48 protein-coding genes (1 of these 48 running past the window's edge) are annotated in these 57,437 nt (G+C 67.3%); 20 read left to right on the plus strand and 28 right to left on the minus strand.

Going from position 1 to position 57,437, the window contains the following annotated elements; all coding sequences use genetic code 11:
• Positions 1 to 322 precede the first annotated feature (322 nt).
• From gyrB to rpsT, 6 genes are all read right to left on the minus strand, one after another.
• Entirely contained in the window at positions 323 to 2,749 is a 2,427-nt protein-coding gene (gene gyrB / locus AC07NC_RS15630; protein ID WP_494570068.1) for a DNA topoisomerase (ATP-hydrolyzing) subunit B, read from the minus strand.
• A 144-nt stretch (positions 2,750 to 2,893) separates the two neighbouring features.
• On the minus strand, positions 2,894 to 4,027 hold the full coding sequence (gene recF, locus AC07NC_RS15635; RefSeq protein ID WP_494570069.1) for a DNA replication/repair protein RecF: 1,134 nt from the start codon (positions 4,025 to 4,027) through the stop codon (positions 2,894 to 2,896).
• A complete protein-coding gene (locus AC07NC_RS15640; RefSeq protein WP_494570070.1) occupies positions 4,024 to 4,449 on the minus strand; it encodes a hypothetical protein in 426 nt (141 codons plus the stop codon). Before AC07NC_RS15640 ends, recF begins: the two co-directional genes overlap by 4 nt.
• 30 nt (positions 4,450 to 4,479) lie before the next feature.
• Entirely contained in the window at positions 4,480 to 5,598 is a 1,119-nt protein-coding gene (dnaN, locus tag AC07NC_RS15645; RefSeq protein ID WP_154726893.1) for a DNA polymerase III subunit beta, read from the minus strand.
• 151 nt (positions 5,599 to 5,749) lie between these two features.
• The gene (gene dnaA, locus AC07NC_RS15650; protein ID WP_008258751.1) at positions 5,750 to 7,189 is read right to left on the minus strand and encodes a chromosomal replication initiator protein DnaA; all 1,440 of its coding nucleotides are present in this window, start codon (positions 7,187 to 7,189) and stop codon (positions 5,750 to 5,752) included.
• Between the two features lie 476 nt (positions 7,190 to 7,665).
• Positions 7,666 to 7,935: a 30S ribosomal protein S20 gene (rpsT, locus tag AC07NC_RS15655; protein WP_008262250.1), complete on the minus strand. Its 270-nt coding sequence runs from the start codon at positions 7,933 to 7,935 to the stop codon at positions 7,666 to 7,668.
• Positions 7,936 to 8,131: 196 nt separating this feature from the next.
• Here rpsT and AC07NC_RS15660 point away from each other — a divergent pair, with 196 nt between their 5' ends.
• Positions 8,132 to 10,648 (plus strand): ATP-binding protein, encoded by a 2,517-nt coding sequence (locus AC07NC_RS15660; RefSeq protein ID WP_494570071.1) that lies wholly within the window; start codon positions 8,132 to 8,134, stop codon positions 10,646 to 10,648.
• Between the two features lie 32 nt (positions 10,649 to 10,680).
• Here AC07NC_RS15660 and AC07NC_RS15665 read toward each other — a convergent pair whose 3' ends face one another.
• Positions 10,681 to 12,015 (minus strand): sigma-54-dependent transcriptional regulator, encoded by a 1,335-nt coding sequence (locus AC07NC_RS15665; RefSeq protein WP_494570072.1) that lies wholly within the window; start codon positions 12,013 to 12,015, stop codon positions 10,681 to 10,683.
• The gene (locus AC07NC_RS15670; RefSeq protein WP_494570073.1) at positions 12,015 to 13,856 is read right to left on the minus strand and encodes a sensor histidine kinase; all 1,842 of its coding nucleotides are present in this window, start codon (positions 13,854 to 13,856) and stop codon (positions 12,015 to 12,017) included. Before AC07NC_RS15670 ends, AC07NC_RS15665 begins: the two co-directional genes overlap by 1 nt.
• A 242-nt stretch (positions 13,857 to 14,098) precedes the next feature.
• On the opposite strand from AC07NC_RS15670, the gene AC07NC_RS15675 reads away from it, so the two are divergent.
• The 7 genes from AC07NC_RS15675 to AC07NC_RS15705 all read left to right on the plus strand — a co-directional run bounded on the left by AC07NC_RS15675 (position 14,099) and on the right by AC07NC_RS15705 (position 24,671).
• Positions 14,099 to 15,454, plus strand: coding sequence for a dicarboxylate/amino acid:cation symporter (locus AC07NC_RS15675; protein ID WP_494570074.1), 1,356 nt, complete (start codon positions 14,099 to 14,101; stop codon positions 15,452 to 15,454).
• A 135-nt stretch (positions 15,455 to 15,589) separates the two neighbouring features.
• Positions 15,590 to 16,990 (plus strand): OprO/OprP family phosphate-selective porin, encoded by a 1,401-nt coding sequence (locus tag AC07NC_RS15680; RefSeq protein WP_494570075.1) that lies wholly within the window; start codon positions 15,590 to 15,592, stop codon positions 16,988 to 16,990.
• A gap of 64 nt (positions 16,991 to 17,054) precedes the next feature.
• Positions 17,055 to 18,995 (plus strand): methyl-accepting chemotaxis protein, encoded by a 1,941-nt coding sequence (locus AC07NC_RS15685; RefSeq protein WP_494570076.1) that lies wholly within the window; start codon positions 17,055 to 17,057, stop codon positions 18,993 to 18,995.
• A gap of 239 nt (positions 18,996 to 19,234) precedes the next feature.
• The gene (locus tag AC07NC_RS15690; RefSeq protein ID WP_494570077.1) at positions 19,235 to 21,727 is read left to right on the plus strand and encodes a TonB-dependent receptor plug domain-containing protein; all 2,493 of its coding nucleotides are present in this window, start codon (positions 19,235 to 19,237) and stop codon (positions 21,725 to 21,727) included.
• Between the two features lie 279 nt (positions 21,728 to 22,006).
• A complete protein-coding gene (gpmA, locus tag AC07NC_RS15695; protein WP_008260311.1) occupies positions 22,007 to 22,720 on the plus strand; it encodes a 2,3-diphosphoglycerate-dependent phosphoglycerate mutase in 714 nt (237 codons plus the stop codon).
• Positions 22,717 to 23,346 carry a bifunctional diaminohydroxyphosphoribosylaminopyrimidine deaminase/5-amino-6-(5-phosphoribosylamino)uracil reductase RibD gene (locus AC07NC_RS15700; RefSeq protein ID WP_035307921.1) on the plus strand — a complete coding sequence of 210 codons (630 nt, stop codon included), beginning with the start codon at positions 22,717 to 22,719 and terminating at the stop codon, positions 23,344 to 23,346. The genes gpmA and AC07NC_RS15700 overlap by 4 nt, the downstream gene beginning before the upstream one ends.
• A 53-nt stretch (positions 23,347 to 23,399) precedes the next feature.
• Positions 23,400 to 24,671, plus strand: a complete 1,272-nt coding sequence (locus AC07NC_RS15705; RefSeq protein ID WP_492072719.1) for a pentapeptide repeat-containing protein — start codon at positions 23,400 to 23,402, stop codon at positions 24,669 to 24,671.
• 4 nt (positions 24,672 to 24,675) lie between these two features.
• Here the strand turns inward: AC07NC_RS15705 and metK are convergent, their stop codons facing one another.
• Positions 24,676 to 25,881 (minus strand): methionine adenosyltransferase, encoded by a 1,206-nt coding sequence (gene metK / locus AC07NC_RS15710; protein ID WP_494570078.1) that lies wholly within the window; start codon positions 25,879 to 25,881, stop codon positions 24,676 to 24,678.
• Positions 25,882 to 26,026: 145 nt separating this feature from the next.
• On the opposite strand from metK, the gene AC07NC_RS15715 reads away from it, so the two are divergent.
• From AC07NC_RS15715 to AC07NC_RS15730, 4 genes are read left to right on the plus strand one after another with little or no spacing between them, the layout of a single operon-like run.
• Positions 26,027 to 26,473 carry a helix-turn-helix domain-containing protein gene (locus tag AC07NC_RS15715; protein ID WP_292147236.1) on the plus strand — a complete coding sequence of 149 codons (447 nt, stop codon included), beginning with the start codon at positions 26,027 to 26,029 and terminating at the stop codon, positions 26,471 to 26,473.
• Between the two features lie 28 nt (positions 26,474 to 26,501).
• Positions 26,502 to 26,843, plus strand: a complete 342-nt coding sequence (locus AC07NC_RS15720) for a hypothetical protein (protein WP_494570079.1) — start codon at positions 26,502 to 26,504, stop codon at positions 26,841 to 26,843.
• Between the two features lie 14 nt (positions 26,844 to 26,857).
• Positions 26,858 to 27,307 carry a hypothetical protein gene (locus AC07NC_RS15725; protein ID WP_494570080.1) on the plus strand — a complete coding sequence of 150 codons (450 nt, stop codon included), beginning with the start codon at positions 26,858 to 26,860 and terminating at the stop codon, positions 27,305 to 27,307.
• A gap of 21 nt (positions 27,308 to 27,328) precedes the next feature.
• Positions 27,329 to 27,688 carry a hypothetical protein gene (locus AC07NC_RS15730; protein ID WP_372705332.1) on the plus strand — a complete coding sequence of 120 codons (360 nt, stop codon included), beginning with the start codon at positions 27,329 to 27,331 and terminating at the stop codon, positions 27,686 to 27,688.
• 4 nt (positions 27,689 to 27,692) lie between these two features.
• Here AC07NC_RS15730 and AC07NC_RS15735 read toward each other — a convergent pair whose 3' ends face one another.
• Positions 27,693 to 28,046, minus strand: a complete 354-nt coding sequence (locus AC07NC_RS15735; protein WP_008262454.1) for a helix-turn-helix domain-containing protein — start codon at positions 28,044 to 28,046, stop codon at positions 27,693 to 27,695.
• Between the two features lie 401 nt (positions 28,047 to 28,447).
• On the opposite strand from AC07NC_RS15735, the gene AC07NC_RS15740 reads away from it, so the two are divergent.
• On the plus strand, positions 28,448 to 29,974 hold the full coding sequence (locus tag AC07NC_RS15740) for a tyrosine-type recombinase/integrase (protein WP_494570081.1): 1,527 nt from the start codon (positions 28,448 to 28,450) through the stop codon (positions 29,972 to 29,974).
• A gap of 58 nt (positions 29,975 to 30,032) precedes the next feature.
• Here AC07NC_RS15740 and AC07NC_RS15745 read toward each other — a convergent pair whose 3' ends face one another.
• The 9 genes from AC07NC_RS15745 to AC07NC_RS15785 form a co-directional block, all read right to left on the minus strand.
• The gene (locus tag AC07NC_RS15745) at positions 30,033 to 31,247 is read right to left on the minus strand and encodes an MFS transporter (protein WP_494570082.1); all 1,215 of its coding nucleotides are present in this window, start codon (positions 31,245 to 31,247) and stop codon (positions 30,033 to 30,035) included.
• A 50-nt stretch (positions 31,248 to 31,297) separates the two neighbouring features.
• Complete coding sequence (locus AC07NC_RS15750; protein WP_494570083.1) at positions 31,298 to 31,924, minus strand: methyltransferase family protein; 627 nt, start codon at positions 31,922 to 31,924, stop codon at positions 31,298 to 31,300.
• A gap of 175 nt (positions 31,925 to 32,099) precedes the next feature.
• Positions 32,100 to 35,147 (minus strand): efflux RND transporter permease subunit, encoded by a 3,048-nt coding sequence (locus AC07NC_RS15755; protein ID WP_494570084.1) that lies wholly within the window; start codon positions 35,145 to 35,147, stop codon positions 32,100 to 32,102.
• The gene (locus tag AC07NC_RS15760; RefSeq protein WP_494570085.1) at positions 35,144 to 36,184 is read right to left on the minus strand and encodes an efflux RND transporter periplasmic adaptor subunit; all 1,041 of its coding nucleotides are present in this window, start codon (positions 36,182 to 36,184) and stop codon (positions 35,144 to 35,146) included. The genes AC07NC_RS15755 and AC07NC_RS15760 overlap by 4 nt, the downstream gene beginning before the upstream one ends.
• Positions 36,185 to 36,201: 17 nt before the next feature.
• Positions 36,202 to 37,560, minus strand: coding sequence for a TolC family protein (locus AC07NC_RS15765; protein ID WP_494570086.1), 1,359 nt, complete (start codon positions 37,558 to 37,560; stop codon positions 36,202 to 36,204).
• A 105-nt stretch (positions 37,561 to 37,665) separates the two neighbouring features.
• Positions 37,666 to 38,373 (minus strand): Vmc-like lipoprotein signal peptide domain-containing protein, encoded by a 708-nt coding sequence (locus AC07NC_RS15770; RefSeq protein ID WP_494570087.1) that lies wholly within the window; start codon positions 38,371 to 38,373, stop codon positions 37,666 to 37,668.
• A 172-nt stretch (positions 38,374 to 38,545) separates the two neighbouring features.
• A complete protein-coding gene (locus AC07NC_RS15775; protein WP_494570088.1) occupies positions 38,546 to 39,934 on the minus strand; it encodes a sensor histidine kinase in 1,389 nt (462 codons plus the stop codon).
• On the minus strand, positions 39,921 to 40,598 hold the full coding sequence (locus AC07NC_RS15780; RefSeq protein ID WP_298745472.1) for a winged helix-turn-helix domain-containing protein: 678 nt from the start codon (positions 40,596 to 40,598) through the stop codon (positions 39,921 to 39,923). Before AC07NC_RS15780 ends, AC07NC_RS15775 begins: the two co-directional genes overlap by 14 nt.
• A 63-nt stretch (positions 40,599 to 40,661) precedes the next feature.
• Entirely contained in the window at positions 40,662 to 41,021 is a 360-nt protein-coding gene (locus AC07NC_RS15785) for a PepSY domain-containing protein (protein ID WP_494570089.1), read from the minus strand.
• A gap of 170 nt (positions 41,022 to 41,191) precedes the next feature.
• On the opposite strand from AC07NC_RS15785, the gene AC07NC_RS15790 reads away from it, so the two are divergent.
• Positions 41,192 to 41,656 (plus strand): DUF1003 domain-containing protein, encoded by a 465-nt coding sequence (locus AC07NC_RS15790; RefSeq protein WP_494570090.1) that lies wholly within the window; start codon positions 41,192 to 41,194, stop codon positions 41,654 to 41,656.
• Here AC07NC_RS15790 and AC07NC_RS15795 read toward each other — a convergent pair.
• Complete coding sequence (locus AC07NC_RS15795) at positions 41,648 to 42,283, minus strand: cytochrome b/b6 domain-containing protein (RefSeq protein WP_494570091.1); 636 nt, start codon at positions 42,281 to 42,283, stop codon at positions 41,648 to 41,650. The genes AC07NC_RS15790 and AC07NC_RS15795 overlap by 9 nt on opposite strands.
• A gap of 141 nt (positions 42,284 to 42,424) precedes the next feature.
• On the opposite strand from AC07NC_RS15795, the gene AC07NC_RS15800 reads away from it, so the two are divergent.
• Positions 42,425 to 43,117: a VIT1/CCC1 transporter family protein gene (locus tag AC07NC_RS15800; protein ID WP_494570092.1), complete on the plus strand. Its 693-nt coding sequence runs from the start codon at positions 42,425 to 42,427 to the stop codon at positions 43,115 to 43,117.
• Positions 43,118 to 43,231: 114 nt separating this feature from the next.
• On the opposite strand, the gene AC07NC_RS15805 is transcribed toward AC07NC_RS15800, so the two are convergent.
• Complete coding sequence (locus tag AC07NC_RS15805; protein WP_494570093.1) at positions 43,232 to 43,471, minus strand: DUF1289 domain-containing protein; 240 nt, start codon at positions 43,469 to 43,471, stop codon at positions 43,232 to 43,234.
• Positions 43,472 to 43,641: 170 nt separating this feature from the next.
• Entirely contained in the window at positions 43,642 to 43,917 is a 276-nt protein-coding gene (locus AC07NC_RS15810; protein ID WP_494570094.1) for a metal/formaldehyde-sensitive transcriptional repressor, read from the minus strand.
• Positions 43,918 to 44,020: 103 nt separating this feature from the next.
• On the opposite strand from AC07NC_RS15810, the gene AC07NC_RS15815 reads away from it, so the two are divergent.
• Entirely contained in the window at positions 44,021 to 45,349 is a 1,329-nt protein-coding gene (locus AC07NC_RS15815) for an MFS transporter (RefSeq protein WP_494570095.1), read from the plus strand.
• A gap of 12 nt (positions 45,350 to 45,361) precedes the next feature.
• Here AC07NC_RS15815 and AC07NC_RS15820 read toward each other — a convergent pair whose 3' ends face one another.
• The 6 genes from AC07NC_RS15820 to AC07NC_RS15845 are packed head-to-tail and all read right to left on the minus strand — an operon-like array spanning position 45,362 to position 53,017.
• Complete coding sequence (locus AC07NC_RS15820; RefSeq protein ID WP_494570096.1) at positions 45,362 to 45,979, minus strand: transmembrane anchor protein; 618 nt, start codon at positions 45,977 to 45,979, stop codon at positions 45,362 to 45,364.
• Between the two features lie 13 nt (positions 45,980 to 45,992).
• Complete coding sequence (locus AC07NC_RS15825) at positions 45,993 to 46,724, minus strand: HupE/UreJ family protein (RefSeq protein ID WP_494570097.1); 732 nt, start codon at positions 46,722 to 46,724, stop codon at positions 45,993 to 45,995.
• A gap of 44 nt (positions 46,725 to 46,768) precedes the next feature.
• Complete coding sequence (locus AC07NC_RS15830) at positions 46,769 to 49,957, minus strand: efflux RND transporter permease subunit (protein ID WP_494570098.1); 3,189 nt, start codon at positions 49,955 to 49,957, stop codon at positions 46,769 to 46,771.
• A gap of 14 nt (positions 49,958 to 49,971) precedes the next feature.
• Entirely contained in the window at positions 49,972 to 51,228 is a 1,257-nt protein-coding gene (locus AC07NC_RS15835; RefSeq protein ID WP_494570099.1) for an efflux RND transporter periplasmic adaptor subunit, read from the minus strand.
• A complete protein-coding gene (locus AC07NC_RS15840; protein WP_494570100.1) occupies positions 51,225 to 52,538 on the minus strand; it encodes a TolC family protein in 1,314 nt (437 codons plus the stop codon). Before AC07NC_RS15840 ends, AC07NC_RS15835 begins: the two co-directional genes overlap by 4 nt.
• Before the next feature lie 50 nt (positions 52,539 to 52,588).
• The gene (locus tag AC07NC_RS15845; protein WP_494570101.1) at positions 52,589 to 53,017 is read right to left on the minus strand and encodes a hypothetical protein; all 429 of its coding nucleotides are present in this window, start codon (positions 53,015 to 53,017) and stop codon (positions 52,589 to 52,591) included.
• A 343-nt stretch (positions 53,018 to 53,360) separates the two neighbouring features.
• Between AC07NC_RS15845 and AC07NC_RS15850 the strand changes: the two genes are divergently transcribed.
• The 4 genes in view from AC07NC_RS15850 to AC07NC_RS15865 are tightly spaced (at most 54 nt apart) and all read left to right on the plus strand, a layout consistent with a single transcriptional unit that may run on beyond the window.
• On the plus strand, positions 53,361 to 53,795 hold the full coding sequence (locus AC07NC_RS15850; RefSeq protein ID WP_494570102.1) for a hypothetical protein: 435 nt from the start codon (positions 53,361 to 53,363) through the stop codon (positions 53,793 to 53,795).
• Between the two features lie 54 nt (positions 53,796 to 53,849).
• Positions 53,850 to 55,109 (plus strand): TolC family protein, encoded by a 1,260-nt coding sequence (locus tag AC07NC_RS15855; protein ID WP_494570103.1) that lies wholly within the window; start codon positions 53,850 to 53,852, stop codon positions 55,107 to 55,109.
• On the plus strand, positions 55,106 to 56,266 hold the full coding sequence (locus tag AC07NC_RS15860) for an efflux RND transporter periplasmic adaptor subunit (RefSeq protein WP_494570104.1): 1,161 nt from the start codon (positions 55,106 to 55,108) through the stop codon (positions 56,264 to 56,266). Before AC07NC_RS15855 ends, AC07NC_RS15860 begins: the two co-directional genes overlap by 4 nt.
• 3 nt (positions 56,267 to 56,269) lie before the next feature.
• Positions 56,270 to 57,437, plus strand: partial view of an efflux RND transporter permease subunit gene (locus tag AC07NC_RS15865; RefSeq protein WP_494570105.1) — the 5' end (the start) only. 2,078 nt of this gene lie beyond the right edge of the window; the window shows 1,168 of its 3,246 coding nt (coding positions 1-1,168); it begins with the start codon at positions 56,270 to 56,272; its stop codon lies beyond the right edge, outside the window.

Consider the following 57,437-nt stretch of genomic DNA (forward strand, 5'->3'; position numbering starts at 1 on the left):
ACACATGGCCGCTCCGACCAGGCTCAGCAGAACGTCAGATCAACCCTTGCCAACGGGGAGCCGTCCACACATGGCGCGATGTTGACTTAGCCAAGGCTCGAGAGAACTCGCGACACAGGAAGGCCAGCTCACGCTGGCCTTCGGTCACGCTTCGTGTCTGGGGTGGTCGAAGGTCACCGCTCCTCGCGCGCTTCAACGCATACGAGCCCGATCATCCGCGGGTGGGTGGCCCGCGGAAGATTCTCATTAATTATGACCCAGTTCTCATCTATTGTGGTCCGGGTCTCATCTGCAGTGACCCGGACCGCCGCCGCCGTCTTCCTTAGACGTCCACCGCCGCGTCCAGGGCGTTTTCCTGGATGAATTCGCGGCGGGGCTCGACCACGTCACCCATCAGTTTGGCGAACAGGTCGTTGGCGTCTTCCTCGTGCTCGACCGAGACCTGCAGCAGGGTGCGGGCGTTGGAGTCCAGCGTGGTCTCCCACAGCTGTTCCGGGTTCATTTCGCCCAGACCCTTGTAGCGCTGGATGGCCAGGCCCTTCTTGCCGGCGTCCAGCACCGCGTTCAGCAGGTCCAGCGGCCCGCGGATGGTGGTGGACTTTTCCTTGCGGCGATAGGTGGCCGGAGCGGAGAAGACGCCGTCGAAGGCGGCGGCGCGCTCGGCCAGACGACGCGCGTCCAGCGAACGCAGCAGGGTTTCTTCCAGCACGATGGTTTCCTGCACCGCGCGACGGGTGCGGGTGAAGACGACCGCGCCCTGTTCGCCCGGCGCGCCGGTCCAGTCGCCGTCGCCTTCTTCGGCATAGAGATTCAGACGCACGGCGGCCGCGGCTGAGGCCTGGGTCATGTCGGCGTTTTCGGCGAACAGGCCGGCCAGGGCCGCCTGTTCGATGGCGAAGGCGGGCGCGCGCTGGCTGAGGCGATCGACGCCGCCCTTGAAGGCCTTGGCCTCGCGCACCAGGGCCTGCAGGTCCAGACCCAGGCGACGCTCGCCGGTCGACAGGTCCAGCTCGGCCTCGGACGAGCCCTCCTCGATCAGATAGGCGTCCATCTCGGCCTGGTCTTTCAGGTAGCGAGACTGCTTGCCCTTGGAGACCTTATAGAGGGGCGGCTGGGCGATATAGACGTGGCCGCGCGTGATCAACTCGGACATCTGCCGATAGAAGAAGGTCAGCAGCAGGGTGCGGATGTGGGCGCCATCGACGTCGGCGTCCGCCATCAGGATGATCTTGTGATAGCGCAGCTTGTCGGCGTTGAAGTCGTCGCGGCCGATGCCGGTGCCGAGCGCCAGGATCAGGGTGCCGATCAGGTCCGACGACAGCATCCGGTCGAACCGCGCGCGTTCGACGTTCAGGATCTTGCCGCGCAGAGGCAGCACGGCCTGGTTCTCGCGGTTGCGCGCCTGTTTGGCCGAGCCGCCGGCGGAATCGCCCTCGACGATGAACAGTTCGGACTTGGCGGGATCGCGCTCCTGGCAGTCGGCCAGCTTGCCGGGCAGGCTGCTGATCTCCAGCGCCGACTTGCGGCGGGTCAGGTCGCGCGCCTTGCGGGCGGCTTCACGCGCGGACGCCGCCTCGATGATCTTGGCGACGACCTGTTTGGCCTCGACCGGGTGTTCCTCGAACCATTGGGCCAACCCCTCGGAGCACAGGGCCTCGACGGCCGGGCGCACTTCCGACGAGACCAGCTTGTCCTTGGTCTGGCTGCTGAACTTGGGATCCGGCACCTTGACCGACAGGACGCAGGTCAGGCCTTCGCGGGCGTCCTCGCCCGTGACGGAGACCTTCTCCTTCTTGCCGGCGCCCGAGCTCTCGATATAGCCGCCCATGACGCGCGTCAGGCTGGCGCGGAAGGCCGACAGGTGGGTGCCGCCATCCCGCTGGGGGATGTTGTTGGTGAAGCACAGCATGGTCTCGTGATAGGAGTCGTTCCACCACAGGGCGAGATCCAGCTCGATCCCTTCCTTCTTGCCGCGAATGACGATGACGTCCTTCAGGATCGGCGCCTTGGACTTGTCCAGGTGGCGCACGAAGGCCTCGACCCCGCCCTCGTAGTGCAGGATGGTTTCGGTCGGCTCGGCGCTGCGCTGGTCGGCCAGTTTGATGACCACGCCCGAGTTCAGGAAGGCCAGTTCCCGCAGCCGGTGTTCCAGCGTCTTCAGATCGAAGTCGATGTGGCTGAAGGTCGTGACCGACGGATAGAAGGTGACCTCGGTGCCGCTCAGCGGCTTGCCGGTGTCTTCGCGGATCGGGGCGTCGCCGGTGATCACCAGCGACTTGACCGTGTCGCCGCGCTCGAACCGCATCTGGTGCGCCTTGCCGTCGCGATAGATCTTCAGCTCCAGCCAGTCGGACAGGGCGTTGACCACCGACACGCCCACGCCGTGCAGGCCGCCCGAGACCTTGTAGGAGTTCTGGTCGAACTTACCGCCGGCGTGGAGCTGGGTCATGATGACCTCGGCCGCCGAGACGCCTTCGCCTTCGTGGATGCCGGTGGGAATGCCGCGGCCGTTGTCGGTCACGGTGACCGAGCCGTCGGCGTTCAGGATGACCTGAACCAGGTCGGCGTGGCCGGCCAGGGCCTCGTCGATGGCGTTGTCCACCACCTCATAGACCATGTGGTGCAGGCCGGAGCCGTCGTCCGTGTCGCCGATATACATGCCGGGACGTTTGCGCACCGCGTCCAGGCCTTTGAGAACCTTGATGGAATCGGCGCCGTATTCGGGCATTTCGGCAATCGGATCGGTCATGAAATCTGTAGCTCTGAAGTCCCGACCGGGACGGGGATTGAGCGCCGCGTCGGGCGCTCGAATCGACGACGGGATCGCACCGCATCGAAGCCCGCAACATATAGGAATTTCCGACGAAAAAGCGAGGAATTCCGTGCCGGAATCCTAGTCGCTCTCCAGCGCTCCGCCGGCGACGCGCACGAACTGCGCGCGGCCGTCCAGACCGGCGAACAGGCTGCGTTCGGTGCCGGTCATGAAGGCCTGGAGGTTCAGGGCGACGATCTCGTCGAACAGGGCGGCGCGACGGGCCTCGTCCAGGTGGGCGGGGGCCTCGTCCAGCAGCAGGACGGGGCGGGCGGCCCCGGCGGCGTCATGGTGCGCGAGGCGGCTGATCTGGGCCAGGATCAGGTTCAGGACCAGGGCCTTCTGCTCGCCGGACGAGCCCTCGGCGGCGGGGCGGTTCTTCTCGCGGTGCAGGGCGGTCAGGTCGGTGCGGTGCGGGCCGAACAGGGAGCGGCCGGCGGCGCCGTCGCGGGGGCGGGCGCGGGCCAGGCCGTCGCGGATCGTGGCGGCGATCTCGTCTTCTTCCGCCCCGGCCTCGGCCATCTGTTCGGCGGGACCGTCCAGACCCAGGTCGGCCTGGGGGAAGGGTCGGTCGCGGCGGGCGTCGATGGCGGCCTGGAGCGCGTGCAGGGCGGCGACGCGGGCCAGGGCCGCGCGGGCTCCGGCTTCGCCCAGCCGGGCCTCCAGGGCGTCCAGCCAGACGGGGTCGGCCTCGCGCCCGTCCTGTGCGTCGTTCAGCAGCCGCAAGCGTTCGCGCAGGGCTTTCTCATAGGCGGAGACGGCGGCGGCGTGGTCGGGATCGGCGGCGAACACCAGCCGGTCGAAGAATTTCAGCCGCTCGGCCCGGGCGTCGGAGAACAGTCGGTCCTGCTCGGGCGTGGCCCAGACGGGGCGCAGATAGTCCAGCAACCGGCCGGGCTGGGCCGTCTCGCCGTCGATACGGACGATGCGCCGCGCCGCGCCCGCCGTCTGGACCCCGGTGCCCAGCCGCGTCTCGTCGTCCAGTTCGACCATGACGGCCCAGGCGCGGCCCACCGCCTCGCCCGGCTCGCGCCGCCCCATCTCGGCGGCGGTCGCGCCCCGCAGCCCCTTGCCGGGGGTCAGCAGGCTGATCGCCTCCAGCAGATTGGTCTTGCCCGCCCCGTTCGGGCCGTGAAGCACCACCGGGCCGGAGGCGAGCTCCAGCCGTGCGCTCGCATAGGAGCGGAAGTCGGTGAGGGTGAGAGAGGTGATCAAGAGAGAACGGTGTCTTCGACCGATTTCTCGTCCTTTAGATAATTGAACATGCTTCTTGCGCGAATATGGACATACCCGCCGACGGCGATAAGCAAGAAGGAAGCCAAATTCTCAGTTGGCAAGCTCGCGGCACCCACATTTGGGGATTTAAATGTTTCAACTACTGGAAGCACAAAGCCTGCCGCAATCAATGCTAACGCAATCGAATTGAGTGTTGTGACCCAAAGCTTGATTTTTTCGTTAGCGATCTTGGCGTCATGTGAGGTAGTGGGGACGTATGATCGAATCTGATAGCCACAAGACTCGATCACCCACGCAAGTACGGTAGCCATTGTACCAAATACAATTCGCTCGACACCTAGGCGATCAAGGTGCGGCCTGAAAATAAGGATGAGTGCAAAAGCGACGGCGTAAATCGCCAATGCACTTCCGCCCATTCTCATCCTCATCCGTCACACCCGCAGCGGCATCAGCACATACTGCACGCCGGGATCGCCCGGATCGAGCACGAGCGTCGGCGAAGCCGGGTCGGCGAAGCGGAAGGCGGCGTTTTCGCCGGTGATCTGGCCGGCGACGTCTAGCAGGTAACGGGCGTTGAAGCCGATCTCGAACGGCTCGTCGGAATAGCCGATTTCGACCTCTTCCTCGGCCTGGCCGGCTTCCATGTTGCGGACGGTCAGCTTCACCCGGTCGTTGTCGAAGGCCAGTTTCACCGAACGGCTCTTCTCGGCCGAGATGGTGGCGACCCGGTCCACGGCCTTGGCGAACAGGGCGTTGTCGATATCGGCCTGTTTGTCATTGCCCTTGGGAATGACGCGCAGATAGTCGGGGAAGGCGCCGTCGATGACCTTGGACGTCAGGGACGCCTCACCCATCTGGAAGCGGATCTTCTGGGCCGAGACGGTGATCTCGACCGGGCCGGCGGCGTCGTCCAGCAGGCGGCGGACCTGATCCACCGTCTTGCGCGGCACGATGACGCCGGGGCCGCCGGCCGCGCCCTCGGGCGCCGGGGTCTCGGCCAGGGCCAGGCGGTGGCCGTCGGTGGCCACGGCGCGCAGCAGGGCGACGCCGGCCTCGGCCACCGTGTGCAGGTACAGGCCGTTCAGATAATAGCGGGTCTCTTCGGTCGAGACGGCGAACCGGGTCTTGTCGATCAGCCGCGCCAGGTCTTCCTTGGGCATGACATAGGAGGCGCCGGCGCTGTCGGTGGACATGATGGGGAAGTCGCCGGCCGGCAGGACCGGCAGGTTGAAGCGCGACCGGCCGGCCGAAACCACCAGCCGGGGATCGTCGCCCGAATAGAGCAGCGACACCTCGGCGCCTTCCGGCAGCTTGCGCACGATTTCGTACAGGGTGTGGGCGGGGGCGGTGATCTGGCCCTCGACGTTCACCGTCGCCTCGGCCTCGTCCACCATCTCCATGTCCAGATCGGTGGCCGCGAAGGCCAACCGGTCCCGGCCCGCGCTGAGCAGGACGTTGGACAGGATCGGGATGGTGTTTCGGCGTTCGACGACGCTCTGCACATGGCCCAGGGCCTTCAGGAGCGCGGATCGTTCGATGGTCAGTTGCATGTCGTCTCGCCCGGATGCGGCGACTCAGGCTGGAGCGCCGCGATAGAGGGCCTTGGACACTAGCGGATTGGGCGCAAGGAGCAAGGAAGGCGACGGAAGCCGTTCACAGATTTCTGTTTCTCCCGCCCCCTTCCTGGGGGAGGGAGATTGTTCAGCCGCGCAGCTTGCGGGTCAGGGCCTCGACGTCGCGGGCGATCTGGTCGTCCTGGGCCATCAGCTCCTCGATCTTGCGCACGCCGTGCAGGACGGTGGTGTGATCGCGTCCGCCGAAGCGACGGCCGATGTCGGGATAGGAGCGGGTCGTGTGCTGCTTGCACAGATACATGGCCATCTGGCGCGGGCGGGCCACCGAACGGGTGCGGCGCTCGCTCAGCAGGTCGGCCTGTTTCAGGTTGAAGTGGTCGGCCACCGTCTTCTGGATCTCGTCCACGGTGATGCGGCGCTCGGGGCCGCCGCGCAGGGCGGCGCCCAGCAGGATCGAGGCCTCGTCCACCGAGACGGTCGCCAGACGCGAACCGGCGGCGGCGGCCAGGGTGTTCACGGCGCCCTCAAGCTCGCGCATCGAGCCCGGCGTGCGATCCACCAGCTGGGCCAGCACCTCGGGCGCGGCCTCGCCCTGGACGACGCCCAGGGCCGACAGGGCCTTCAGACGGTTCTGGGCGACAGCGATCTTCAGTTCGCGGTCGCCCGCCTCGACCGGGCAGGTCAGGCCGGCGGCCAGGTGGCTGCGCAGGCGCGGCTCGACCTCGGTCAGGGCCATGGGCGCGCGGTCGGCCGAGAAGACGATCCGTTTGCCGTCCTCGATCAGGGCGGTCAGGGTCGAAAGCAGTTCTTCCTGGGTCGAGGTCTTGCCGCCGACGAACTGAACGTCGTCCAGCAGCAGCATGTCGGCCGAGCGCAGGCTCTCCTTGAAGGCGGCGGTCGAACGGTCCTGCATCGCCTTGACGAAGGTCGACAGGAAGCGTTCGGCGGTCAGATAGACCACCTTGGCCTCGGGTCGCAGACGCTGGGCCTCCCAGGCGATGGCGTTCAGCAGGTGGGTCTTGCCGTAGCCGTAGGGGCCGCAGAAGAAGACCGGGTTGAAATGGCCGTCGGCCCAGCTGGCCACCTGTTTGGCGATGGCCAGGGCGAAGGCGTTGCCCTGGCCCTCCACGAAGCTGTCGAAGGTCAGGCGGTCCTGAAGGCCGGCGGCGCGCACGGCGCGGGCGCCGTCGGCGATGGGGGGCACGGTCGGGCTGGCGAAGGCCGCCAGACGCGGGGTGGCGTCCAGGACATTGCCCGCGATCACGGCCGAGGCCGGAGGGGCCGAGCCCACCTCGGCGCGGCAGCGCACGTCCAGGCGGCGGTTCAGGCCGTCCAGGCCCAGCCACAGCTCGTTCATGCGACGCAGGGCGTTCTTGCGGACCCAGTCTCGGGCATAGGCGGTGGGGGTGACCAGGATCAGCTGGCCGGAGGAATCCACGCGAACGGCGGAAGGGGCGATGTAGGACGAGAAGGGGCCGTCGCCGATCTCGGCGCGCAGGCGCACCGAAGCCTCATTCCAGATGCGATCCGGATCCGTCATGTTCGATCCGTTCACGCCGCCCGCCATCGCCGTCGCACCCCCAACCATTGTTCAGCCACCCGCTTCAAAAAACCATTCGACCTTCGGCACTTCAGGGCGACGGTTCAGGGACGACTTCTCCTGCCCCGAAAAGCGATGCTTTTCGGGCGGGGCCGAGCTCCTGGACAGACATCTCCCGCCAACGCGAAACTATCGTCCCGCGCCGTCTTCATCCGTGTTGGGATGGAAGTGCGTTAGAGGCCAAAACTTACGCTGCGAGCCGGTTGGGTCAACGCTGATTCGTTGGTCGATTCGCAGTTAAATTGTTTGACTCCGTCAAACGCTAATCCTGCTTGAGGAATTCGCCTTCCAGGCGCCCCGAAGTCCGTATTCCTGCGTAGAGAGGGTTAACGGCCAAACGCAAAACGGCGAAGGAGCATATGCCCCTTCGCCGTTGAAAAGTCTGCAAAATCCCGTAACGGAACAGCGACAGCCGTTCCGTGCCCGGGAAATCCATAAAGGATTTAGGCGGCCGACAGCTTCTTCAGCTGGGCGGCCAGACGCGACACCTTGCGCGAGCCGGTGTTCTTGTGAACGACGCCCTTGGAGACGGCGCGCATCAGCTCGGATTGGGCTTCCACGAAGGCGGTCTTGGCGGCCGTGGCGTCGCCGCCGGCCAGAGCTTCTTGGAACTTGCGCAGATAGGTGCGGACGCGCGAACGGCGCGCCTTGTTCACTTCGGTCCGCGCTTCGATCTTGCGGATCGCCTTGCGGGCGCCGGGGTTGTTAGCCATTTCAAACCTTCGAACGGAAAACGCCGCGGAGCACACGTCCACGGCGCGGAAATCTCAAGAGGGCGGGCCTATAGCCGAAAGCCCGGAGGTGGTCAACGCGCAGTTCCGACAAAGATCAGGTGAGGTGCAACCCGCACCGGGTCGATAAACCTTATTCAACCAAAACATGGCAGCTTCCGATCAGATCGGAAGCCGTATGCCTATAAAAGCCGCAGCCTTTGCCCTCGCCCTCGTCCTGTCGGCGTTTTTCGTACAGGACGTCTCAGCTCAGCCTGCGGCGCAATCGCGGACGCCCCTTCAACTGGCAGAGGCTGTCGAACGGAGGGCCGGGACGACGGATTTCAGGGCGCTCGAGGCGTTCGGCCGCGAGGCGATACGCCGTAACGACCGCGAAGGTCTGCAACGCCTCTATCATGTCGCCTGGATATTTCTGAACCAGGGCGAGTTCGACACGGCCAGGATCTGGAACGACCGGCTCATGGAAGGCGCGCGTCACCAGGGCTCCCACCGCTATATCCAGATCGCCCGGCTGAACGCCCTGGCCCTGCGGTACGACGAGGGCGAGACGGCCGCCGCCGACGAGATGCGCCGGCTCGCGTCGATGGAGCCCGACTGGTTCGCGCGCACGCACGCCACCCGACTGTGGGCGCTGGCCCTGATGGATCGCGATCAGATCGGCGAAGGGCTGAAGCTGCTGACCGACGCCGACGCCTTGATCCCCGAGGGCGACGCCTATGCGCGGATTGCGCAGGCCGGCCTGTGGGAAATGACCGGCATCGGCCTGATGAGGCTGAACGACATCGATGGGGCCACCGCCGCCTTCGGGCGGTTCGAGATCGACTTGGCCAATCCGGACTATCCCCGGCCGGACTTCGACGCCGTCTACAATCTGGCCCGGCTATCGACCCAATTGGGCGATGTCGAACAGGCGAAGCGCCTGTATCAGGTTCATCACCGGCTGACGCTGCGCGCAGGCCTGCCCAGCCTGGGGGTCTATGACGCCCGCCTGTGCGCCATGGTGGCCCAGGCCGCAGAGGCGCCGCGGGACGTGCTGCGATGTCTGGCGCCCTATGGCGAGAACCTGGGGGACGCCTCCTTCCTGGCGACGCAATTGCTGCCGGCTCGCGCCATCGCCCGCGCCCAGACCGGACAGATCGAGTCCGCGCGGCGCGACCTTGCGCAAATCCGCCGTCGCATCACCGTAGACCGCTACCGAGAGGAAGCGCGGCTGGAGGTGGCGCATGTCGAGGCCGAGATCCTGTTCGCCGAGGGCCGGGCTGCGGAAGCCTACGTCAAGCTTCGCGCCTACAACAGCGCCGAGCGCGTCGCCGAAGCCCGCGTCTTCAGCGGAGGGATCCGCCAGGTCACCGGCGACATGCAGCACAAGCTGACCGAACGTCGCGCCCAGTTGGAGACCGCGCGCTCGAACACAAGATTGCAGGGCTTGATCCTGACCATCGCCGCAATCTTCATCCTGTCGGCCTTGGCCGCCCTGTTGTGGATGGGAAGCCAGGCCCGGGATCTGCGCATCGCCCGTCGCCGCGCGGAAGAAGCCAGCCGGTCCAAGTCGGAATTCCTGGCGAATATGAGCCACGAGATCCGCACGCCCCTGAACGGGGTCGTGGCCATGGCCGACGCCTTGTCGCGCGCCGGGCTGGAGCCGCGTGAACGCGAGATGGTCGAAGTGATCCGGTCCTCGGCCGTGACCCTGGAACGGCTGCTGTCCGACATTCTGGACACGTCCAAGATCGAGGCGGGCCAGATCGTTCTGGAACGGTCGGTCTTTGATCTGGGCGACACGGTGCGCGGCGCGGCGGCCCTCTACCGGCCGCGCGCCGATGAAAAGGGCGTCGCCCTGCGGGTTGAGGTCGAGCCGACCATCGAAGGCGCCGTCGAGGGCGACGTGGTCCGGGTGCGCCAGGTCCTGTCTAACCTGATCTCCAACGCCTTGAAGTTCACCGAAACGGGATCCGTCGTCGTCACCGCCGTCGCGGTGGATGAAGATCGGGTCCGGTTCACGGTGAGCGACACCGGCTGCGGCTTTGATGCGGGCCAGAAGGGGCGGATCTTCAATCGCTTCCAGCAGGCCGACGGCTCCATTACCCGCCGGTTCGGCGGCACGGGCCTGGGCCTGGCCATTTCGCGAGACCTGGTCGCGCTGATGGGCGGCGTGCTGGATTGCGACGGCCGGCCGGACGAGGGCGCCGACTTCTGGTTCGAAATCCCACTGACCAGGGTGGGGGGCGTCCAGTCGCCATCCGCGCCCTTCGGACCGAGCGACGCCGACGAGACCGACGCGCGCGCCTTCCCTGCGCGGATCCTGCTGGCCGACGATCATCCGGCGAACCGCAAGGTCGTCGAGATCATGCTGGCCGACATGCCGACCGAACTGGTGGCGGTCGAGGACGGGCGGCAGGCCGTGGAGGCCTTCCGAAAGGGCGGCTTCGACCTGGTGCTGATGGACATGCAGATGCCGGTGATGGACGGCCTGACGGCCACCGCCGCCATTCGCGCCCTGGAGACCGGGGAGAACCGCGTGCGCACGCCGATCATCATGCTGACCGCCAACGCCCTGCCCGACCATGTGGAAGCGGGGCGGGTTGCAGGCGCAGACGGCCACCTGTCCAAGCCGATCACCCTGGTCGGCCTGCTCGACGGCGTGGCGGCGGCCCTGGCTGCGGCTGAACGGCGGGAAAACCCCGTCGCTGCTTGAGGGGGGCTGCTTGAGGGGGCGCCGCTTGAGGGTCAGGCGCGGAAGTCGGCGGGTTTCAGTCCGTGGCGCTGCAGCTTGTCGTACAGGGTCTTGCGCGGAATCCGCATCTCTTCCAGCACCGAGACGATGTCGCCCCTATGGGTCTGCAGCGCGCCGCGCAGCAGTTCGCCCTCGAAACGATGCATCCGGTCCGGCAGGCTCAGATCGGCCTCGGCGCCGCCGGACCCCTCGTCCAGGCTCAGGACGACGCGTTCGGCGAAATGGGCCAGTTCGCGGATATTGCCGGGCCAGTCCTCTTCCAGCAGACGGCGGCGGACGCCGTCGGTCACGCTCGGCGGCTCGACGCCGTGGCGGTCTGCGGCGCGACGCAGGAAATGGGCGAACAGCAGGGGGATGTCCTCGCGCCGCTCACGCAGCGGCGGCACGCGCAGCCGCACCACGTTCAGGCGATAATAGAGATCTTCGCGGAAATCGCCGCGTCGCGCCGCCTCGCTGAGGTCGATCTTGGCCGAGGCGAGGATGCGCAGGTCCAGCACCCGGGGCTCATTGGCGCCGATCGGATGGATCTCCCGCTCCTCCAGCACCCGCAGCATCTTGACCTGGACCGCCAGGGGCATGCTCTCGACCTCGTCGAGAAACAGCGAGCCGTTGTGGGCGCGCTCCACATGCCCGACCCGTCGCCGCATGGCCCCGGCGAAGGCGCCCAGTTCATGCCCGAACAGTTCGCTCTCGATCAGGCCGTCGGGCAGGGCGCCGCAGTTGACCGCGACGAAGGGCGCCAGCCGGCGCCGGCCTCCATTGTGCAGGGCGCGCGCGACCGCCTCCTTGCCGACCCCGGTCTCGCCTTCGATCAGCACGTCCATTCGGGCGTCGGCGATCTGGGCGATGGTGGCCCGCAGCGCCGTGATGGCGCGCGACGATCCGGCCAGCGGCAGTTCGTGCCCGCCTTCGGCGGCCATGGCGACCAGGCGGCGGTTCTCCAGCACCAGACTGCGCTTCTCCAGCGCCCGGTTCAGGCTGTCCTGCAGCCGCTCGAACGGAAAGGGCTTGGCGACGAAGTCATAGGCGCCGTCGTGCATGGCGGCCACGGCGTCGGCGATGTCGCCGTGGCCGGTGATCATGATGACCGGCAGACTCGGGTCCAGGGCCTGCAGCCGCGTCAGCAACTGGCGGCCGTCCATGCCCGGCATCCTCAGGTCGGTCACGACCACGCCCGGGAAGTCTGCGTCCAGCGCCTTCAGGGCGGGCTCGGCCGCCGTGAAGGCGCGCACCTCCAGTCCTTCAAGCGTCAGGCGTTCGACCAGGGCCTGGCGAAAGTCGGCGTCGTCCTCGATCAGGGCGACGGTCTGCGGCAGGGGCGGGCGCATCAGGCGGCCTTCAGGACGGCGACGAAGGTCGCGCCCCGTTCGGCGGGGACCAGATCCAGCTCGCCCCCGAAACTGGCGACGATGTCGCGGCAGATGACCAGCCCCAGGCCCAGGCCGTTGGCGCGGGTGGTGACGAAGGGCGTGAACAGCTGACGCGCCACATCGGGCGCCACGCCGGGCCCGTTGTCGGCGAAGATCAGCCGCACCCGCTCGCCGTCGCGCGCCACGGTCAGGGTCAGGCGGGCGTCGGTCTGACCTTCCATGGCCTCGGCGGCGTTCTTGATCAGATTGACGATGACCTGTTCCAGACGGAACTGGTCGGCGCGGACCTGCACGTCGCCGTCGCCGATCCGCTCCAGTCTGACCCCGCGTTCCTCCACCCGCCCGCGCGTCAGTTCCAGCCCGCCCTGGATGGCGTCCTCCAGCCAGATGGCGTCGATGGTCGGCGTGGCCTTGCGTGAGAACAGCCGCAGATCCTGGGTGATGGCGCCGATCCGTTTGGTCAGACCGCCGATGCGCTGAAGCACGTCTCCGACCTTGTCGGGCTGGTCGCGGCTCAGCAACAGTTTCGCGGTCTCTGCATAGGTCCGGATGGCGGCGACGGGCTGGTTGATCTCGTGCGCCACGCTGGCGACGATCTGGCCCAGGGCGGCCAGCTTGCTGGCCTGCACCAGTTCGTCGCGCAGCAGCTCCCGCGCGGCCTCGGCGCGGCGGCGCTCCTCGATCTGGCGGTTCAGGGCCAGATTGGCGTCGTGCAGTTCGCGGGTGCGTTCGTGGATGCGGCGCTCCAGCTCCAGCCGGCCTTCTTCCTCCGCCTGAGCCTTGGCGCGGGCCAGATGACGCCGGCGCAGCAGCACGGCCACGCCCAGGGCCAGAAGGCTGGTGATCAACAGGGCCAGGCCGCGCGCGCCCGCCACCGCCGCCCCGATCACCCCCCGTTCGGGCGTCAGCAGATGCAGGGTCCAGCCGGGCGCGGCCGTATCCGTCTCCGAATGCACCCATGTCTGCGGACGGCCGTCGCCGACGGCCGTCCGCACCAGCCGGGGCCGGTCGCCGTTCGGCGTCCGGAAGGGCAGGGGGGACAGGGCGCCGGGGTGGAGGGTGAGGTCGGTCAGGCTGAGGCGACGCCGTCGCTCGTCCATCGGTTCGGTCGAGCGGAAGCGCCATTCCGGGATGCTGGTGACCAGGACGACGCCGCCGGGATCCGCCACCCAGGCGGGCTCGCCCGAGCCGCGCCATTCGGCCTCCAGGTCGTCGAACTCGACCTTCAGCACAACCACGCCCAGGGGCGCGCCGTCCGCCGAGTCCACACGGCGCGACAGATAGAGGCCGGGTCGGCCGCTGCGGGTGCCCAGGGCGTAGAACTCGCCTTCGGCGTCGCGCATCGCATTGATGAAATAGGGCCGGAACTCGTAGCGCGAACCGACGAAACTGGTCGAGGCCCGCCAGTTGCTGGACGCCAGGGTCAGGCCCCGCGCGTCCAGCACATAGATGACGGCGGCGCGGGTCTGGGTCGCCAGCCGCTCCAGCTTGCGGTCCACCCCGTTCACGGCCTGGGCGCTGGGCGTGGTCAGCAGGGCGGCCACATCGGGATCGCCGGCCAGGACGATGGGGATGGCGCGCTGCTTGTCCAGTTCGCTGCGCAGCACGGCAGCGTGCAGGGCGGCGCCGGCCGTCGCCTGGCGTTCCAGTTCGCCGGTCGCATCGCGCCGCGCGGCCTCGCCCGCGACGCCCGCCAGCACGGCGCTCGCCGCCAGCCAGCCAAGCGTCAGCAGGATCCAGGGCTGTCGAGCGATACTCGAAAGTCCTTCGATAGTCAGGGGCGGCGATGAACGAGTCATGCGCCTATCTGTGCGACATTTCGCACGACTAGGCCATCGTCTTGTGCGTCCAGCCGCACTGTCGATCCCGATTCTGGGAGGATCGCTAGGATATTTTATTGAAAAAACAGCCTTCTAGATCATCTTTCGAAGGGGTTTGGAAGCGGCTTCACCCTGCCGGACACTGGACCTCGGAGCCTCGCCGCAGACGTGGGGCCCGTCGAGGAAACCGCGGGATGGTCCCGCAGTGACAGGAGCCTTCCGTGATCGCGCTTCCCTCCACCGCAGAACCGGCCGTGCGTCGGCCCTTTTACCGGCATCTGTATTTCCAGGTTCTGACCGCCATCGTGGCCGGCGCGATCATCGGCCATTTCTGGCCCAGCTTCGGCGAAAGCCTCAAGCCGCTGGGCGACGCCTTCATCAAGCTGGTGAAGATGATCATCGCCCCGGTCATCTTCCTGACCATCGTCACCGGCATCGCCGGCATGAGCGACCTCGGCCGCGTGGGGCGCGTGGCGGCCAAGGCCTTCGCCTATTTCCTGACCTTCTCGACCCTGGCCCTGATCGTCGGCCTGATCATCGCCAACCTGGTCCAGCCGGGACGCGGCCTGAACATCGATCCGGCCACCCTGGATGTCGGCGCCGTCGCCAAATATTCGGAACAGGCGCATGAGACGACCATCACCGGCTTCCTGATGGGCATCATCCCGGACACGATGGTTTCCGCCTTCTCCGAGGGCAATATCCTTCAGGTCCTGTTCGTCTCGGTCCTGTTCGGCCTGGCCCTGGCCCTGGTCGGCGATGTGGGCAAGCCGGTGCTGAGCTTTCTGGAATCGATCAGCCACGCCTTCTTCAAGCTGGTGGCCATCCTGATGAAGGCCGCGCCCATCGGGGCCTTTGGCGCCTTCGCCTTCACCATCGGCAAATATGGGATCGGCTCCATCGCCAATCTGGCCGTGCTGGTCGCCACCTTCTACCTCACCGCCGTCATCTTCGTGGTCGGCATCCTGGGCCTGGTCGCCTGGGCCAACGGCTTCAACATCCTGAAGCTGATCCGCTATCTGAAGGAGGAACTGCTGCTGGTCCTGGGCACCTCCTCGTCGGAAGCCGCCCTGCCGTCGTTGCTCAGCAAGATGGAACGCGCCGGCGCCTCCAAGTCGGTCGTCGGTTTGGTCGTCCCGACCGGCTATTCGTTCAATCTGGACGGCACCAACATCTACATGACCATGGCGGCCCTGTTCATCGCCCAGGCCCTGAACATCGAGCTGACCCTGCAGCAACAGATCCTGCTTCTGCTGGTCGCCATGCTGTCCTCCAAGGGGGCGGCCGGCATCACCGGCGCCGGCTTCATCACCCTGGCGGCGACCCTGTCGGTGGTTCCTACCGTTCCGGTCGCGGGCATGGCCCTGATCCTGGGCATCGACCGGTTCATGAGCGAGTGCCGGGCCCTGACCAACTTCATCGGCAACGCCGTGGCCACCATCGTCGTCGCCCGATGGGAGGGCGAACTGGACCGGGACGCCTTGCACGCGGCCTTGAACGGTCCGTCGCAGCCGATCGCGGCCCAGCCCGATCCGGCGGCCGGCCCCGGTGACAAAGAGCTGGTCACCGCCGACTGAGTTCCTTCCTGCACAGGCGCCGTCGCGAAAGCGCGGCGCCTGTACTGCATCCGGCGCCTTGCCCAACGCTGATACGCATTTCTGCTTATAGCCATTTGGGCCTTCCTTAACAGTCGCACCCTATGAGCGTTATTCATGATTATTCACCGTTCCCTCGCAGCGGGTGTCGGCCTCGCCGCGCTCGCCACCTCCGCCTTCGCCCAGTCGTCAACGCCGACGGCGGAAGAAATCGCCGCCCTGCGCGCCCAGGTGCAGGCCCTGTCCGCGCGCCTCGAACAGCTTGAGGCCCAGTCGCAGGTCCAGGCTCAGACGGCCGCCGCCGCGCCCGCCGCCGCGGGAACGCCGGCGCCGGTCGCCGCCGCCGCGCCGCGCCCGGTCGTCCAGGCCGCCAGCGCGCCCTCCAGCGTCGACTGGTCGAGCGGCCTTCCCGAACTGCGCAGCCCGGACGGCGGCTTCACCTTCAAGCCGCGCATCCGCGTCACCGCCGACCTGTCCAACACCTTCGGTTCGGACTTCGACGGCCGCAACCTGACCACCACCGAACTGCGCGGCCTGCGCCTGGGCGCCCAGGGCAAGACCCCCGGGGGCTTCAGCTACTGGATCGAAGGCGACATCGCCGACAACGCGATGAGCGTCGCCAACGCCTTCATCGCCTATAGCCGCAAAGTGGGCGGCCGCGATCTTGAGGTGTCCGTCGGCCAACGTCTGAACGACCGCTGTTTCGAATGCGGCACGGCCGAGGATGTGGTTCCGTTCCTGGAGCGCAGCATGGCGATCTCGACGGTGGGGCCGGAGCGCGGCTCCTACGGCGTCGGAGTGACCTCCAAGCTGATCGGCAGCGTCTGGCACGCCTCGTTGTCATTGACCGGCGACGCGATCAGCAGCGGCACGACGAATGACTCCGTCACCCTGATGGGCCGCACCCACTGGTCGCCCTTCAAGACCGACGACGGCTTCCTGCACATCGGCGGCTGGGGCTTTATCGAGGATCTGACGCCCAATGCTTCGGTGGCTTCGCGCAGCCTGGTGGTCTCGTCGCGCGGTAACGACAATCTGCGTCTCTCGGCCGGAACCTATGCCGATCCGAAGGGCAGCAAGGGCCTGGGGCTGGAGCTGGGCGGGGTGCATCGCTCGGGCTGGCTGATGGCCGAAGGCGGCCGGCGTGTGCTGGAGACCGCCGCGCGGGACTTCGACCAGGACGGCTATAGCATTTCGGCGGGCTTCTTCATCACCGGCGAGAAGCCGCCCCTTTCGCCCCGTACCGGCACCTGGGCGCGTCCCAAGGTGCTGAAGCCGCTGGGCGTCGATGGTTACGGCGCGGTCGAAATCGTCGGCCGCTATGACACCGCCGACTACAGCGACAACCCGACCGGGGGGGAAGCCGACACCTGGCTGTTGGGCGTCAACTGGTATCCGACGAACAACACCCGCGTCTCCACCCACTGGAGCGCCTGGTCGGTCGATAACCGCACCGGGACCTTCGTCGGCGACGACAGCGGCAACACCGCCACCGTCCGCGTCCAGACCGCCTTCTAGACCTAATCCGCCCGGAACGGTCCGCCGTTCCGGGCTTGCGCCCCAAAGCCGCCGAGATGATCGCATGAACCCGAAGAACATCCCGATGCAGCGGAAACTGGCGATCGCCTTCGCCCTTCTGCTGACCGTAGCGGCCGCCATGATCGGGGCGGTCTTTTTCCAGCTGTCGGAGATGAAGACAGCGGCCGAACTGAACGCCGAGAGCAAGTCGATCATCGACCACACCCATGTGGCCGAGAAGGGCGTCATTCGCCTGAACTCACAGATGCGCGGCGTGCTGTTGACCGGAAACGCCGATTATCTCGAAGTCTACCGCAAGGGCTGGGAACAGTTCGAATCCTCGGTCGCCGCTCTGGGCGCCGCCAACCTGACGCCGGAAGAGCAGGCGCTGGTCGAGAAGGCCAAGACCGACGCGGCCGCCTGGCGCACCGAGTTCGGCACGCCGCTGACCGAGGCGGCGCTGGACCCTTCGCGTATCGAGGCCGCGCGCCGCGTGGTGATCGATTCCGGCGATCGGGTGCGCGTCACCCACATCACCAAGGCCGTCACCGAAATCCGCGATATGGAGATCGAGCGGATGAACGTGCGCGACGCCGAACAGGCGTCGGCGATCACCGCCTCCTTCATCGCCCTGGCGGTCGGGGGGCTGATCCTGGTCGCCGCCGCCGTCTTCCTGGGCGTGCAACTGTCCATCCTGATGGTCGCGCCCGTCCGCCGCATGACCGGCGCCATGTCGGTCATGGCCAACGGCAAGCTGGACGTCGCCATCCCCGACACCGACCGCAAGGACGAGGTCGGCGCCATGGCCCAGGCCATGCAGATCTTCCGCGACAACAGCCTGCGCGCCAAGGCGCTGGAGCTCGAAACGGAAACCATGCGCGACGAGTCGGAAGTCGAGCGTCGGCGCCGCGAAGCCGCCGCCGCGCAGGAAGCGGCCGAGAATGCGGTCGTGATCGAAAGCCTGGGCAAGGGGCTGTCCGCCCTGGCGGACGGCGATCTGGTCTATCGCATCGACGCGCCCTTCCCGGCGCGCAGCGAAGTCCTGAAAACCGATTTCAACCGTTCGATCTCCCGTCTGGAAGAGACGGTCACCGGCGTACTCGGCTCGGTCCGCGGCATCGACTCCGGCGCCGGCGAGATCAGCCAGGCCTCCGACGACCTGTCGCGCCGCACCGAACAACAGGCCGCCAGCCTAGAGGAAACCGCCGCGGCCCTGGACGAGATCACGGTCACGGTCCGCAAGACCGCCGAGGGCGCCACCCAGGCCGCCACGGTCACCAGCGGCGCCCGCCAGAGCGCCGAGGCCTCGGGTGCGGTCGTGATGAACGCCGTCCAGGCCATGCAGAAGATCGAGGACGGCTCACGCCAGATCAGCCAGATCGTCGGCGTGATCGATGAGATCGCCTTCCAGACCAACCTGCTGGCCCTGAACGCCGGGGTCGAGGCGGCGCGGGCCGGCGAGAGCGGACGCGGCTTCGCGGTGGTCGCCTCTGAAGTGCGGGCCCTGGCCCAGCGCTCGGCCGAGGCGGCCAAGGAGATCAAGACCCTGATCAACAGTTCGGGCGCCGAGGTCGAGAACGGCGTGCGCCTGGTCAGCGAGGCCGGTTCGGCCCTGCAGGCCATCGCGTCCCAGGTCAACGACATCAGCAATCTGGTGGTCGAGATCGCCGCCTCCGCCAAGGAGCAGGCGACCGGCCTTCACGAGATCAATGTCGCCGTCAACCAGATGGACCAGGTCACTCAGCAGAATGCTGCGATGGTCGAACAGGCGACGGCGGCCAGCAACGCCCTGCGCCAGGAGACCGCCGAACTGTCGGCCCAGGTGTCCTTCTTCCAGGTCTCGGGCGGAAAGCCGGTCTCAGCCGCGCCCGCAGCCCCGTCCGCGCGCTCTGCGCCCCGCCCATCCCCTCGCCCGGCCCCGCGTGCGGAACAGCGCGTGGTCAAGGTCGCCAACGGCCGCGATATGACGGTCGGTTCGAACGACGACGGCTGGGAAGAATTCTGATCAGAAGGGGGCGGGACCAAGGTTCGGCCCCGCCCTGTCATCGGACGTGCAAGACCCGAGGCCAACCCTGTTGAACGCGCCGTCGATCCGTTTCCGTCGCACAAGTTCAGGCTGTGTGGAGTGCATGCAACGCTTTCCAAAACGTCATGAATTCCGCCGCTTTCCAGCCATGTTTTTCACGCCCAAAGGGCCTGAAATCTACATTCTGGAACACGGTTTTTATGACTCCGACCGCGCTCATGCTGCTCGCACTCGCTCCGACCGCCAGCGCCGCCGATATCCAGCCTTTGCAGCAGGAAGAGGTGACGACGGTCCTGCCCGACATCGAGGTGACGGCCGCCAAGCGCGGCGTGGCCCTGGGCGGGCAGGAACCGATCGTCTCGTATGACGCCGCCCAGATCCAGGCCTTCGGCGCCACCAATATCGGCGAACTGGTGACCCTGCTGGAGGCCCAGACCCGCAGCGCGCGCGGCGGGTCCCCGGTCTTCCTGGTCAACGGCCGTCGCATCTCCGGCTTCCGTGAAATCCGCGGCATTCCGCCCGAGGCCATCGAGCGGTTCGACGTCCTGCCGGAAGAGACGGCCCTGTCCTACGGCTACAGCGCCAACCAGCGCGTCGTGAACATCGTGCTGAAGGCCGACTTCCGCTCGCTGACCGCCTCGGTCAACGTCAGCCGGTCGGACCAGGGCGGCCGGACGACGACGGCCAGCGAGAACAACCTTCTCAAGATCGCCGGGGCCGACCGCTGGTCGCTGGACATCAACGGCGAGAGCAGCAACGCCCTGTACGAGACCGAACGCAATATCGACCGCACCGACTCGAACAGGGTCGACTCGGCGGGCGACAACGGCGAGCGGAACGCCTATCGCACCCTGCTGCCGCGCGCGGCCGAGGCGTCGGTCGCGGGGACCTACAAGCACGACCTGAACGACAAGGTCGGCATGACCCTGAGCGGCAGCCTGGAGGACAGCAGCAGCCGCAGCTACTCGGGTCTGCCCGGCTTCAGTCTGAGCCTGCCGGCCGGCAATCCCTGGTCGCCCGGCGGGGCGGCGGCCGATCTGTATCGCTACGTCGGCCTGCCGGACGCCCTGCAGCGCCAGACCAATACGCGCGCTGCGGAACTGGGCACGGTGTTCGACGGCTACCTCGGGGACTGGCGCTGGACCGCCACGGGCGAATACAGCCGCACAGAGACGGACACCACCACCGGACGCGGCGTCAGCGCCGCCGCCCTGCAGGCCGCGATCACGGCGGGCGACACGACCGTGAACCCGTTCGGCGACCTGACCGACGCGGTGACGACGTCCGCCCGCGACACCGCCAATTCGATCTCCCAGTCGGCGGAAGCCGAACTGGTGCTGAACGGCACGGCCTGGGAACTGCCGGCCGGTGGCGTCACCACGACCTTCAAGGTCGGAGGCGAACATCAGTCCCTGGATTCCGAAAGCGTCCGTTCGGGCGTGACGACCGACCGGTCCCAGTCGCGCGACCTGGGCAGCCTGCAGGCCAATTTCGATCTTCCGATCTCCAGCGTCGATCGCGGCGTCCTGCCCAGGATCGGCGATCTGTCGGCCAATATGAACCTGGCCTATCAGGAACTGTCGGACTTCGGCGGCGTCTCGACGCTGGGCGGTGGTCTGAACTGGTCGCCGGTCGCCCGACTGTCCCTGTCGGCCAACTATTCGGACGAGGACAAGGCGCCGACAATCCAGCAACTGAACGATCCCACCATCTCGACGCCGAACACCGCCGTCTTCGACTATTCGACCGGCCAGACCGTCCAGGTCGTCCAGATCACCGGCGGCGATCCGAACCTGAAGGCGGAGAACCGTCGAATCCTGAAGCTGGGCGTCAACTGGCAACCGCTTTCGGCCACCGATCTGCGCCTGAACCTCGCCTATACCCGCACCGAGGTCGAGGATGAGATTTCCGGCTTCCCCGCCATCACCCCCGACCTCGAAGCCGCCCTGCCGGAGAGGTTCACCCGCGCCGACGACGGCACGCTTCAGTCCATCGACGCCCGTCCGCTGAACTTCGCCAGCCGCGAGCAGCAGGACGTCCAGTGGGGCTTCAACTTCTCCAAGCCCTTCGGCAAGCCCAATCCGGCCATGATGGGGCAGAGGCCGGGCGGCCCGGGCGGCCGGCCCCCCGGGGGAACGATCCGTATGGGCGGCGGGCCGGGCGGTCCAGGCGGTCCTGGCGGCGGGCGGCTGCGCGGCTCCGCCGCCCCCGGCATGCAACCCGGCCAGGGCATGTTCAACTTCTCCCTGACGCACACCTGGCGCGTCCAGGACGAGGTGGTGATCCGCGACGGCCTGGCGCCCCTGAACCTGCTGGACGGGGATTCCATCTCCGGCTCGGGCGGCCAGTCGCGTCACGAGGTCCAGGTGCAGACCGGCCTGTTCAAGAACGGCTTCGGCGCCTTCGTCAACGCCAACTGGCGGTCGGGCACGACGGTCGAGGGCGACACCGCGGGTTCGGCCGATCTGGACTTCTCGGACCGCACGACGGTCAACCTGTTCGCCTTCGCCGATCTGACCCAGCGCACCGCCTGGGTCGAACGTTTTCCCTTCCTTAAGGGATCACGTGTCGGTCTGGGGGTGCAGAATATCTTCGACGACCGAACGTCCGTCACCAGCAGCGACGGGGCGACGCCGGTCAATTATCAGCGCGACTACCTGGACCCGCAGGGGCGGGTGTTCCGGATTAACCTGCGCAAGATCCTGTACTGATCCGAGGGGCAGGGCGGGGCTCGCGCCGTTCCGCCCTGTCGGCCCTCCGACCTGTCAGGGCCAGACCACCGCCAGGGCGATCAGGGCGGCGATGGCGACGAAGGCCAGGGGAAAGAACAGACGGTCGGACATGGCGACAGCCTAGCGGCCGCCCCGGGCCGCCACAAGCCGAGCGCGCGTCGGCTGGGCTGTGCGTTGCAACACGGCGGGGCGCGCAAGCCTTGACCGGCTCATGACTGCGGCTTACCCGGACAGACTGTTTTGCCGAGGACTGATCGAATGCCGCGCCTGATCCTGCTCCGCCATGGCCAGAGCCAGTGGAACCTTGAAAACCGTTTCACCGGCTGGGTCGATGTCGATCTGACGGCGGAAGGCGAGGCCCAGGCGCGTCGCGGCGGCGAACTGATCGCCGAGGCCGGGTTCACCCCTGCGGTCATGTTCACCTCGGTCCTGACGCGCGCCAAGCGCACCGGCGCCCTGGCCCTGCAGTCGGCTGGGCTGACCGATATCCCGGTGATCGAGGACTGGCGCCTGAACGAGCGCCACTACGGCGGTCTGACCGGGCTGAACAAGGCCGAGACGGCCGAGAAGCACGGCGAGGATCAGGTCAAGATCTGGCGCCGCAGCTATGACGTGCCGCCGCCCCCGCTGGCGCCGGGCGGCGAATTCGATTTCAACGCCGACCCGCGCTACGCCGACAAGCCCATCCCGGACACCGAAAGCCTGAAGACCACGCTGGAGCGGGTCGAACCCTATTGGAACGCCGAGATCGCCCCGCGCCTGAAGGCGGGCGAGGACGTGCTGATCGCCGCCCACGGCAACTCCCTGCGGGCCATCGTCAAACTCCTGTTCGCCGTGCCGGACGACAAGATCGTGGGCGTGGAGATCCCGACGGGCAATCCGCTGGAGATCGATCTGGACGCCGATCTGAAGCCGACCGCGGCCCGCTATCTCGACGCCGCCCGCGCCGAAGAGCTGCCGACCGTCGCATGAGCTGGACCGACGCCGACCGCGCCTTCATGGCCCAGGCCATCGATCTGGCCACCGCCCGCATGGGCGAGACCTGGCCGAATCCGGCCGTGGGCTGCGTCATCGTCAAGGACGGTCGGATCATCGCCCAGGCGGCCACGGCCCCGGGCGGGCGTCCCCATGCCGAGGAACAGGCCGTGCCGGCCGCCGGGGCCGAGATCGAAGGCGCGACCGTCTATGTCACGCTGGAGCCCTGTGGCGCCCGGTCGTCGGGCCGCCAGTCCTGCGCCCATTTCCTGACCGAGGCGGGGGTGGAGCGGGTCGTCATCGCCTGTCTGGACCCCTCGCCCTTCGCCGCCGGGCGCGGCACCGAACGTCTGCGCGCGAAGGGTCTGACGGTCGAGACCGGCCTGATGTGCGACGAGGGCGCGACCCTGTGCGAGGGCTTCCTGCACCGGTTGGAGACAGGGCGCCCCATGGTGCGGATCAGCACGGACGGCGTGGGCTTTGACGGTCGGTTCGTCGCTGCGGCCAAGGCCGATCTGGTGACCGAACTGAAGCGGCTGGGCGAGGCGGGCTACACCCGCCTTTGGACCTCTGCGGGGGATCTGGCCGACGCCCTTCGCGAACAGGGCCTGCTGACCGAGTGACAACCGCCTGTTGCGCAAGGCTTTCTTAAGCCGGTTGCGGTTAATCTGGCTGAATGGTCCAGGCTGCTGAACCCCTTGTACGCAAGCGCCTCACCCAGGCGGAGCTGGACCTCGTCTGCGCCCGGCACGACCGTCTGTTCCAGGCCCGCCCCGGCGGCGCCCGCGCGGTCTTCGCCTGGCTCGACATCTCCTTTCTGAGCCTGAAGGGGCGCAACCTGGCCGACGCCGACTTCGCCGCCGCCTGTCTTGAGGGGTGCGACCTGACCGGGGCCAAGCTGGACAACGCCATCTTCTTCGGCGCGGACATGCAGGACGCCGTCCTGGCTGACGCCAGCCTGCGTCGCGCTGACCTGCGCGGCGCCTGTCTGCGCGGGGCCGACCTGTCCGGCGCGGACCTGTTCGAGGCCGACCTGCGCGAGGGCACCATCGCCGCCGCCGACGCCAAACTGGGCTTCAAGGTGATCGAGCCGCGCCAGCGCGAGGAGACCGAGGCGACGGGCGCCTGTCTGGCCGGCGCCAACCTGCAACGCTCCAAGATGTCGGGCGTCATCGCCATCAAGGCCGACTTCTCCGGCGCGGTGATGAAGGACTGCAAGATGGTCCGCGCCAACCTGAAACAGGCCGATTTCCGCGGCGCCGACCTGGCGGGCGCAGACCTCTCGGGCGCCAATCTGTCGGGCGCCGACATGCGCGACGCCATTCTGGTGGGCTGCAAGATGACCATGTGGTGCGCCGACGGCGCCAATATGGAAGGCGCCCTGACGGACAAGAGCACGGTCGGCGAGTCCGTGGCCCGGATGCCGGCGGCCGAAATGCTGCGCGAACACGCCCGCTGGTGCGAAACGGGCGGAAGCGAGGGCCAGCCCTCGGTGTTCGACGGCGTGGACCTGCGACCGCTGAAGTCGATCACCGGCCTGAACCTGACCGCCCTCTCGGCCAAGGGCGCGATCTTCTACGGGCTGGATATGGAGGGGGTGCAACTGCAGGGCGCGCATCTGGAGAACGCCGACCTGCGTTCGGCCAACCTCCATCGCGCCGACCTGCGCGGCGCGCGCCTGAAGAACGCCAAGCTGAACGGCGCCGATCTGCGCGGCGCCCAACTCGGTCCCCTGCTGATCGCGGCCGACCGGTTGCTGTCGGCGGACCTGACCGGGGCGGTGCTGAGGGGGGCGGACCTGTCGGGCGCGGATCTGCGCCGGGCCGTCATGACCGGCGCGGACCTCGGCCGGGCGATCCTGCACGGCGCCCAGACCCGTCAGCTGGACCTTACGGGCGCCAATCTGACGGGCGTTCGCGGCCTGACCCTGGACGATCAGGCCGCCTGAGCGATCAGGCCAGCGCCTTCAACTGCTCGACCAGATCGGTCTTTTCCCAGCTGAAACCGCCGTCGGCGTCCGGCTCGCGGCCGAAATGGCCGTAGGCGGCGGTGCGGGCGTAGATGGGCTTGTTCAGCCCCAGATGGCTGCGGATGGCGCGCGGGGTCGCCCCGCCGATCAGGCCCAGCAGCTTCTCTTCCAGCAGGGTCTCGGAAATCTTGCCGGTGCCGTGCAGATCGACGTGGATCGACTGGGGCTTGGCCACGCCGATGGCGTAGGAGATCTGGATGGTGCAGCGGTCGGCCAGGCCGGCGGCGACCACGTTCTTGGCCAGGTAGCGGCAGGCGTAGGCGGCCGAGCGGTCCACCTTGGTCGGATCCTTGCCCGAGAAGGCGCCGCCGCCGTGGGGCGCCGCGCCGCCGTAGGTGTCGACGATGATCTTGCGGCCGGTCACGCCGGCGTCGCCGTCCGGCCCGCCGATCTCGAAGATGCCGGTCGGGTTGATGTGCCAGACGGTGTTCTCGTCGGTGAAGCCCTCGGGCAGGACTTCCAGGATATAGGGTTTGACGATCTCGGCGACCTGTTCCGAACTCAGCCCCTTGGCGTGCTGGGTCGACAGGACGATGGAGGTGGCGCGGACCGGCTTGCCGTCCACGTACTGGATGGTCACCTGGCTCTTGGCGTCAGGTTCCAGTTGCGAACCGCCGGCGTGGCGCACCTCCGCCAGACGCTTCAGGATGTTGTGGCTGTATTGGAGGGTGGCCGGCATCAGTTCCGGCGTCTCGTTCGAGGCGTAGCCGAACATGATGCCCTGGTCGCCGGCGCCCTCGTCCTTTTCATTGGTCGAGTCGACGCCGACGGCGATGTCGGCCGACTGGGCGTGCAGGTGGCAGGCGTATTCCGCGGTTTCCCAGTGGAAGCCGTCCTGCTCGTAGCCGATGTCCTTGACCGCGGCGCGGACCAGAGGCTCCAGGCTGTCGATGATGGACTGGGTGAAGGCTTCGTTCTGTTCCCTGGTGTTGCCCGGCTGGGTCGCGCGGACCTCGCCGGCCAGGACGATCCGCTGGGTCGTAACCAGGGTCTCGCAGGCCACGCGGGCCTCGGGATCCTTCGACAGGAAGGCGTCGACGACAGTATCCGAGATACGGTCGGCGACCTTGTCGGGGTGGCCCTCGGAGACGCTTTCCGAGGTGAAGAGGAAGGAAGAACGAGCGGCCAAAAGAGGCTCCTGTCAATGTCAGCCCGGCAAACATATAAAGACATGCTTATATGTTCAAGTGATCTTCCCGTCTTTGGTTCGCAGGAACCACGCCGTGTCTGGTCGTGCCGGTGAAATCCGCTATGACGAGGCGGGGAGCGCGTGAATGCCTGAAAGCCTGTCGCCAAGAGAGATCGAGTGCGTTCGCCTGGCCGGCCTGGGCCTCGAGGACAAGGAGATCGCTGCGCGATTGGGCATTTCCCCCCGCACGGTCGGCAATCACCTGCATCGCGCCTACGTCAAACTGAAGGTCTCGGACCGCAGACTGGCGGCCCGGCGGCTGAGTAACGGCTACTCAGGGGAGCCGATACTCATTCCCGAACCGGCGGAAGACGGGCTTGGTGATGCGGCGTCGGCCGGACAATCGGACGACGACGGCCCGCTCGTTCGGTCCGCCTGGTCCTTGCCGGCTCCGCCTCGCGGCGTCGGCGCACGACTGGCGGTCATCGTGGCGGGGGCCGCCGTCGCCCTCTTGCTCGCCATCGGGATCGTGACGGCAGGCATGGTGGTTCCCTCCCTGTTCGACCGTATCGCTCCCGAATGGGCCCGCTGACGCGGGGATCCTTTTGGAGGACGGCAGAATGCGAAACATGAACGTCGGGGTGAAAGTCGCTCGCCAGGTCAGGACCGCCGAACACGCGATCGACCAGGCCATGATCGAGGTCTGCAAGCTGATCCAGACCGCGCTCGAGGGGCGGCTCGAGGCGCGTCTGGCGGCCGAGGTCGGTCAGGCGGCGCTGGAGGACATCGTGACCGGTCTGAACCGGCTCACGACGGTTCGTGCGGCGGTCGCCGCCGGCCACGCGGGGCTGTCGATCGTGGCGGACGACCACGCGATCGGTTGGCGTCTGGACGGCATGGGCGAGGACAAGGGCAAAGCCCTGGCGTCTGCGTCGTCCGGCGTGTTGCACCTGGCCGCCTGATCGGTTCTGACGGAATGCCTTCGCCGCTCTGGATCTTCGGCACGGCCCTGACCATTCTGGCGCTCGGGCTGCTCATCTGGAAGGGGGGGCGCCCCGAACGGGAGGCCGCCGCAGGGCTTTTCGTCGTGCAACTGGTTTCCGGCTGGGTTGACCACCTCGTCATCGGTCAGTTCCGATGGGCGGTGGCCGTCGTTTCCGTCAGTCTTCTGGTCTGGTTCGTCCGACTCAGCCTTCGCTACGACCGCTGGTGGCTGCTGTTCGCGGCTGGCGCCCAGCTTCTCGCGCTCGGCACTCACGTCGCATCTCTGTTCGGATCCGACGTTCTCACCTGGTCGATCGTGACGACGCGGATGGTGGTCTGGGTGGAGATCATGATCCTCGGTCTGATCGGCGTCTGGGAAGCGACCTCGGCCCCCTACGCCAGACCTCAAACATCCCTCAGCGCCAAGTCGCGCATCGCCTGAAATCTACAAGGACATCACAGCGTGAACACCCAACCTCTGAAGACCTTCATGCCGCTTTTCCGGTCATGGTTCGACACGACCCGACTGGCCGACAAACTCGGCGGAGCGGGACTCTCGGGCAGCGAGGACAATCTGCTGGCCGACCTGGATCTCGGGCCGATGGTCGAGGCGGAGACCAGCCTGCTCAACCACCAGCCCGCGAACGCTGCGGAGGCCGCCTGTCTGCTTGAGGTCGTGCGTCAGAACATCGCCGATGCCGGACGTTCGGACGGTCTCGATCTTCGTGCGATCGTCGCGGTCCAGACCTGGCTCGCCGATGCTTCGGCCGGCGCGCGGGGCGGCGAACCGGTGGAGCGGGTGTTGAGACAGACTCAGGTCTGACGGATCAGTCGCGCAGGCCCTTGGCCACGACCAGGAGGGCGTCGCGCTTTTCAGCGTCCCGGATGCTGCGGAAGGCGGACAACAGTTCCGCCACGCCCGGCGCGGCCAGAGCCAGTTCATCGCCCTCGGCCGTCTCGAGTTCGCCCAGCAGAGCCGCGCCCGTGGACTTCAGCACCGCTGCGATCTGCAGCAGGCGTGCGGCCGAGACGCGGTTGACGCCCCGCTCATACTTTTGAATTTGCTGGAAAGTCACGCCGGCGCCGGCGGCCAGTTGCGCCTGGGTGATGCGGAGTTCCTCGCGACGGGCGCGAATGCGGGCGCCGATTGCGATGTCTACTGGGTCGACTGCGTCGTTCATCTTGGCCTTCGGGCGTGCGAGAATACCTGCGTCAGGCCTGAAAATGACAAGGGCGTCAAGCCAAAGCTCGACGATACGGGAATCCTACGTACCGCGAATAGGTAAATATTCAACTTGAAGGAGAGGTTGTGAGCGAATCCTTCGCAACTGAAACGAAAGTAACCAAGACTGTTCCAGTCGATACTGGAGTCTCAAGCGCGCCTCATTTGAAGCGCCTCAAAGGCAATTTCAGGACATTTCATGGCTGTGCATAACTCGATATGTCTCAGAAAAATGATGATTTAATTTTTCAGCGTTTTTCTTGCTTTTTCGCGAAATTCTGCATCGTCTGCCCCACTGGTGCCCCAGAAAATGCTAGTCTGGGCGGCGTTTGATTTGCAGCGCAGGCGCGAGGAGAGCGCGTGGTGGCCCGCCTTCAACTTAGCACGGACCGCCAGATCGCGGCCCTGAAACCCGCTGACAAGGTCTATGAGATGTCCGTCGGCGACAGTCGCGGGCTAGGGGTTCGTGTCTTTCCTGGCGGGCTGAAGCAGTTCGAATTCCGCTATGTCGCCACCAACGGTACGCGGCGGCGTCTCTGCCTCGGAGCCTATCCGGATCTGTCGCTCTCCAAGGCCCGATCGAAGGCCGCCGCTTTGCGGATCGCGGTAGTCGATGGCGGCGATCCTGTCGCCGAGACGACCGCGGCCCGCGAGCGGGCGCGAACAGGCGAAACCCTCGATGAGCTGGCCGAGGCCTATTGGCAGGCGGCGACGGTGGGGCTTCACGGGGGGCGTCGCCGGCCCAAGCGAGACGTCACCCTCAACAACGAGCGCCAGACCTGGCGCAACCACATTCAGCCGCGTTTGGGGTCACGACCGTTCACGGAGATCCGGCGCGCGGACGTCAAGATATTCATGCGGACCCTGGTGACCGAGACCGGCATGGCCGCCGCCAGCGTGGCGTCGATCGGCTCCCTGCTTCATGCGGTTCTGGGCTTCGCGGTGCTCGAAGAGCGGATCGAGGCCAATCCCGCGCTCGGTCTGGCCCGGCCGCTCGCGCTGACTCCTCGTGAACGCATGTTTGACGACGCGGCCCTCAGAACCCTCTGGGACGCGGCGTCGGAGGCCTCGGTGCCACGCGCTCCGGGAGAAAAGACGGCCGGAGTCCATGCTCGCCTGGAACCGGTGATGGGACTGGCGATCCAGCTGTTGATGCTGACCCTGACCCGCCGCACCGAGGTCGCCGGAGCCCTCAAGACCGAGTTCGACCGCGCCGGGAAAATCTGGACGATCCCGTCCGAGCGGGCCAAGGCCAGACACCAGCATGTCGTACCCCTCGGGGCCGATGCACTCGAGATCCTGGAGGTGGCCTGGGCGCTTGATCCGGGCAGTCCCTACCTCTTCCCGTCCGAGAGATCTCCCGGCCAACACCTGGATCCGCACGCGATAACCCGCGCTTTCGCGCGGACCTGTACACGCAGAAAACTGGCGGTGGGCTCACCCCATGACATCAGGCGGTCCGGCGCGACGACGCTCACGGGGCGCTACGGCGTCAGCCGCTTCGTGGTCGGGCTGGTGCTCGGACATACGCCCAACGAAGGGGCGGCGGTCACGAGTGTCTATGACCGCCACACCTATGTGCCGGAAAAGCGCGCAGCCCTGGAGTTGTGGGCAAGCCACCTCGTCAGGCCCGGGAAAGCCGTCGTGCCAACGCGCGAGGCTTTGTCGGTCGGGGCCAATACGCATGTCGACGAAGCCAAGGCGAGGGCATTGGCCCTGTGTCAGAAGGGAGAACTGCATGAGGCGGTGCTGTCAATCTGCATGGAGCTGTCGAGCCATCCGGACACCGCCAGTCCGCATCTGGCCATCCTCGGCAAGGTCGGACTTGAACTCGCGGCGGCGGGTTCACACGATCAGGTGGCGGGCTGGATCGGCGGGTTCCGTTAAGGGTTCGGAGAGGTCCGGATCAAGCCAGGTGACATGCGACCGCCGTCGATGAAACCTTTCATGGGGTCGCGTTCCGCCTGCCTGGATGGCGCAGGGTCATAGACACAAGCCAGATGGTCGCCAGCAGGGCGAACACGGCACCGGCGATGAATGTCGCCTCTGGGCCCATCCGGGACCAGAGCAGGCCGGCGACGACGCTGGCGGCCAGCAAGGTCGCGCCGCTGGCGAGGTTGAACAGGCCAAAGGCAGTACCCCTCAGGTGCGACGGAGCCGTATCGGCGACCAGGGCCGCGAGCAATCCCTGGGTCAGCCCCATATGCAGCCCCCACAGGGCGACCCCGAGCAACACGCCGGGAACCGTCGCCACAAGGGCGAGGACGACGTCGGCGGCGATCAGCACCGCCAGGCCCAGGACAAGAAGCCAGCGCCGATCCATTCGGTCAGAGAGGCTGCCCGCGGGGGCGGCAACGGCGGAATAGACCAGGTTCATCACCACCATCACCACGGGTACGAGAGCGATGGCGAGGCCCACGTCCTGCGCTCGCAATACCAGAAACGCCTCGCTGAACCGCGCCATGGTGAACACCGCGCCCAGCGCTATCACGGCCCAGAAGCCGCCGCCCATCGCAAGTACGTCGCCCCACCGGATCGGCAAGCGAGGACGGCGAACCCCTTCGACGGGGCGTGGCTCCCTGACCGCGAAAACCAACACCAGCACCGCCAAAACCGCAGGAACCACGGCCCAGGCGAACACGGCCCGGATATTCCCCGCGAGCACCACCATCAACGCCATCGCGACAAGCGGTCCGGCGAAGGCGCCGATGGTGTCCAGCGACTGGCGCAGACCGAAGGCGGCGCCGCGGATCGGGGGTGGTGCGATGTCAGCAACCAGGGCATCGCGGGGGGCGCCTCGAAGGCCCTTGCCGATCCGGTCCGCGAACCGGGCCCCGAACACCTCCCACGGGGTCACCGCGATCGGAAACACCGGCTTGGTCAGCGCGCCCAGGCCATAGCCGGCCACCGCCAGCCATTTGCGGTGGCCAAGCCGGTCGCTGAGCCAGCCGGAGAAGACCTTGGTGATCGAGGCCGTGGCCTCGGCGACGCCTTCGAGCAAACCTACCAGCGCGACGCTCGCGCCGAGCCCCGTTACCAGAAAGACCGGCAGCAGGGCGTGAATCATCTCCGAGGAGATATCCATGAACATGGACACGAAGCCGATGGCCCAGACGCTCCGGGGCACCGCTTTCAGGCCGGTCCTGAGAGGCGCGCTCATCCCGCGAGTCTAGCCCGGACGGACAGCGCGGCGGCTCTGCCGGCGCGCGGTCACGGCAGGGACAGGACGACCCGAAGCCATCCGATGTCCTGGAAGTATTCGAGCGACTCGAACAGCGGATAGGCGAAGGCCATCACGGCGCCGTCCCGCAGGGTGCGCAGGAAGAACACCGGGCGGATCTCCAGGGTCTCGGAATCTCGCCATTTGGAGGGATCGGGCCAGAAGCGCGGCGTGCGCGCCATGTAGGCGGCATAGGCGGCGCCGAACGCCTCGCTCAGCCACGCTTCCTCGCGCTTCACCGTTGCGCGGAAGACGAGCGCCGCGATCAGCAGGAACAGCAGCGCAATCGTCAGGCTGCCGGTCAGGGCGCCCATACCGAACGCGCCCATGAAGCTGAAGACATAAAGCGGATTGCGAGAGATGGAATAGGGACCGCGATCCACGATCTCGGCGGTCTTGCGCCCGCCGATATAGAGGGAGCACCAGGCCCGCCCGATGATGCAGACCGCGATCAGCGCAAGCCCGCCCATTTCGAGCAGTTCGGAAAACAGGCCTTCGCCCCCGAACGACCGGGAAACCGCCGCCAGCGCCAGGACGGCGAGGATGCCGACGAGCAAGGCTACCTTGCGCAGCCGCTGGATCTTCTGAAGTCCGGCTGTCGAAATTTGTCCGGTCATGTCGAAACGCTCATTGGGTAAGAGGAAGGAAAACGGCCGACGGTCGGCATTGCGACGGGATGACCGCCGACGGGGGAATGCGGCGTCGAAGCCGCCGATCCGGGCGACGGCGCTCTCTGCGCCTCTACCGGGAGGTTCTGGCGTGACGGCCGCGTGTCGGTCCAGGAGGGAGCGGTCACGGACGACGTTCCCGAACAGGAGTGGACAGACGCGCCAGCAGCGTGGGGGTGAAGATCAGGATCAGGGGCACGCCCGCCAGCAGGCCGGTGATGATCGCGATAGCCAGGGGCTTCTGCATCGCCGAGCCCTCCCCGAGGCCCAGCGCGAGAGGTGCCAGGGCCAGTATGGCGATCAAGGCCGACATCAGGATCGGCCGCAGGCGGGCCCGGCCCGCGGCGATGAGCGTGTCAGGATGCGGCCGTCCGCCGGTCGGCAGTTCCGCCAGGTAGAAGACGCCCAGCTCGGCGACGATGCCGATCACCATGGTCAGTCCCATCATCGCCGAAATGTTCAGCTCAGTGCCCGTGACCCAAAGGCCGAGAAAGACGCTGGAGGCGGCAAGGACCAGGGTGGCGATGATGCTGCCGACAGCGGCCCAGCTTCGGAACAGATAGAGGAACAGCAGGCCGACCAGCAGCAGAGCCGAGACGAAGACGACGGCGAGGTCCCGGAATGATTTCTGCTGTTCGGCGTAGAGCCCGCCGTATTCGACCCGAACCCCCGCCGGCAGGTTGAGCCGCGACACCGTCTGCGACACCTCGCGCATGGCCGAGCCCAGGTCGCGGCCTTCGAGACGCGCGGTGACGGCCACAAGAGGCTGCAGGTTTTCGCGGGTGATCTGCGGTTGGCCCGGGGCGATCGACAGGGTCGCGATACGCTTCAGCGGCAGGGCGTGGCCGTCGGGTGCCCGCAGCGGGAGGTCTTCAAGGGTGCGCACCCGGTCGCGTAGCGAGCCTTCGGTCCACACCCGGACTCCGACCAGCTTGTCTCCCTCCTGGATGTGGCCGATGACCGACCCGCCGGTCAGCATGTCCAGCTGACGGGTGATGGCCTCCGGGTCGAGCCCTTCGAGGGCCGCAGCCGGTCGGTTGACGGTGATGACGATGGCGTCGCCGGCGACCCGCAGCCCGCCATCGACCTCGATCACCCCGCGAATTTTTCCGATGGCATCGACGACCAGGGGGGAGGCGGCCTTCAAGGCGGCCTCGTCCGACCCCAGCAGTTTGACCTCGATGGGTTGCGGCACCGCGGTAAGGTCGCCGATCAGGTCCTCCATCAACTGGGCGGTGGAGATGGTCAGACCGGGGACGGTCGCTTCGATGCGCCGACGGACGTCCGCGGTGACCGCTTCGATCGGCCGTCGTCCCTTGGCCTTCAGGCGCACAAAAAAGTCGCCCTCATTCGCTTCGGACAGGCCGCCGCCGAGTTGCAGGCCTGTCCGGCGCGAATAGCTTTCGACATCGGCGGTGTTCTGCAAGATGACCTCGACCTGCCTCAGCAGTCGGTCGGTCTCGGCCAGGGAGGTGCCCGGCGCGGCGTAGTAGTCGAGGATGAACCCGCCCTCATCCATCTTCGGCATGAAGCCGGATCCGACGCGGGAATAGGCGAAGCCGCCAACGACCAGCATGATCATGCCGACGATCAGGGCGATCCGCCCCGGTGCCTTGAGAACGCGGCGCATCAGCGTCTCGTAGCGCCCGCCGAAGCGATCGAGGATCGCTCCACTCTTTTCCGCCTGCTGCACATCGCGGTCCCGGACCCAGCGGTCGGCCAGAAGCGGGGCGACGAACAGGGCGAACAGGAGCGAGATCGCCAGTGCGGCGGACATGGTGATCGCCAGGGCCTTGAAGAAGCCGCCCGTGACGCCGCCGAGGAAGGCGAGGGGAGCGAAAACAAGGACCGTCGCCAGGCTCGATCCGATCAGGGGGCGGATCATCTCCGAGGCCGCCTCGAGGACGCTGCCGCCGGCGTCGGAGCCGCGATGGCGCTCCTGCAGCCGTCGCATCAGATGCTCGAGCATGACGACCGCATCATCAACGACGAGGCCGACGGCCGCTGCCATCCCGCCCAGGGTCATCATGTTGAAACTCATGCCCATCAGGCCGAGCACGACGGTCGTGGCGGCCAGCGTCGCGGGCAACAGCAGGGCGACGATCAACATGAATCGCAGACTGCGCAGGAAGATGAAGAGCACGATCCCGGCCAGCAGCGCACCCAGGAGAATAGCGTCCCGCACGCTTCCGGCGGCGGCGGTCACCAACTGCGACTGATCGTAATAGGTGACGATCTGGACGTCCGGCGGGGTCTGTGACGCGAACTCCGCGAGGCGCCTGCGCACCTCCTTGACGAGGGCGACGCTATTGGCATCCGGCGTCTGGCGGATATTGAGCAGGACGGCGTCCCGGCCCTGCGAGGTCACCCGGGTCCATTGCGGCGTCTGACGGGTCACGACCTGGGCAATGTCGTCCAGTTCGACGACCCCGCGCGTTCCGGTCTGGACGACGGTGCGGCGAATGTCGTCGATGCCTGTCAGACGATTGTCAGCCAGAACCAGATAGAGCCGATAGCGATCTTCCAGCCGACCCGTGGCCACCACCACATTGTTGGACGACAGGGTGCGAGCGAGATCCTCGATCGACAGGCCGAGCGCCTGGAGCCGGGCCGGATCGGCGAGCACCTGATACTCCTTCTCCTGACCACCGAGGACAGTGACGCTGGCCACGCCGGGCACGGAGGACAGCAGGGGTGCCAGCTGGAGGTGCCCGAAATCGCGCAGTGCGATCGGATCGCGGCTCGGTGACACCAGGGCCAGACCCAGCACCGGAAACACGGTGGGGTCCATGCGTCGAACCTCGAAGCGCGTGCCGGCGGGAAGGTCCGGGACCACGGCGTTCACGGCGGATTCCGCCTGCAGGGTAGCGGCGACCATGTCGGCGCCCCAGGCGAAATTGACCGACAGCTCCGCCGATCCGCGACTGCTGGTGGAGCGAACGCCGACGACGCCCGGCACGGTGCGTAGGGCCTGCTCGACCGGACGGGTCACCTGATTGACCATCTGGTCGACGGGACGGTCACCGGCGTCGAGGGCGACGACGACCCGCGGGAAGTCAATGTGCGGGAACAGGCTGACGGGCAGTCGCAAGGCCGAGACGGACCCCGACAGCGCCAGCAGCACAAAGGCGAGAAGAATGAAGCGGACCTGGCCGCTCAGCCAGCGGCTCATCGCGTCGCCGCCGGAGCCGTGGACGGGGCGGGACCTTCCCGTGTCTTCATCCCGTCCGACAGGGCCGGACCGCCCTCTATGACGACGCGATCACCCGCCCGCACGCCGCGGGTGAGTTGCACCACATCGGCCTCTTCCAGACCGATCGTGACGGGCCGACGCGCGGCGATGTTGCGGTTGACGACGAACACATACGGCTGGTCCCCGTCGTAGAGAACCGCCGCCCGCGGGGCGACGATGGCGTCGGGCAGGGTGCTGACAACGATCTCTCCCTTGAGCGATTCACCCGGGAGAACCGGGCTGCCCGGCGGCAGGGAGACGATGACGGCGGCCAGGCGTGTGGCCGGCTCCACCCGACGGTCCACGGAGGCGACGCGAGCCTGGACCGCGGCCCCGTCGTCATGCAGGCCGGTCAGGCGGATCGCCGCGCCGGAACGAATTCTCTGGGCGTCCTCGACCTCGACCCCGAGACGGGCGTTCAGGAGATGGGTTGAGCCGAGACTGGCCACCGCCCCGCCGGCACCGACGAGCGCGCCGGGGCTGGTGGGCAGGCTGTTGATGACGCCGCTGACTGGCGCGCGGAGCGTGATCCGGCCCCCACCAGTCAGGCGGCGCAGGTTGGCGCTGGCTTCCCGGGCGGTGGCCGCGGCGGCGGCGGCCACTGTGACTTCGGCGTCCGCGGCGAGCCCGTCGGCGCGAAGCCGCTGAAGCCGCGCGTGTTCGGCGCTCGTCACGCTGGCCTCGCGGGCGAGCCGATCGAGATCGAGACGGGTCGTCGGGCTGGCGGTCAGGGTCACGATCGGCTGACCGGCCTGCACGGCCTCACCGACAGTGACGTGGATCTGGGCCACCTGGGCCTCGAAGGTCGCCGTCAGGGTCCGGATGGCCGCGGGATCGAACTCCACCTGGCCGTAGGCCGTGACGGTCTCGTCCAGCATCCGGGTGACGACGGCCGCGGTGCGCACGGCCGCGACGGGCGTCGCGGCCGTGTCCGCCGGTTTTGAACATCCGGCCAGCGCCAGTGTCAGTGCCGCCACTCCCACCGTGATCCGCATCATTTCGCTTCCCCGATCAAGGCACCCGACGCCAGTTCCAGCGCCACCCATTGTTCCGACAAGGCCTGATCCAGGACGGCGAGGGCGATCTCCTTGTCGGTGAGAGCCTGACGCGCGGTCTCGGCCGTGACGCGGGCGATGTCGCCGCGCGCGCCGGCCCGTTCGAAGGCTTCGACGGTCTGCCTCAACGGCGCGACCTGGGCCTCCAACGCGTCCCGCTGGCGCAGGCCGATCCGGTAGGCGGCGATCAGGGTGGTGATCTCCGAGCGCGTCGAGAACAGGCGCGCCTCGTATTCCGCGCGAAGCTGTTCGCGCGTGGCGTCCTGCACCGCGATCGCGCCACGGTTCCGGTTCCACAGCGGCAGGTCGAAACCGATCGCGACGCCGTTCGTCCTCACGGCGCCTGTGTCCCGCGTCGCGTTCAGCGCCAGATTCAGGCGAGGATATTGCTGAAGCAAGGCAAGCCGCAGATTGGCGTCCTGGGCGTTATAGCCGGCGCTCAGGGCGGCCAGGTCGAGCCGTTGGCGATACGCCCGTTCGACCAGATTCACCGGGTCCGGTGGCGGGAGATGAGACAGCGGCGAATCGCTCAGGGCGACGACGGCGTCGGGAGGCAGACCGAGCGCGGCGTTCAGCGCGAACCGGGCCGCCTGCAGATCGCGCTCGGCGCTCCGGGCTCGGTCGCCGGCGTCGGCCGCCGCGATGCGCCGAGCTTCCAGATGGTTCGCCGACAGATCGCCGCGCGCCACCGCCCGAAGGGTTCGACCCAGGGCGTCGTCGGCGGCGCGAGAGGCTTCGAACGCCAGCCCCCGCACGGTTTCCAGGCCGCCGATGCGGGCGGCCAGAAGTCGCGCCTGGCCCGCCGACTGCCATTCGAGCCAGGCGACGTCGAGCCGCACTTGATCCCGGCCCGCCCTGGCCGTCCGCTGCCGGAGTGGACGGGTGTACAGGCTGGACGTGTCGAACCCGAGGCCGCCGGCGATGGCATCCACGAGGCCAAGGGCCGAAACAGGGTGGTCCAGGCTGAAGGAAAATTGGGGGTCCGGCAGCAGCCCGGCCTCGAACACCTGCGCCTCTGCGACGCCGAGCCGGGCCCGTTGGGCTCTCAGATCGGGATTGGCGATGACGGCTATGACACCGAGCTGTCGCGGCGAAAGCGGTCCCGCCAGGTCAATGTCTACGGGGTCGAGCCGGGGATGGTCGAGCCGGGCGGCCGCCAGGGCCAGTTCGGCGGTCGAGGGATCGGGACGCGGGCGGTCCGGCAGGTCGGCGGACCGATAGGATACGCAACCGCCGAGGACGACGAGCGCAAGACTCGCGGCCGCGAGCCCGGACGCCCGCCGCCGTCGGGTGGCCAAGATCAGATCATCCGTCCCTCTTTCGGGCGAAGGGGTCAACGCAGTCAAACAAGGCCTCCAGCGACCGATTTTGCCCGTCCCGGCCAGCGAGACGAAGGGATGGCGCTAGTTCGCCGGTTTGAAATGCTCTTCAAGCGCGTCGACCAACGCCAGTTCGTTCGACACCGCGATCCCGGCGGCGACCGCGTTCTTCTGCGCGACGGCGGTTTCCATTCCCGACAGGGCGCTGTCGAATGCGCCGCTCAAGCCCTTGGCGGTGACGCGCGGAGAAATCCGTGTCCAGGTTTCGCGAGCAAATACCACGTCGGCGGTCATCCGACCCCAGTTGATCGGCTTCGATTTGGCGTTGGCGTCATATCTGAAGCCCGCATAGTCCAGCAGGCTGACCTCGACGGGAACCTGGGCCGAGGCGTCCTGGGCGCTCACCAGAACCCTGTAGGTTTCGACCGCCGCGATCGCGAGCGCCGAACGATTCTGATCCCGCATGGCGGTATCGATCCCCGCGCCCAGCGTGTCGAGGCGCGCGGCCTGGTCAGGCGCGAGCAAGGTTCGGGCCTCCGAAGTCGTCTGTCGAGCAACGGTCAGCGATGCGGCAAGCTCGGGGAACGTCTTGTCGAAAGCGGTTTCCGTAAGCGTCTCGTAACCCTCGGCCGCAGCCAGAAGCCGCACGTTGCGATCCGACGCCGCGGGCGAGGCCGCGGTCGCCGTGGCCGGCGGGTTCGTCTTGTCAGCCTGCGGGTTGCATGCGGCCAGGGTTGCGGCGACGACCGCGATCGCGGCGACGCCTCCGAGGGATTGGGTGATGCGGATCATGGCTCTTGCGCTCCTTGGAGAGGATGTCGCCCCGGCCGGCGGGGTATCATGCGAGGAGGCGGGCGCCGGCTCGCGGTCGAAACACGCGCCTCGCCAAGTCGGGTCGGGGTTTGACTGAGGCTCCAGAACGCCGGCCCTGGAAACCAATGGTCGCTCACAAGGGTGCAAACTGTCATTCGGGCGAGGTCCTGTCCACGACGGCCTGGCCCAGGTGGATCCGCGCGGCCAAGCCCGTGCGGTTGGAACCCAGCACGAGGTCGGCGTCATGAAGCGCCGCGATCGCCGCGACCAGGGCGAGTCCCAAGCCCGAACCGGGCGAGTGACGGCTATGGTCGAGGCGGAAGAAGCGCCGGGTCACCTTCGACAGCGCCTCGTCGGGAATGCCCGGTCCGGTATCCCTGACACAGAGGACGGCTTTCGATGCCTCATCGTAGGTCTCTATGATGATGTGGATCGGACCGTCGGCGTGAACGATGGCGTTCTCCACCAGGTTGGACAGCATCTGGATGAGCAAATCCTCGTCGCCGAGGATCAGCCTTTCGCTGTCTGCCAGGAGCGTCATGGTGTGGCCGGCCTCGTCAGCAACCGGCTGATAGGCCTCGAAAACCCGCCGCACGAGCCCCGAGGCGGACACCGGAGCGAAGGTCTCGCGTCCCGTTCCCCCCTCGATCTGGGCGATCCGGAGCAGGGCCGCGAAAATGTCCAGCGCGCCGTCGAGGTCGTTCAGGGCGTGGTCGATCGCCTCCTGCAGTCCTTCGACCGTCCCGGACCGGGCGCGGGACTGCTCCAGTCTCTGGCGCATCCGGTTGAGGGGCGTTCTGAGATCATGAGCGATGTCGGAGGATAGATGCCGCATCGCTTCCATGGATGCTTCCAGCCGCTCCAGCATGCGATTGAGATTGTCCCGCAATGCCGCAAACTCGGAGCCCAGGCCGATCGGAGGCAGCCGTTCGCTCAGATGGCCCTGCATGATCCTCGCCGTGGCGGTGTTCACCCGCTCAAGACGCCGGGCCAGGATGAGGCCCGCCGTCAGGCCGCCCAGGGCGGCGAGAACCGCCATGCCTGCGGCTCCCCAGAGTGCGATCTGCGCCATCCATTCCTGCAGCTCGTGCACCGCATAGGTCGTCTTGCCGACCACCAGACTTCCGTCAGGCAGGGGCGTCGCGAGGGTGCGGACCAGAATCGGTTCGTCGGCGCCCGCGCCGTCGTCAGTCGGCGCGGGCATGGCCACCTGGCCCAGACCGGGGCCTTGCGGGGCCTCGAGCGGAAGCTCGCCGGCCAGACGGCGACCGGTCCGGTCAAACAGGGCGTAGGAAAAAGGGCTGCCGAGCCGCGTGCGCGAGGAGACCCGGCGCTCCAGGCCGGGAAGATCCGAAGCCGCCTGGTCGGCGAGCAGAACCCGGCTCTCGACGCGCAAATCCTCTTCAATCGAGGCGTTGGCGTAGCCGGTGACCGCCCACTGGAACGCGCCGAACATCAGGGCGCCGCCCAGGGCGAAGATCACGGCGAAGGCGGTCGCGAGACGAAGCGCGGAGGACGCGAGGAGCCTAGGCGCGGTCATCGATCATATACCCCGCGCCTCGAACCGTGTGGATGAGGTCGTGACCGAACGGTCGATCGACCTTGGCTCTCAGGCGACTCATATGGGCGTCGACAAGATTGGTCCTGGGATCGAAATGAAACCCCCAAACCTTGTCCAGGAGCATGGCGCGGGTGACGACCTGACCGCTGTGCCGGGCGAGAAACTCCAGCAGTTTGAATTCCTGGGGTGTGAGATCGAGCCGGGTCGTACCCCGTCGGGCAGTCCGTGCGCCGAGGTCGAGCTGGAGGTCACCCACGTCGATACATGTTCTCAGATCCAGGACCGGCGACCGTCGGCCGAGCGCCTGGACCCGGGCCAGAAGTTCACTGAAGGCATAGGGTTTGACCAGATAGTCATCTCCCCCGGACTCAAAGCCCTCGACCCTGTCCCTGACACCGCCGACGGCAGTGAGAAAGATAACCGGCGTGGACTTGCCCGCCTCGCGGACCGCACGGACGACGGACAGGCCGTCACCGCCCGGCACCATCCGGTCGATGATCAGCACGTCGTGCGCGCCTTCGAGCGCCAGATGCAGTCCGTCGTCGGCGGTTACCGCGATGTCCACCGTGTGACCGGCCTCGGCGAGCCCGCGGGTCACGAACTCGGCGGTCTCGGCATCGTCTTCAAGAAGCAGGAGTTTCATTCTGGCGTCCCGGCAAGGGAGACGCCGCCCCCGTGTCGGGGGCGGCGTGGCGATCAGGTGTAGTCAGTCGTTGTCCTCGGGGCCGTCATTGGCTTCGTCGGCCTCTTCGGCGACCGCGCTGACGCCGCCGCTGGTCATGTCGACGGCATAGGTCGCCACCCGGTCGCCGCTGGCGACCTCGACTTCCCACTTTCCGCCGCTCTCATCGTCGAACGAGGCCTCCATGGCCTTGCCCGAACCCTGGCGTTCCGCGATCGCGACCGCCTGGGCCAGCGAAATGCGCGCGCCGTTGACGGCGGCGATCTCATCGCGCTCGTTCTCGCCCGGCGGACCTGGATTGGCGGCGACCGCCACTCCGCCGATGGCCGCGGCCGAGATCAGGGCCGCCGCCGACAATCCGACAATGAGTTTCTTGCGAGTCATGTGACGTCTCCATTCGCCCAGCATCGGGCGTGATCGAACCCTAGGCCGGCCAACCTTCGCCGATGCTCTCGCGCGGGTTACAAGTTGGAAACACGCTTGATGCGGGTTCACCGTGAGGGGCCTGATCGTCGTGAGGCCTCTGAGTTTGGAATACTTATCGAGGAATAATCATGCATCGTCCCACCCATCTGCTCGGCCTGAAAGCGCTCCGACAACGGCGGCCAGCCCTTCGGAACATCAACGATCAGGCCAGGCAGCAGCTGTCTCCGCTCGACCGCTTCGCCATCACGATCACGACACGGGTCGGAACCATGGGGTTCTTCCTGATGATCGCCACATGGTCGGTTCTCTGGCTCGGCTGGAACCTGCTGGCCCCGATTCATCTCCGGTTCGACCCCCCGATGGGATTCGTTCTCTGGCTGTTCATCTCCAATCTTATCCAGATCCTCCTGATGCCGTTGATCATGGTGGGCCAGAATATTCAGGGGCGTCACGCTGAAGCCAGAGCCGATGAGGACTTCGCCGTCAATCAGAAGGCCGAGCTCGAGGTGGAGGAGATCATCCGGCATCTCGAAATCCAGACAGAGATCCTCCGGCGGCTGGACGCCGGGAGCAAAGGCCCTTCGTCAGTGTGACCAGAACATCTGTCGAAAAAGCCGATGGCCCGCGACTTCATGCAGGATCGCAAGACTGGCGTGACCGATCACATAGGCCCAGACGAGCTTGGATGATGCCTCGTGGACGGTCATGCCCGCGGTTCGGACCGGTTCGGGAAGGACGGAGATGAGGCTCATCGTTCCCGTCACCGCCATGACGCTCATGACGATCAGGCCAAGTCCGTGGACAGCATGGGCGAAAGGATGCGAGCCGACGTCAGGCAGTCGTCCACGCCGCCAGACGGACAGGTGGAGGCGGAAGTCCTGCCAGACGGCCAAAGTCGCCTTCGGAGAGAACCACGGAACCAAAAGACTGAAGCGGACCTCGCCCCGACGGACTAGGGTCCACAGCCAGTAGGCCAGCAGCAGGCCGAGGCTGGTCAGTCCAACCCATTCGTGGAGTTCAAACGCGAAATTCTCGGGCCGTCCGGGCTTGGGCGCGATCATGAAATTGATGATGACAAGCTGGTGGATCACCGCGACTGCCAGCAGTCCGTGAAGGGCCTTCGTCAGCAGGCTTCGGTCGGTTGACATCAAGCGGTCTCCTGGAATCAGGCCAAGGTTTATGCGCCGGTGTGACGGCCTCACTTCTTTATACGCAATCAACCTGCCAAACCCTCAAACACATTCGACTATAAAAATGAGAAGCATTATCGAAATACTGCCTGTCGCCAGAAGCGGTTATTGACCGTATTGACCCGCTCTACCTTTCGGCCTTGAAGGAGCGCGGATAAATCGGGACCGCGGATGCCGTTGCACAGTGAAAGACACCTCGTGGAGAGGATCGGCTGGTTGCGGGCCGCGATCCTCGGTGCCAACGACGGGATCGTTTCCACCGCCAGCCTCATCGTCGGCGTGACCGCGGCGGCGGCGCGGCCCAGCGACATTTTGCTGACGGGGATCGCCGGTCTGGTCGCAGGCGCGATGTCGATGGCGGCGGGTGAATACGTCTCGGTCAGTTCGCAGGCGGATACCGAAGCGGCAGATCTGGAGCGCGAGGCGGGCGAGCTCGCCGCCGACCCCGAGGCTGAGGTCGCCGAACTCACCGCCATCTATGTCCGACGCGGCCTCACCGAAGAAACGGCCGCCGACGTGGCCCGCCAGTTGACGGCTCATGACGCGCTGGCCACACATGCCCATGACGAGCTTGGTCTGGTTCCCGGAATGAAGGCGCGGCCGGCGCAGGCGGCCCTGACGTCGGCCGCGACCTTCTCTGTCGGCGCTGCAGTGCCCCTCCTCATCGCTCTCGGAGCGCCCCCGACCTGGGTCGCGCCGGCCGTGGCGACCGGGGCGCTGGCTTCGCTCGCCGGACTCGGGGCCATCGGCGCCGCCGCTGGCGGGGCAGGCCGGTTGCGCGCGGCCGGGCGGGTGGCGATCTGGGGCGCTCTGGCCATGGCGGTCACCTCCGCGGTGGGTGCGGCGGTGGGCGCGTCGCTCTGAAGCCGGGCGACCGGAGGCGAGATCGCGACCGCCCGATCACCGCGAGGCGCCCGCCAGGTCTGAGCGCGCTCGACCCGTGGCAAAGCCCGGGCGTGCTGTTCGCGTCTCCCGCGGTCATCTCTCCCGGTTCTGAACCAGATCGGTGGGGGCCGCGGAGGGCAGATCGGCGTGGGATCGTCCCTGATCCTTCAGCCGTCGCAGGCGTCGCGTGAGATCCTTGAGGATTAGCTGTCGGGCCCGTGGCTGCATTTTGCGCCAGGAACGGATCTCCGGAACCGAACGGCCGCAGCCGACGCACCAGCCGGTACGACCATCGAAGCGGCAGACGTCGGTGCAGGGGGAATCGGAACTCACGGCCTCGTCTCCGGATGGTGGTAGCCGATTTCAGCCGGGCCGGCCTCATGCGGCCCGTTGTGCGCGGGTGGAGGCCGGATCGTATCCAGGGCCGGACCGATACCGGATCCTGCATCCCGGTTTGCCCGCCGGCCGGTATCCTCAGAGCGTGTTCTGCTCATTTGCCTGGCCTAGCTGGAATAGCGGCGGATAAGGGCGATCAGCTCGTCGGTGCCGATCCGGCGGTCGTTCTCGCTCAGATCGGGATGGGAGACGTGGTGTCTCAGATGGTCCTCGATCAGTTCATTGAGCAGCCCGCCCATGGCACCGCGCGCCGCCGCGACCTGCTGGAGAACCTGCGAGCAATCCGTTTCGGTTTCGATGGCTCTCTCGATCGCAGCTAACTGGCCGGCGATGCGTCGAATGCGCGCCACGAGTTTTTTCTTGCCGGTGACCGTATGTCCCATAGTTACTCCCCTAGAGTATATTGCAACCGTATGCGAGACTCGACGAAGGGGAGCCGCCCTCCGGGATCGCCCGGGATTCCGTGGCGTCCCAGGTGACCCTTTGATGTTTTCTCCCCTGCGTCACTCCGCCTACCGGCACCTCTTCATGGCCCAGGTTTCGGCCCTGCTGGGGACGGGAATGGCGACCGTCGCGCTCGGGCTGCTGGCCCACGATCTGGCGGGGGCGAGCGCCGGGGAAATCCTTGGGGCTGCTTTGGCGATCAAGATGGTCGCCTATATCGGCGTGGCGCCATTCGCGAGCGCCCTGGCGGCGAGACTGCCGAGGAAGACGCTGCTGGTCTCTCTCGACGTGGTGCGGGCCGGGGTCGCGGTCAGCCTGCCATTCGTCGGTGAAGCCTGGCAGATCTACGGGCTGATGACCGTGCTCTATGTCGCCTCGGCCGCCTTCACTCCGGCCTTCCAGGCCATGATCCCCGACCTGCTTCCGGACGAGGCCGAATACACCAAGGCGCTGTCGCTCTCGCGGCTGGCAGCCGATCTGGAGAGCGTCGCCAGTCCGGTGCTGGCGGCGTTGCTGTTGGCGGTGATGAGCTACAACAATCTGTTCGCGGGGACGGCGGTCGGTTTTGTCGTTTCGGCGCTGTTCGTCGTCAGCGCGGTCTTGCCGGCGCTGAGCACGGCCCAGCCTCGGCCCTTCCTGCAACGCCTGACCGGGGGCATCCGATTGTTCGCGCTGACGCCGCGCCTTCGGGGTCTGCTCGCGATCAGTCTGGCGACGGCGGCGGGCGGGGCGATGGTGTTCGTCAATACCGTGGTGCTGGTGCAGTCGCGCTTCGCCATGTCGGAGCAGGCGACGGCCTGGGCGCTGGCGGCGTTCGGCGGCGGATCGATGACGGCGGCGGTGATCCTGCCGCGTCTGCTGGTTCGGCTTTCGGACCGGTCCGCCATGGTGCTGGGAGCCGCCCTCATGACGCTGGTGCTGCTGGCGGGTCCGTGGGTCGCGGCCAGTTACCCGGCCTTGCTGGCGCTCTGGGTGGCCATGGGCTTCGGCTATTCGCTGACGATTACACCGGCCGGCCGGGCGCTGCGGCGGTCATCCAACGCCGCTGACCGACCCTCGTTGTTCGCCGCCCAGTTCGCCCTGTCGCACGGCTGCTGGCTGATCGCCTATCCGGTAGCGGGTCTGGTCAGTGCGGCGGTTGATCCCGGTGCAGCCTTTCTGGTCCTGGCGGGCCTGTGCGCCTCGGGCACGATCCTGGGGCTGCTGATCTGGCCGGCGCATGATCCGGATACCGTGCCGCACAGTCATGATGACCTCGAACCCGATGATCCGCACCTGCTGGAAGGCCACGCGCTGGACGGCGAAGCGGGCCATGCCCACCCCTACGTCATCGACGAACGGCATAGCCGCTGGCCGACGACGAGGGGATAGGAGCCGTGGAGATCAGACCACGCGCTTGACCTCTGTATAGGCGCCTGTGGTCTGCAGGGTGATCGTCACCGTCTCACCGGTGCGGTTGCGCCAGAACCAGCCGTGACTGCCGGTGAAGGCGGCGGTGAGGTCGCCTTCCTCACGCTGGGACGATCCCTTGCTGTAGCCATGATAGGAGGTTCCGGGCCGGTCGGCGTGGACGTCGAAATTGATCCGCCCGCCGCTGCTTGACCAGACGTAGCGGACGCGAGCGCCTTCCTGCATCACCAGCTTGATCTCGGCGCCCTGGTCGGGGGCGAGGGTGAGAACGGTCTCGTCGGTTCGGACCCCGGGCGCAGTCGCCGCGGGCGTGACTGCGGCGGTCGGCGCCGCAGCGACGGCGGGCGGCGTGGCGGCCGGCTGGAGGCCCGCCTCTTCGGCCTTGGCTTCAGCAGCAAGCTGCACCTTGATGCGGCCCATTTCCGTCAGGCCGAGCAGCGATCCGACCCGGGTGGGATCGGTGCCGTATTCGGCGGGCAGTACGATCGTGACGAGCAGACCGGCGGCGACCACGACGGCCAAGGCCGTGGACTTCAACAGCTTGCCGGTCGAGGGCAGTTCGGACGGGTCGGGCTTGTTGGCGTTTTGCATGAGAGGTCTCCGATCAGGTGACGAAGAAGCCGACGAGCTGATAGCCCGCCAGGATGAAGCCGAGAGTCATGAGGACGACATTGGCGGCATAGGCATGACGCCAGAAGCCGGTCGTCTTGCGCCAGAAACCCATGACGATGAGGATGGCGCCCAGGGCCAGAAGCTGGCCTGCCTCGACCCCGATGTTGAAGGCGATCAGGTTGCCGATCAGTCCATCGGATGACAGCTGGAAATCCTGCAGCTTGGTCGCCAGGCCAAAGCCGTGAAACAGGCCGAAAATCAGGGTCGCGGCCTTGGTCGAGGGCTGGAAGCCGAACCAGCGCTGGTAGGCGCCGAGGTTGTCGAGCGCCTTGTAGACGACGGACAGACCGATGATCGCGTCCACCAGATAGCTGGACACGCTGATGTCGGTCAGCACGCCCAGCAGCAGGGTGGACGAGTGGCCGATGGCGAACAGCGTCACATAGATGCTGATGTCCTTCATTCGGTAGAGGAAGAAGATCACGCCGAACAGGAACAGCAGGTGGTCGTAGCCGGTGACCATGTGCTTGGCCCCGAGATAGACGAATGGCCAGAACAGGAAGCCGGATGTCTCCTGGATATAGCCCTTGTCGCCCTCGGCCACGCCATGGGCCAGGGCCTGGCCCAGGGCTCCGTCGATGAGAAAGAAGAGCAGGATGGCGGCCAGCGCCATTGCGGGTGATTTGAGCCAGGACCAGGGATCCCGGCGATAGGCAACTGTCATGAGAACCTTTCCGGAGTTCGGGGAGGGTGTGGAGCGGCGGACGGTCAGAACCGCCTCCGCTTGACGCGGAACGGCAGGTGGTCGAGCCAGGCGGGACGGGGACGATCCTCGGTCCGGTCGCGGCCGTGGACGAGGCTGTAGAGCGCCGGGAGTACGAGCAGGGTCAGCAGGGTCGACGAGATGATCCCGCCGATGACCACCGTGGCCAGCGGACGCTGGACCTCGGCCCCGGTCCCGACGTTGAGCGCCATGGGCACGAAGCCCAGGCTGGCGACCAGGGCGGTCATCAGCACAGGCCGCAGACGGGTCAATGCGCCTTCGCGGATAGCCGTGGGGATCGGCTTGCCCTCTTCGATCAGGCCCCGGATGAAGCTGACCATGACCACGCCGTTGAGCACAGCGACCCCGGACAGGGCGATGAAGCCGACGCCCGCCGAGATCGATAGCGGCAGATCACGCATCATCAGGGCGGCCACCCCGCCGGTGAGCGCCAGGGGCACGCCGGAGAAGACGATGGCCGAGTCCTTCCACGAGCGGAACAGGGCGAACAGCAGGCCAAAGATCAGCAGCAGCACAGCCGGCACCACGACCTGAAGCCGTTTCGCCGCCGAGATGAGCTGTTCGAACGTACCGCCATAGGTGACCCAGTAGCCGGCGGGGATCGTCACCTCGGTCTCGACCCGCTCCTGCACTTCCCCGATGAATGAGCCCAGGTCGCGATCGCGCACGTTGGAGGTGACCACGATCCGTCGCTTGCCGTTCTCGCGACTGATCTGGTTGGGACCGACCGCAAGCTCGATCGTCGCCACCTCGGCCAGGGGCACGAATTGACGCGCCTGTCCCTCGCCCGCCGGCAGGGGTATCTGCAGGCGACCGATCGCATCGGTGTTGGATCGCAGCGCTTCGGGCAGGCGAACGACGACGTCGAAACGCCGGTCGCCCTCGAAAATCTGCCCCGCCGTGGTGCCGCCCATCGAGGTGGAGATGACCGACTGGACGTCGTTGACGCTCAAACCCAGTCGCGCCATGGCAGCCCGGTTGGGTGTGATCTGGAGCACCGGCAGACCCGTGACCTGTTCGGTCTGGGGATCGGCCGCGCCATCCACGCCGGCGACGATGCCTTCGATCTCGGCGCCGAGCCTGAGCAGTTCGTTCAGATCGTCGCCGAACACCTTGATGGCGACATCGGCGCGCACGCCCGAAAGCAGTTCGTTGAACCGCATCTGGATCGGCTGGGTGAACTCATATTTGCTGCCGGGGATTTCGTTCACGGCGGCTTCCATCTCCTCAACAAGCTGACCGCGCGGCTTTCTCGGATCGGGCCAGTCGGAGCGGTCCTTCAGCATGATGAAGGTGTCGGCGACCGAAGGCGGCACCGGGTCGGTGGCGACTTCGGCAGTGCCGATCTTGGCCACGACCCGCTCGACCTCCGGGAAGGCGGCGATGCGGGCCTCCAGCGCGGTCTGCATCTGGATGGCCTGGCTCAGACTGGTGCCGGGGATGCGCAGCGCGTGCATGGCGATGTCGCCTTCGTCGAGATTGGGCACGAACTCCGAACCCATTCGCGACGCGCCGAAGCCCGCCAGCAGGACAAGCGCCACGGCGATGCCGATCATCAAACCCCGGGTCTTCAGCGCGAAGTCCAGCGCCGGCTGATAGCCGACCCGGGCCCAGCGCATTACGAAGCTGTCCTTTTCCTCCACCTTGCCGGTGACGAACATCGCGACCGCGGCAGGCACAAAGGACAGCGACAGGACGAGGGCGGCGGTCAGGGCGATGACGACGGTGATCGCCATCGGGTGGAACATCTTTCCTTCAACCCCGGTCAGGCCGAAAATCGGCACATAGACGAGGGTGATGATCAGGATCCCGAACAGCGACGGCCGGATGACCTCGCTGGAAGCCGAGGCCGCCAGATCAAATCGTTCTTCCCGGGTCAGGATACGGCCCAGACGGTGCTGGGCCTCGCCGAAGCGGCGCAAGCAGTTTTCCACGATGATGACGGCGCCGTCGACGATCAGGCCGAAGTCGAGCGCGCCGAGGCTCATCAGATTGCCCGAGGTCCCCGTCCGCACCATGCCGGTTATGGTCATCAGCATGGTGATCGGGATGACCGCCGCCGTGATCAGGGCGGCGCGGATGTTTCCGAGCAACAGGAACAGGACGACGACGACCAGCAGGGCACCTTCCAGCAAGTTTTTCTCAACTGTGTGGATGGCGCGATCGACCAGGTCCGTCCGGTCATAGACCGGCGATGCGGTCACCCCGTCGGGTAGCGCGCGCGCCGCCTGTTCCAGACTGACGGCGGCAGCCCGGGCCACCACGCGGCTGTTTTCGCCCGCCAGCATCAAGACCGTGGCGAGCACGGTCTCCTTGCCGTCTTCGGTCGCGGCTCCGGTGCGCAATTCTTCGCCCATGCCCACGTCCGCGACATCGGCGATCCGGATCGGAACACCGCCCCGGGTGGCGATGACGACGCTGCCGAGATCCTCGGTCGTCGAAGCCTGGCCCGGCACGCGGATCAGATACTGCTCACCGTAGCGCTCGACATAGCCGGCCCCGACATTGGCGTTGTTGTTGTTCAGCGCATCGACGACTTCGGCCATGGTCACGCCATAGGCCGACAGTCGTTCGGGCTGGGGCGTCACATGATACTGGCGCTCGTAACCGCCGATCGTATTGACCTCGGTGACGCCCTTGGTGTTGCGCAACTGGGGCCGGATCACCCAGTCCTGCAGGGTTCTCAAATCCTCGGTCGTATAGGGCTGGCCGTCCGGACGACGGGCGTCCGGCGCGGCGTCGATCGTATACATGAAGATCTCGCCCAGGCCTGTTGCGATCGGGCCGAGTTCGGGCGTGACGCCGGGGGGAAGCTGGCTGAGCGCGTTCTGCAGCCGCTCGTTGACCAGTTGGCGCGCGAAATAGATGTCGGTGCCGTCGTCGAAGATGACGGTGACCTGGCTCAACCCGTAGCGTGAGACCGAGCGCGTATATTGCAGGCCGGGCACGCCCGCCACCGCCGTCTCGACAGGGAAGGTGATGCGTTGCTCGGCCTCCAGGGGCGAATAGCCGGGAGCCTCGGTGTTGATCTGGATCTGGACGTTGGTGATGTCGGGCGTGGCGTCGATGGGCAGGCGCTGGAAGCTCCAGACCCCGACCGCGCAGGCCAGAAGGACGAGCGCCATGACGACCCAGCGGAACCGGATCGACAGCGCGATGATGCGTTCAAGCATGATGGTCGCGCCCCCTAGTGGTCATGGCTCGCGCCGGACTTGTCGATGTCCGCGCGAATGAGGAAGGCACCGTCGACGACGTATTCGGTTCCGGGTTCAAGCCCGCCGAGGACCTCGGTCCATTCGTCGGTTCGACGCCCCAGTTCGAGCATCCGCACCTCATAGGTGTTGCCGACCCTGGCGTAGACGACCTGGAAATCCCGGAACGGCTGGATGGCCTTGGTCTGGACCGCCAGCGACACCTCGCCCTGACCGACCTGGACCGTGCCGCTGACCCCCAGACCCGGCCGCCAGACGCCGCCCTGGTAGGGGAGCGCGACGTGGGCGACCAGTGTCTGGCTCATGGGGTCACTGGACGGCAGCACGGCCTCGATGACGCCGAGCGCGCGGTGATCCCCGGCCAGGCTTGTGACCTCCACGCGTTGCCCGACCCGGACGCGCTCTGCGTCGCGCGGATAGAGGAAGAACTCGGCGTGCAGACGGGTCGGATCGCCGATGGTCAGCATCGGCTCGCCATTGCCGGTAATGGCTCCGGGGTTGGCATTCTTGGCCGTGATCATCCCCGAAATCGGGGCCGTGACGGAATAGGTCTGCAGGCTTTCGCTGGATTCGACCCGGGCGAGGACCTGTCCACGCCGGACGCGATCGCCGAGCTGGACCGACATGGCCATGACGCGACCGGGATAGCGGGCATGGACCTCGCTCTGGCCCTCCGGCGTGATCTCGACCCGGCCGCTCAGCGGCAGGCTCTCGCCCAGGACTGCTCCGCCGGCTCTCTGGGTGGTTACGCCGCCCGCCCGGGCGGCATCGGCGGTGATGATGGTGCGCCCTTCATAGGACTCATAGCTCCAGCGGTGCTGGCGTCCGGCATGGGCGGCGGCGACTGTCACGTCGAAGGAGTGGGGCTCGAAGACCACGCCCGGGGCCGCGAGGTAATCGTTCTCGGCGGTGAAGACGAACCGGTCGGTCTTGGGACCCAGTCGACCCAGGGTGATGCTGGCCTGGACCTGGCGCGGATCGAGGGGCTTGTCCTTGAGATAGGGATAGAGCCGGAACAGTGGCTCCGGACCATCCTCATAGATGGTGACCTCCAGTGCGAAATCACCGTCTCGCAGCATCCGTCCGCGATGGGGGCCACGCTCATAGTCGCCCGCTGCGACCTCGCCTTCGGCTTTTTCCGCTGAACCGCCGGGACCGCAGGCGGAGACGACGACGGCAACGGCAAACAGGGCGGCGGCGATGATGCGCCGCGATGGGGTGTGACGGGTCATGAACGGATCTCCAGGCCCAGCAGGGGGGCATGCGCGCCGGTCAGCCGGTCAAGGCGGGCGCGATCAATGTGAAACTGTTTGAGAACGGCGACACGCCGGGCCCGGGTCGCGAGCAGCGCCGTCTGGGCGGAGATCACGTCGTTGTAGGTGAAGCCGCCGCGCGCGAAACCTTCGCGAACGAGAACGACGGCGCGCTCGGCCTGGGGCAGGGTCTCCTCGGCGATCCGCTGTGCTTCCATCGCCCGTGAGGCGAGCAGCACCTGAAGCCGCGCGATCTCGCGTTCCCGGTCCAGCCGAAGCGCGGCCATGTCGGCCTCGGCCGCGACCCCCTCGAACCTGGCCCGTTCGATGGCCCCCTCATTGCGGTCAAAACGACCGAGCGGGATGGAGCCGCCGACCACCAGACCGAGGTCCTGGCCCTCCCAGAAATGCCGCACGCCGACACTGACGGTGGCGTCCGGCATGGCGCGGGCCTGTTCAACCCGAACCCGGGCCATGGCGACATCGCGCTGCGCCGACAGCACCGCGAGATCGATCTCGGAGGCGGGGCCGGCCGCCTTGCGCGCGGCGCTGGTGTCCTCGAAATCGGCAGGATCAAGCGAGAAGGTCGAGGTGCCGATCCAGAAGCGTCCGAGCGTGGCGCGGGCCAGCCGGGCCTCAATCCCGGCCTGATCAAAATCGATCTGGGCCTGCGCCAGCTCGGCCTCGGCGCGAGCGCCCGCGAACAGGGGGTCGCGGGCCATGTTCACGCGGCGCTGCACTTCCGCCTGAAAGCGTTCCGCCAACGCCAGTCGCTCGCGAGCGATCTCCAGCTCGGCTCCGGCGGCCAGGGCGTCGACCCAGGCGCGCTGCACCTGCTCCAGCCGGTCTAGTCGCCGAACGGCAGCTTCAGCCTGGACCACGGCGGCTTCACCGCGCGCCAGGGCCACGCGCGCCGGCCGGTCGCCGCCCCGCTCGAAACGCTGCTCGTAGGACAGGGTCGTTTCGGTTCGGTCGATGATATTGCCCCCGCCCAGTGTGGGCAGGTTCTCGACCATCAGACCAAGGCTCGGGTTGGGGCGGACATCGGCCTGACGCACGGCGGCATCGCCGGCGCGGGCGCGGGCTTCACCCCCGGCGAGCGCCGGGTCGACGTCGGCGGCCCGCGCGAGGGCGTCGAGCAACGACAGGGCCGGCGCGTCCACGGCAGTGAGGGGCGGCTGCTGCGCCAGGGCGGTATGAGACGGCAGGGCCGCCAGCGAGAGCGCAAGCGCCGAAACGGCCGCCATGCGCGCCCACGATCCGGCAGCGCCGGCATTCGGGGTTTTCAAGGATATCTCCGGGAAACAGATTGCGCGCGCAGCCGAAAGGCTGCGCAGGTTCAGATGACCGTGCGCATCCGTTTCGGAGGATATTCGGGGCCGTCGCCGTCGTGGTTCGGCCGCGACGGATCGCCGGCGGACCAATGCTGACCTGTGGTCGATCGAAGGATCGCCTTCACGCCGTTGCCGGCTTCCGGGACGGCGTTCGGGCTGTCGCCGGTCGCGGCGTGGTGATGACCCGTGGGTCGGGTCTCGCTGGTATCCGGGTCTTCGCCGCCGGCTGCGTCAGTCCCGGTCGCAGGCTTGGGCGCGACATGGACGTGAAGCGGGTCGTGGTCCGCATCGAACGCGCTGCCGGGGGAGGCGATCGGCGGCCAGTCGAACGTATGGGCGATCCGATGCCCGGTCTGTGACGCCCCATAGAGGCTCGTCACCGCCAACAAGGCGGCGCAAAAGCTCACGCAAAGGGTGCGAAACAATCGGGACAATGGGGGCTCCTGCTTCGGGCCATAAAGCGCGTCGCCGGGTGTGGCAACGGCCAAGTTGACGCGGCATTGCACCGCGCCGAGGGCCGGGCCGCTGCAGTTGTCACGTTATGAGGGTGCGGTGCCGGGGGAACGGGGTAGGGAGGGTGGGCGCGGCGACGACTGGGGGGCGGCCTGCCGGTTGCTCGTCCCGTCCATCTCGGCACCCGATCCATGAGCACCCGGTTTCCTTGCATCTCGCCAGGCCGGCGAATTTGGATGTCTCCCCGCGATAATTCGCCAAACGTGGTTAGTCCCACGGGCGCCACGAACGCCCCGCCGCGTGCAGCCCGCGTGATCGATCACCATGATCCGGCGCAAGGATCCGACACACTGGCCTGCGACGATGGTGCGATTGCAGACGCGTCAGACCGTGTTATGGAGCGCCATGGGATTGTCCTCGGCCAGGCACGGTTGGATGGCGGCGCTGCTTGCGTCGTTTCTGGCCCTGTTTGTCCTGATCTCCGCTGCTGAGGCCGCCACCTGCGCCCCCGAAGCGGCGACCGCCCACGCTTCGGAACGGCTCGCCGACTCTTCGGCCGATCCTGATTCGGACGACAACGACCGACCCGACCAGCATGCGATCTGCGCGCATGGCCACTGCCATCACAGTTCTGCGGCGACCAGCCATACACCTGAAGCCCTGACCCCGACGACGGACGGTCGCGACCCCGTGTTGCCGTCGACTGATCGGCTCGCGTCTCGCAAACCCACCGGACCGGACCGCCCTCCCAGAGGCTGACGGGTTCGCGCGCTCACGCGCGCCTTCCACGTCAACCATCCGGGAAACAGGACCATGCTATCCACAAATTGCCGTCTGCCGCGCACCGCGGCCGGCGGAGCCGCGATCACATTCGCGGCGACCCTGGCCATACTGGCTCCAGGGTCAGCCCTTGCCGAACCCGTCACCCTGGCCGATGCGCTGGCGCGCACCGCGGCCTCTTCGCCCACTCTGGCGGCCGCTGAAGCCGACGTTGCCGTCGCCCTCGGTCGAGCCCGGCAGGCCGGTTTCAGGCCGAACCCGGAGCTTGACCTCTCCGTCGAGAATTTTTCCGGCACCGGCGCTCTTTCCGGATTGAACGAAGCCGAGAGCACGCTGAGCGTCGGACAGAGATTTGAACTGGGCGGAAAGCGGCCTGCGCGCGAGCGCGCCGCCCGGGCCGAGGTGGACGTCGCGCGGCTGCGTCTCGGGGTCGCTCGCGCCGATCTGCAGCAACAGGTGCGTGACGCCTATGCTGAAGCGTGGGCCGACAGTCGACGGGTCGAACTCGCCCGTGACCAGTTCGTGCGGGCCGACAATCTGCAGACCATCGCCACTGAACTGGTCGACGCGGGCCGCGAGCCGCCGCTTCGTGCCCTGCGGGCGCGCACGGCGGCTCTTGAAGCCGTGGGCCGGGTCCGGGCCGCCGAGGCCGAATATGCGCAAGCCCAGCGGGCGCTCGCCGCGCTCTGGGGCGGGAGCGAGGATCTGCCCGATCCGACGGGTCCGGAAACGGCGTCGACCTCGGCCGCCGTTATCGATCCGGTCGACGCGCTCGACGTACGCCTCGCCGAGGCGGAGGTCGCCACCTCGATCGCCGTCATTGATCGCGAACGCACCCTGTCGCGGCCCGATGTGACGGTGAGCGTCGGCGCGCGCCAGTTCCGCGGAACGGACGATACCGCCCTGGTATTCGGCGCGTCGATGCCGTTGGGTCTGTTCGACCGCAACCAGGGCAATATTGCCGCGGCCAACGCCGAGCGGACCGGGGCCGAAGCCCGCCGCAACGCCGCCCTCGCCGCCGCTATCCGGCGGACGCGTGACGCCCAGGCCGCGCTTCGCACGGCTGAGGCGCAACTCGCCTTCCTTGAAAACCAGGCCGAACCCGAGGCGATCGAAGCCGTACGCATCGCTCGCGAAGGCTTCTCGGCCGGCCGCTTCACCCTGCTGGACGTGCTGGACGCCGAACAGGCGCTCAACACCGTTCAGGCCGCCATGATCACCGCCGAGCTGGAGCGGGCGCAAGCCGTCGCCGCCCTGACCCGCGCCTCCGAAACCGAAGGATCCGCCCGATGAAGAGATTGACCAACAAACAACGCCTCCTGGCGGGAGCGGCCGCGACGGTCCTGGTTCTGGGCGGCGGTTACGCGGTCTCGAGCATGACCCGCGGTGCGGATGCCGCACCGGAAGCCGCCGCCGGGGCGGAAGAAAGCCATGGCGCCGGCGAGGCTCTGGAAATGGACGCCGCCCGCATTCAGGCGGCCGGCATCGTCCTGGCGCCCGTCGGCAGCGGTTCGCTCAGCGCCGAGATCGTGGCCCAGGGTACCGTCGTGGGGACGCCCAGGGGCGAGGCCGTTCTGGCGGCCCGCGCCGACGGGGTGATCACCGGTGTCTCGCTTCGCCTCGGCGACAGCGTCCGCGCGGGCCAGACCGTCGCGCTTATCGAGAGCCGCGAAGCCTCCGCGATCGCCGCCGAACGGGCGACGGCCCAGGCCCGGCTGACCGCGGCCCGGCAGGCTCTGGCCCGTGAGCAGCGCCTGTTCGACGCCCAGATTACCGCCCGGCAGGATCTGGAAGCGGCCCAGACCGTCCTGGCGGAGGCCGAGGCGGAGGCGCGGCGGACCTCATCCGCCGCCGCCGCCGCGCGGGTCTCCGGCGACGGCCGCAGTACGGGCGTCGTCAGCCCGATCAGTGGCCGGGTGACCGTCTCCAACGCGACCTTGGGCGCCTTCGTGAACGCCGGCACCGAACTGTTCCGCGTGGCCAACTCCAGCGAGATTCAGATCCAGGCAGCGGTCTCCGCCGATGACGCCAACCGCATTGCGCCGGGTGACCGGGCCTCCATCACCCTGCCCGAAGGGGAGGTACAGGCCACGGTGCGATCGATCACGCCGGGCGTGGATGCGCAAAGCCGCGCCGCCACCGTTCTGCTCAATGTGTCCGGGGTCGGGGGCTTGCGTCCCGGTCAGGCGATCGCCGTAAGAATCTTCACACGCGACGCTCGGACGACCGACGGCGTCTCGGTGCCCGAGGAAGCCATCCAGACCGTCGAGGGCCAGGAGGTGGTGTTCGTGCGGTCCGCCTCCGGCTTTACGGCCGTGCCGGTCATTGTCGGCCAGCGCAGCGCCGGACGGGCCCAGATCACATCCGGGCTCCGGGCCGGTCAGACGGTGGCGACCCGCAACGCCTTCCTGCTGAAGGCCGCGCTGGGCGCCGGCGAAGTGGAGCACTAGATCATGATCGCCAACCTCATGGCCCTGTCGGTACGGGCGCGATGGATCATCATCGCCCTCGTGCTGGTCGTCTCCACCTACGGCGCCTGGCAGTTGACCCAGCTGCCGATCGACGCCGTGCCCGACATCACCAACAACCAGGTGCAGATCAACACCTCCGACGCCTCGCTTTCGCCCGTTGAGATCGAGAAACGCGTCACCTTCCCGGTCGAGACCGCCATGGCCGGTATTCCCGGCCTGCAATCGACCCGATCCCTGTCGCGCAACGGCTTCTCCCAGGTCACCGTGATCTTCGACGAGAATGTCGACCTGTATTTCGCGCGCCAGCAGGTCAGCGAACGCCTCGTCCAGGCCCAGGAAAGCTTGCCGGCCGGAGTCCAGCCCCAGATCGGACCCGTGACGACGGGTCTGGGCGAAGTCTTTATGTACGCCATCGACTACGAGAACCCGGGCGGTCGCGGCGCGACAGTGCGCAACGGTCAGCCGGGCTGGCAGTCCGATGGGTCGTTCCTGACGCCCGAGGGCGACCGGCTGGCCGACGACGTCTCCCGCGCGGCCTATCTGAGGACCGTGCAGGACTGGATCATCGCGCCGCAGCTGCGGACGGTGAACGGCGTCGCCGGCGTCGACACCATCGGCGGCTTCGAGAAACAGTATGTGGTCGAACCGGACCCCACGCGCCTGGCCCAGTACGGCGTGTCCTACAGCGAACTGGCGGAGGGGCTGGAAGCCGCGAACCTTTCGGTCGGCGCCAATTTCGTCGAACGCGGGGGAGAAGCCTATCTGGTGCGCGCCGACGCGCGCATCCGCAGCCTCAGCCAGATCGAGGAAGCCATCGTCGCCACGCGCGGCGGCGTTCCCGTCGCCGTTCGCGATATCGCCACAGTGCGTCTCGGCGGCGATTTGCGGACCGGCGGGGCGACCATGAACGGCCACGAGGTCGTCATCGGCACCACCCTGATGTTGATCGGGGAGAACAGCCGTACCGTCGCGCGCTCGGTCGGCGAACAACTGGAAGCGACCGTTCGATCCCTGCCGCCGGGGATCAAGGTCACCCCGGTTCTGGACCGTTCCAAGCTCGTCAACGCCACCATCTCAACCGTCCAGCGCAACCTGATCGAGGGCGCCATCCTGGTCGCCATCGCCCTGTTCCTGCTGCTCGGCAATGTCC

This window comes from Brevundimonas sp. GW821-FHT10A07 (genome assembly GCF_059415785.1).

Excerpts from the sequence above, each read along its gene's own strand:
- AC07NC_RS15725 (WP_494570080.1), top strand. The coding sequence starts at position 26,858 with ATGCCTTCGCCGCTCTGGATCTTCGGCACGGCCCTGACCATTCTGGCG.
- AC07NC_RS15785 (WP_494570089.1), bottom strand. The coding sequence starts at position 41,021 with ATGACTCGCAAGAAACTCATTGTCGGATTGTCGGCGGCGGCCCTGATC.
- AC07NC_RS15705 (WP_492072719.1), top strand. The coding sequence starts at position 23,400 with ATGGTCCAGGCTGCTGAACCCCTTGTACGCAAGCGCCTCACCCAGGCG.
- AC07NC_RS15660 (WP_494570071.1), top strand. The coding sequence starts at position 8,132 with ATGCCTATAAAAGCCGCAGCCTTTGCCCTCGCCCTCGTCCTGTCGGCG.
- AC07NC_RS15750 (WP_494570083.1), bottom strand. The coding sequence starts at position 31,924 with ATGACCGGACAAATTTCGACAGCCGGACTTCAGAAGATCCAGCGGCTG.
- gyrB (WP_494570068.1), bottom strand. The coding sequence starts at position 2,749 with ATGACCGATCCGATTGCCGAAATGCCCGAATACGGCGCCGATTCCATC.
- AC07NC_RS15835 (WP_494570099.1), bottom strand. The coding sequence starts at position 51,228 with ATGACCCGTCACACCCCATCGCGGCGCATCATCGCCGCCGCCCTGTTT.
- AC07NC_RS15685 (WP_494570076.1), top strand. The coding sequence starts at position 17,055 with ATGAACCCGAAGAACATCCCGATGCAGCGGAAACTGGCGATCGCCTTC.
- AC07NC_RS15830 (WP_494570098.1), bottom strand. The coding sequence starts at position 49,957 with ATGCTTGAACGCATCATCGCGCTGTCGATCCGGTTCCGCTGGGTCGTC.
- AC07NC_RS15855 (WP_494570103.1), top strand. The coding sequence starts at position 53,850 with ATGCTATCCACAAATTGCCGTCTGCCGCGCACCGCGGCCGGCGGAGCC.
- rpsT (WP_008262250.1), bottom strand. The coding sequence starts at position 7,935 with ATGGCTAACAACCCCGGCGCCCGCAAGGCGATCCGCAAGATCGAAGCG.
- AC07NC_RS15860 (WP_494570104.1), top strand. The coding sequence starts at position 55,106 with ATGAAGAGATTGACCAACAAACAACGCCTCCTGGCGGGAGCGGCCGCG.
- AC07NC_RS15780 (WP_298745472.1), bottom strand. The coding sequence starts at position 40,598 with ATGAAACTCCTGCTTCTTGAAGACGATGCCGAGACCGCCGAGTTCGTG.
- dnaA (WP_008258751.1), bottom strand. The coding sequence starts at position 7,189 with ATGGCGGGCGGCGTGAACGGATCGAACATGACGGATCCGGATCGCATC.
- AC07NC_RS15665 (WP_494570072.1), bottom strand. The coding sequence starts at position 12,015 with ATGCGCCCGCCCCTGCCGCAGACCGTCGCCCTGATCGAGGACGACGCC.
- AC07NC_RS15745 (WP_494570082.1), bottom strand. The coding sequence starts at position 31,247 with ATGAGCGCGCCTCTCAGGACCGGCCTGAAAGCGGTGCCCCGGAGCGTC.
- AC07NC_RS15720 (WP_494570079.1), top strand. The coding sequence starts at position 26,502 with ATGCGAAACATGAACGTCGGGGTGAAAGTCGCTCGCCAGGTCAGGACC.
- AC07NC_RS15770 (WP_494570087.1), bottom strand. The coding sequence starts at position 38,373 with ATGATCCGCATCACCCAATCCCTCGGAGGCGTCGCCGCGATCGCGGTC.
- dnaN (WP_154726893.1), bottom strand. The coding sequence starts at position 5,598 with ATGCAACTGACCATCGAACGATCCGCGCTCCTGAAGGCCCTGGGCCAT.
- AC07NC_RS15815 (WP_494570095.1), top strand. The coding sequence starts at position 44,021 with ATGTTTTCTCCCCTGCGTCACTCCGCCTACCGGCACCTCTTCATGGCC.
- AC07NC_RS15820 (WP_494570096.1), bottom strand. The coding sequence starts at position 45,979 with ATGCAAAACGCCAACAAGCCCGACCCGTCCGAACTGCCCTCGACCGGC.
- AC07NC_RS15810 (WP_494570094.1), bottom strand. The coding sequence starts at position 43,917 with ATGGGACATACGGTCACCGGCAAGAAAAAACTCGTGGCGCGCATTCGA.
- AC07NC_RS15800 (WP_494570092.1), top strand. The coding sequence starts at position 42,425 with ATGCCGTTGCACAGTGAAAGACACCTCGTGGAGAGGATCGGCTGGTTG.
- AC07NC_RS15775 (WP_494570088.1), bottom strand. The coding sequence starts at position 39,934 with ATGACCGCGCCTAGGCTCCTCGCGTCCTCCGCGCTTCGTCTCGCGACC.
- AC07NC_RS15755 (WP_494570084.1), bottom strand. The coding sequence starts at position 35,147 with ATGAGCCGCTGGCTGAGCGGCCAGGTCCGCTTCATTCTTCTCGCCTTT.
- AC07NC_RS15670 (WP_494570073.1), bottom strand. The coding sequence starts at position 13,856 with ATGACTCGTTCATCGCCGCCCCTGACTATCGAAGGACTTTCGAGTATC.
- AC07NC_RS15680 (WP_494570075.1), top strand. The coding sequence starts at position 15,590 with ATGATTATTCACCGTTCCCTCGCAGCGGGTGTCGGCCTCGCCGCGCTC.
- AC07NC_RS15735 (WP_008262454.1), bottom strand. The coding sequence starts at position 28,046 with ATGAACGACGCAGTCGACCCAGTAGACATCGCAATCGGCGCCCGCATT.
- gpmA (WP_008260311.1), top strand. The coding sequence starts at position 22,007 with ATGCCGCGCCTGATCCTGCTCCGCCATGGCCAGAGCCAGTGGAACCTT.
- AC07NC_RS15690 (WP_494570077.1), top strand. The coding sequence starts at position 19,235 with ATGCTGCTCGCACTCGCTCCGACCGCCAGCGCCGCCGATATCCAGCCT.
- AC07NC_RS15790 (WP_494570090.1), top strand. The coding sequence starts at position 41,192 with ATGCATCGTCCCACCCATCTGCTCGGCCTGAAAGCGCTCCGACAACGG.
- AC07NC_RS15715 (WP_292147236.1), top strand. The coding sequence starts at position 26,027 with ATGCCTGAAAGCCTGTCGCCAAGAGAGATCGAGTGCGTTCGCCTGGCC.
- AC07NC_RS15850 (WP_494570102.1), top strand. The coding sequence starts at position 53,361 with ATGATCCGGCGCAAGGATCCGACACACTGGCCTGCGACGATGGTGCGA.
- AC07NC_RS15700 (WP_035307921.1), top strand. The coding sequence starts at position 22,717 with ATGAGCTGGACCGACGCCGACCGCGCCTTCATGGCCCAGGCCATCGAT.
- AC07NC_RS15825 (WP_494570097.1), bottom strand. The coding sequence starts at position 46,724 with ATGACAGTTGCCTATCGCCGGGATCCCTGGTCCTGGCTCAAATCACCC.